At 67.6% G+C, this 55,399-nt stretch carries 57 protein-coding genes and 1 tRNA gene (2 of these 58 running past the window's edge); 29 read left to right on the top strand and 29 right to left on the bottom strand.

Going from position 1 to position 55,399, the window contains the following annotated elements:
• Positions 1-539 carry the 5' portion of a DNA-binding response regulator gene (locus ACIQJ5_RS11310; protein ID WP_402843925.1) on the bottom strand. Its footprint begins 145 nt before the window's first position, so 539 of the gene's 684 nt are visible here — the first part of the coding sequence; it begins with the start codon at positions 537-539; its stop codon lies beyond the left edge, outside the window.
• 82 nt (positions 540-621) lie between these two features.
• On the opposite strand from ACIQJ5_RS11310, the gene ACIQJ5_RS11305 reads away from it, so the two are divergent.
• The 3 genes from ACIQJ5_RS11305 (at position 622) to ACIQJ5_RS11295 (ending at position 2,786) form a co-directional block, all read left to right on the top strand.
• Positions 622-912, top strand: a complete 291-nt coding sequence (locus ACIQJ5_RS11305) for a hypothetical protein (RefSeq protein WP_231092154.1) — start codon at positions 622-624, stop codon at positions 910-912.
• Positions 913-1,075: 163 nt separating this feature from the next.
• Positions 1,076-1,684 (top strand): FABP family protein, encoded by a 609-nt coding sequence (locus ACIQJ5_RS11300; RefSeq protein ID WP_402843922.1) that lies wholly within the window; start codon positions 1,076-1,078, stop codon positions 1,682-1,684.
• A gap of 1 nt (position 1,685) precedes the next feature.
• Positions 1,686-2,786, top strand: coding sequence for a YgfZ/GcvT domain-containing protein (locus ACIQJ5_RS11295; protein ID WP_402843919.1), 1,101 nt, complete (start codon positions 1,686-1,688; stop codon positions 2,784-2,786).
• A gap of 80 nt (positions 2,787-2,866) precedes the next feature.
• Here ACIQJ5_RS11295 and ACIQJ5_RS11290 read toward each other — a convergent pair whose 3' ends face one another.
• Positions 2,867-4,270 carry a phytoene desaturase family protein gene (locus tag ACIQJ5_RS11290; protein ID WP_402843916.1) on the bottom strand — a complete coding sequence of 468 codons (1,404 nt, stop codon included), beginning with the start codon at positions 4,268-4,270 and terminating at the stop codon, positions 2,867-2,869.
• A gap of 9 nt (positions 4,271-4,279) precedes the next feature.
• Positions 4,280-5,110 (bottom strand): class I SAM-dependent methyltransferase, encoded by an 831-nt coding sequence (locus ACIQJ5_RS11285; RefSeq protein WP_402843913.1) that lies wholly within the window; start codon positions 5,108-5,110, stop codon positions 4,280-4,282.
• Positions 5,111-5,186: 76 nt separating this feature from the next.
• On the opposite strand from ACIQJ5_RS11285, the gene ACIQJ5_RS11280 reads away from it, so the two are divergent.
• A complete protein-coding gene (locus ACIQJ5_RS11280; protein ID WP_231092159.1) occupies positions 5,187-5,936 on the top strand; it encodes a phosphoglyceromutase in 750 nt (249 codons plus the stop codon).
• 279 nt (positions 5,937-6,215) lie between these two features.
• Here ACIQJ5_RS11280 and phoU read toward each other — a convergent pair whose 3' ends face one another.
• Entirely contained in the window at positions 6,216-6,887 is a 672-nt protein-coding gene (gene phoU, locus ACIQJ5_RS11275; protein WP_231092160.1) for a phosphate signaling complex protein PhoU, read from the bottom strand.
• Positions 6,888-7,082: 195 nt separating this feature from the next.
• Here phoU and ACIQJ5_RS11270 point away from each other — a divergent pair, with 195 nt between their 5' ends.
• The gene (locus tag ACIQJ5_RS11270; protein ID WP_402843909.1) at positions 7,083-8,540 is read left to right on the top strand and encodes an ATP-binding protein; all 1,458 of its coding nucleotides are present in this window, start codon (positions 7,083-7,085) and stop codon (positions 8,538-8,540) included.
• Positions 8,537-9,220 (top strand): response regulator transcription factor, encoded by a 684-nt coding sequence (locus ACIQJ5_RS11265; RefSeq protein WP_231092162.1) that lies wholly within the window; start codon positions 8,537-8,539, stop codon positions 9,218-9,220. The genes ACIQJ5_RS11270 and ACIQJ5_RS11265 overlap by 4 nt, the downstream gene beginning before the upstream one ends.
• 57 nt (positions 9,221-9,277) lie before the next feature.
• On the opposite strand, the gene ACIQJ5_RS11260 is transcribed toward ACIQJ5_RS11265, so the two are convergent.
• On the bottom strand, positions 9,278-9,757 hold the full coding sequence (locus tag ACIQJ5_RS11260) for a DNA modification methylase (RefSeq protein WP_231092163.1): 480 nt from the start codon (positions 9,755-9,757) through the stop codon (positions 9,278-9,280).
• A gap of 138 nt (positions 9,758-9,895) precedes the next feature.
• Here ACIQJ5_RS11260 and ACIQJ5_RS11255 point away from each other — a divergent pair, with 138 nt between their 5' ends.
• The 4 genes from ACIQJ5_RS11255 to rlmB all read left to right on the top strand — a co-directional run bounded on the left by ACIQJ5_RS11255 (position 9,896) and on the right by rlmB (position 14,252).
• A complete protein-coding gene (locus ACIQJ5_RS11255) occupies positions 9,896-10,378 on the top strand; it encodes a CarD family transcriptional regulator (protein ID WP_231092164.1) in 483 nt (160 codons plus the stop codon).
• 218 nt (positions 10,379-10,596) lie between these two features.
• On the top strand, positions 10,597-11,820 hold the full coding sequence (ispD, locus tag ACIQJ5_RS11250; RefSeq protein WP_402843904.1) for a 2-C-methyl-D-erythritol 4-phosphate cytidylyltransferase: 1,224 nt from the start codon (positions 10,597-10,599) through the stop codon (positions 11,818-11,820).
• Between the two features lie 46 nt (positions 11,821-11,866).
• On the top strand, positions 11,867-13,258 hold the full coding sequence (cysS, locus tag ACIQJ5_RS11245; RefSeq protein WP_402843901.1) for a cysteine--tRNA ligase: 1,392 nt from the start codon (positions 11,867-11,869) through the stop codon (positions 13,256-13,258).
• Positions 13,251-14,252, top strand: coding sequence for a 23S rRNA (guanosine(2251)-2'-O)-methyltransferase RlmB (rlmB, locus tag ACIQJ5_RS11240; RefSeq protein WP_402843898.1), 1,002 nt, complete (start codon positions 13,251-13,253; stop codon positions 14,250-14,252). The genes cysS and rlmB overlap by 8 nt, the downstream gene beginning before the upstream one ends.
• A gap of 71 nt (positions 14,253-14,323) precedes the next feature.
• Here rlmB and ACIQJ5_RS11235 read toward each other — a convergent pair whose 3' ends face one another.
• Genes ACIQJ5_RS11235 through ACIQJ5_RS11220 form a run of 4 tightly spaced genes read right to left on the bottom strand, consistent with a single transcriptional unit; the run spans position 14,324 to position 18,787 of the window.
• Positions 14,324-15,220, bottom strand: coding sequence for a carbohydrate ABC transporter permease (locus ACIQJ5_RS11235; RefSeq protein ID WP_402843895.1), 897 nt, complete (start codon positions 15,218-15,220; stop codon positions 14,324-14,326).
• The gene (locus tag ACIQJ5_RS11230) at positions 15,217-16,173 is read right to left on the bottom strand and encodes a carbohydrate ABC transporter permease (protein WP_402843893.1); all 957 of its coding nucleotides are present in this window, start codon (positions 16,171-16,173) and stop codon (positions 15,217-15,219) included. The genes ACIQJ5_RS11235 and ACIQJ5_RS11230 overlap by 4 nt, the downstream gene beginning before the upstream one ends.
• Positions 16,174-16,176: 3 nt before the next feature.
• On the bottom strand, positions 16,177-17,502 hold the full coding sequence (locus ACIQJ5_RS11225) for a sugar ABC transporter substrate-binding protein (protein ID WP_231092170.1): 1,326 nt from the start codon (positions 17,500-17,502) through the stop codon (positions 16,177-16,179).
• A gap of 52 nt (positions 17,503-17,554) precedes the next feature.
• Complete coding sequence (locus ACIQJ5_RS11220) at positions 17,555-18,787, bottom strand: aminotransferase class V-fold PLP-dependent enzyme (RefSeq protein WP_402843890.1); 1,233 nt, start codon at positions 18,785-18,787, stop codon at positions 17,555-17,557.
• A gap of 139 nt (positions 18,788-18,926) precedes the next feature.
• Here ACIQJ5_RS11220 and ACIQJ5_RS11215 point away from each other — a divergent pair, with 139 nt between their 5' ends.
• Entirely contained in the window at positions 18,927-19,640 is a 714-nt protein-coding gene (locus ACIQJ5_RS11215) for a FadR/GntR family transcriptional regulator (RefSeq protein ID WP_402843888.1), read from the top strand.
• A gap of 50 nt (positions 19,641-19,690) precedes the next feature.
• Positions 19,691-20,329, top strand: coding sequence for an NAD(P)-dependent oxidoreductase (locus ACIQJ5_RS11210; RefSeq protein WP_231092173.1), 639 nt, complete (start codon positions 19,691-19,693; stop codon positions 20,327-20,329).
• Positions 20,330-20,376: 47 nt separating this feature from the next.
• On the opposite strand, the gene ACIQJ5_RS11205 is transcribed toward ACIQJ5_RS11210, so the two are convergent.
• The gene (locus tag ACIQJ5_RS11205; protein ID WP_402843885.1) at positions 20,377-21,480 is read right to left on the bottom strand and encodes a citrate/2-methylcitrate synthase; all 1,104 of its coding nucleotides are present in this window, start codon (positions 21,478-21,480) and stop codon (positions 20,377-20,379) included.
• A gap of 74 nt (positions 21,481-21,554) precedes the next feature.
• On the opposite strand from ACIQJ5_RS11205, the gene ACIQJ5_RS11200 reads away from it, so the two are divergent.
• A complete protein-coding gene (locus tag ACIQJ5_RS11200) occupies positions 21,555-22,754 on the top strand; it encodes a citrate synthase (RefSeq protein ID WP_402843882.1) in 1,200 nt (399 codons plus the stop codon).
• Between the two features lie 143 nt (positions 22,755-22,897).
• Here the strand turns inward: ACIQJ5_RS11200 and ACIQJ5_RS11195 are convergent, their stop codons facing one another.
• Together ACIQJ5_RS11195 and ACIQJ5_RS11190 are read right to left on the bottom strand one after the other, a co-directional pair.
• The gene (locus tag ACIQJ5_RS11195; protein WP_231092176.1) at positions 22,898-24,211 is read right to left on the bottom strand and encodes a DUF4032 domain-containing protein; all 1,314 of its coding nucleotides are present in this window, start codon (positions 24,209-24,211) and stop codon (positions 22,898-22,900) included.
• Between the two features lie 83 nt (positions 24,212-24,294).
• Positions 24,295-25,401, bottom strand: a complete 1,107-nt coding sequence (locus ACIQJ5_RS11190; RefSeq protein ID WP_231092177.1) for an ABC transporter ATP-binding protein — start codon at positions 25,399-25,401, stop codon at positions 24,295-24,297.
• A gap of 298 nt (positions 25,402-25,699) precedes the next feature.
• Between ACIQJ5_RS11190 and ACIQJ5_RS11185 the strand changes: the two genes are divergently transcribed.
• The 3 genes from ACIQJ5_RS11185 (at position 25,700) to ACIQJ5_RS11175 (ending at position 27,547) form a co-directional block, all read left to right on the top strand.
• Positions 25,700-26,713 (top strand): thioredoxin domain-containing protein, encoded by a 1,014-nt coding sequence (locus tag ACIQJ5_RS11185; RefSeq protein ID WP_231092178.1) that lies wholly within the window; start codon positions 25,700-25,702, stop codon positions 26,711-26,713.
• Between the two features lie 36 nt (positions 26,714-26,749).
• A tRNA-Thr gene (locus ACIQJ5_RS11180) sits at positions 26,750-26,822 on the top strand.
• A 323-nt stretch (positions 26,823-27,145) separates the two neighbouring features.
• Complete coding sequence (locus ACIQJ5_RS11175) at positions 27,146-27,547, top strand: hypothetical protein (protein ID WP_402843878.1); 402 nt, start codon at positions 27,146-27,148, stop codon at positions 27,545-27,547.
• 245 nt (positions 27,548-27,792) lie between these two features.
• Here the strand turns inward: ACIQJ5_RS11175 and ACIQJ5_RS11170 are convergent, their stop codons facing one another.
• Together ACIQJ5_RS11170 and ACIQJ5_RS11165 are read right to left on the bottom strand one after the other, a co-directional pair.
• On the bottom strand, positions 27,793-28,305 hold the full coding sequence (locus tag ACIQJ5_RS11170) for a class I SAM-dependent methyltransferase (RefSeq protein WP_402843876.1): 513 nt from the start codon (positions 28,303-28,305) through the stop codon (positions 27,793-27,795).
• The gene (locus ACIQJ5_RS11165) at positions 28,302-28,940 is read right to left on the bottom strand and encodes a hypothetical protein (protein ID WP_402843873.1); all 639 of its coding nucleotides are present in this window, start codon (positions 28,938-28,940) and stop codon (positions 28,302-28,304) included. Before ACIQJ5_RS11165 ends, ACIQJ5_RS11170 begins: the two co-directional genes overlap by 4 nt.
• A 206-nt stretch (positions 28,941-29,146) precedes the next feature.
• On the opposite strand from ACIQJ5_RS11165, the gene ACIQJ5_RS11160 reads away from it, so the two are divergent.
• A complete protein-coding gene (locus tag ACIQJ5_RS11160) occupies positions 29,147-31,369 on the top strand; it encodes an NADP-dependent isocitrate dehydrogenase (RefSeq protein ID WP_402843871.1) in 2,223 nt (740 codons plus the stop codon).
• A 58-nt stretch (positions 31,370-31,427) separates the two neighbouring features.
• Here ACIQJ5_RS11160 and ACIQJ5_RS11155 read toward each other — a convergent pair whose 3' ends face one another.
• From ACIQJ5_RS11155 to ACIQJ5_RS11130, 6 genes are read right to left on the bottom strand one after another with little or no spacing between them, the layout of a single operon-like run.
• The gene (locus ACIQJ5_RS11155) at positions 31,428-32,891 is read right to left on the bottom strand and encodes a sulfatase (RefSeq protein ID WP_402843868.1); all 1,464 of its coding nucleotides are present in this window, start codon (positions 32,889-32,891) and stop codon (positions 31,428-31,430) included.
• Between the two features lie 37 nt (positions 32,892-32,928).
• Positions 32,929-34,437, bottom strand: coding sequence for a sulfatase-like hydrolase/transferase (locus tag ACIQJ5_RS11150; protein ID WP_402843865.1), 1,509 nt, complete (start codon positions 34,435-34,437; stop codon positions 32,929-32,931).
• Positions 34,434-35,468: an aliphatic sulfonate ABC transporter substrate-binding protein gene (locus tag ACIQJ5_RS11145; RefSeq protein ID WP_402843862.1), complete on the bottom strand. Its 1,035-nt coding sequence runs from the start codon at positions 35,466-35,468 to the stop codon at positions 34,434-34,436. Before ACIQJ5_RS11145 ends, ACIQJ5_RS11150 begins: the two co-directional genes overlap by 4 nt.
• A gap of 14 nt (positions 35,469-35,482) precedes the next feature.
• A complete protein-coding gene (locus ACIQJ5_RS11140) occupies positions 35,483-36,271 on the bottom strand; it encodes an ABC transporter ATP-binding protein (protein ID WP_231092185.1) in 789 nt (262 codons plus the stop codon).
• A 1-nt stretch (position 36,272) separates the two neighbouring features.
• The gene (locus ACIQJ5_RS11135; RefSeq protein ID WP_402843858.1) at positions 36,273-37,082 is read right to left on the bottom strand and encodes an ABC transporter permease; all 810 of its coding nucleotides are present in this window, start codon (positions 37,080-37,082) and stop codon (positions 36,273-36,275) included.
• A 34-nt stretch (positions 37,083-37,116) separates the two neighbouring features.
• Entirely contained in the window at positions 37,117-38,352 is a 1,236-nt protein-coding gene (locus ACIQJ5_RS11130; protein WP_231092187.1) for an ROK family transcriptional regulator, read from the bottom strand.
• A gap of 148 nt (positions 38,353-38,500) precedes the next feature.
• Between ACIQJ5_RS11130 and ACIQJ5_RS11125 the strand changes: the two genes are divergently transcribed.
• A complete protein-coding gene (locus ACIQJ5_RS11125; protein ID WP_402843853.1) occupies positions 38,501-39,457 on the top strand; it encodes a DMT family transporter in 957 nt (318 codons plus the stop codon).
• A 16-nt stretch (positions 39,458-39,473) separates the two neighbouring features.
• Here the strand turns inward: ACIQJ5_RS11125 and ACIQJ5_RS11120 are convergent, their stop codons facing one another.
• Together ACIQJ5_RS11120 and msrB are read right to left on the bottom strand one after the other, a co-directional pair.
• Positions 39,474-40,088 carry a nitroreductase family protein gene (locus tag ACIQJ5_RS11120; protein ID WP_402843850.1) on the bottom strand — a complete coding sequence of 205 codons (615 nt, stop codon included), beginning with the start codon at positions 40,086-40,088 and terminating at the stop codon, positions 39,474-39,476.
• Complete coding sequence (msrB, locus tag ACIQJ5_RS11115; RefSeq protein WP_231092190.1) at positions 40,085-40,510, bottom strand: peptide-methionine (R)-S-oxide reductase MsrB; 426 nt, start codon at positions 40,508-40,510, stop codon at positions 40,085-40,087. Before msrB ends, ACIQJ5_RS11120 begins: the two co-directional genes overlap by 4 nt.
• An 84-nt stretch (positions 40,511-40,594) precedes the next feature.
• Here msrB and ACIQJ5_RS11110 point away from each other — a divergent pair, with 84 nt between their 5' ends.
• From ACIQJ5_RS11110 to groL, 4 genes are all read left to right on the top strand, one after another.
• On the top strand, positions 40,595-41,566 hold the full coding sequence (locus ACIQJ5_RS11110) for a DUF2332 domain-containing protein (RefSeq protein WP_402843848.1): 972 nt from the start codon (positions 40,595-40,597) through the stop codon (positions 41,564-41,566).
• Positions 41,567-41,596: 30 nt separating this feature from the next.
• Positions 41,597-41,866, top strand: coding sequence for a DUF3263 domain-containing protein (locus tag ACIQJ5_RS11105; protein ID WP_402843846.1), 270 nt, complete (start codon positions 41,597-41,599; stop codon positions 41,864-41,866).
• Positions 41,867-41,922: 56 nt separating this feature from the next.
• Positions 41,923-42,483, top strand: a complete 561-nt coding sequence (locus tag ACIQJ5_RS11100; protein ID WP_402843844.1) for a LytR C-terminal domain-containing protein — start codon at positions 41,923-41,925, stop codon at positions 42,481-42,483.
• Positions 42,484-42,631: 148 nt separating this feature from the next.
• Positions 42,632-44,251 (top strand): chaperonin GroEL, encoded by a 1,620-nt coding sequence (groL, locus tag ACIQJ5_RS11095; protein WP_231092194.1) that lies wholly within the window; start codon positions 42,632-42,634, stop codon positions 44,249-44,251.
• Positions 44,252-44,317: 66 nt separating this feature from the next.
• Here groL and ACIQJ5_RS11090 read toward each other — a convergent pair whose 3' ends face one another.
• Complete coding sequence (locus ACIQJ5_RS11090) at positions 44,318-44,599, bottom strand: WXG100 family type VII secretion target (protein WP_402843842.1); 282 nt, start codon at positions 44,597-44,599, stop codon at positions 44,318-44,320.
• Between the two features lie 493 nt (positions 44,600-45,092).
• Here ACIQJ5_RS11090 and ACIQJ5_RS11085 point away from each other — a divergent pair, with 493 nt between their 5' ends.
• The 7 genes from ACIQJ5_RS11085 (at position 45,093) to ACIQJ5_RS11055 (ending at position 50,380) form a co-directional block, all read left to right on the top strand.
• A complete protein-coding gene (locus ACIQJ5_RS11085) occupies positions 45,093-45,275 on the top strand; it encodes a helix-turn-helix domain-containing protein (protein ID WP_402843840.1) in 183 nt (60 codons plus the stop codon).
• A gap of 252 nt (positions 45,276-45,527) precedes the next feature.
• Positions 45,528-46,313, top strand: coding sequence for a hypothetical protein (locus ACIQJ5_RS11080; protein ID WP_402843837.1), 786 nt, complete (start codon positions 45,528-45,530; stop codon positions 46,311-46,313).
• Positions 46,314-46,415: 102 nt separating this feature from the next.
• Positions 46,416-46,571 (top strand): hypothetical protein, encoded by a 156-nt coding sequence (locus ACIQJ5_RS11075; RefSeq protein WP_402843834.1) that lies wholly within the window; start codon positions 46,416-46,418, stop codon positions 46,569-46,571.
• 513 nt (positions 46,572-47,084) lie between these two features.
• The gene (locus ACIQJ5_RS11070; protein ID WP_402843831.1) at positions 47,085-47,489 is read left to right on the top strand and encodes a hypothetical protein; all 405 of its coding nucleotides are present in this window, start codon (positions 47,085-47,087) and stop codon (positions 47,487-47,489) included.
• A 7-nt stretch (positions 47,490-47,496) separates the two neighbouring features.
• The gene (locus ACIQJ5_RS11065) at positions 47,497-48,723 is read left to right on the top strand and encodes an MFS transporter (RefSeq protein ID WP_402843829.1); all 1,227 of its coding nucleotides are present in this window, start codon (positions 47,497-47,499) and stop codon (positions 48,721-48,723) included.
• An 11-nt stretch (positions 48,724-48,734) separates the two neighbouring features.
• Positions 48,735-49,106, top strand: a complete 372-nt coding sequence (locus tag ACIQJ5_RS11060; RefSeq protein ID WP_402843826.1) for a hypothetical protein — start codon at positions 48,735-48,737, stop codon at positions 49,104-49,106.
• Positions 49,103-50,380: a glycosyltransferase gene (locus ACIQJ5_RS11055; protein ID WP_402843824.1), complete on the top strand. Its 1,278-nt coding sequence runs from the start codon at positions 49,103-49,105 to the stop codon at positions 50,378-50,380. Before ACIQJ5_RS11060 ends, ACIQJ5_RS11055 begins: the two co-directional genes overlap by 4 nt.
• Positions 50,381-50,732: 352 nt before the next feature.
• Here ACIQJ5_RS11055 and ACIQJ5_RS11050 read toward each other — a convergent pair whose 3' ends face one another.
• The 6 genes from ACIQJ5_RS11050 to ACIQJ5_RS11025 form a co-directional block, all read right to left on the bottom strand.
• Positions 50,733-51,731 (bottom strand): hypothetical protein, encoded by a 999-nt coding sequence (locus ACIQJ5_RS11050; RefSeq protein WP_402843821.1) that lies wholly within the window; start codon positions 51,729-51,731, stop codon positions 50,733-50,735.
• Between the two features lie 134 nt (positions 51,732-51,865).
• Positions 51,866-52,264, bottom strand: a complete 399-nt coding sequence (locus ACIQJ5_RS11045; protein ID WP_402843819.1) for a hypothetical protein — start codon at positions 52,262-52,264, stop codon at positions 51,866-51,868.
• Positions 52,261-52,671, bottom strand: a complete 411-nt coding sequence (locus ACIQJ5_RS11040; protein ID WP_402843816.1) for a hypothetical protein — start codon at positions 52,669-52,671, stop codon at positions 52,261-52,263. Before ACIQJ5_RS11040 ends, ACIQJ5_RS11045 begins: the two co-directional genes overlap by 4 nt.
• Positions 52,668-53,426 (bottom strand): hypothetical protein, encoded by a 759-nt coding sequence (locus tag ACIQJ5_RS11035; RefSeq protein ID WP_402843813.1) that lies wholly within the window; start codon positions 53,424-53,426, stop codon positions 52,668-52,670. Before ACIQJ5_RS11035 ends, ACIQJ5_RS11040 begins: the two co-directional genes overlap by 4 nt.
• A 13-nt stretch (positions 53,427-53,439) precedes the next feature.
• Entirely contained in the window at positions 53,440-53,661 is a 222-nt protein-coding gene (locus tag ACIQJ5_RS11030; protein WP_402843810.1) for a hypothetical protein, read from the bottom strand.
• Positions 53,658-55,399, bottom strand: partial view of a DUF859 family phage minor structural protein gene (locus ACIQJ5_RS11025; RefSeq protein WP_402843808.1) — the 3' portion only. 283 nt of this gene lie beyond the right edge of the window; only the last 1,742 of its 2,025 coding nucleotides appear in the window; the start codon falls outside the window, past its right edge — the gene reads right to left on this strand; it ends in the stop codon at positions 53,658-53,660. Before ACIQJ5_RS11025 ends, ACIQJ5_RS11030 begins: the two co-directional genes overlap by 4 nt.

The raw sequence follows: 55,399 nt of genomic DNA, 5'->3' as shown, positions 1-55,399 counted from the left end.
TAGTAGTCGTAGCCCCACACCTCGCTCAGCAGCTGCTCACGCGTGAACACGCGTGAGGGGTGGGTGGCGAGGAAGTGCAGGAGCTGGAACTCCTTGTAGGTGAGATCCAGCGGACGGCCGTTGATCTTGGCGGAGTACGAGGCCTCGTCGATGGTGATGCCGGAGGTCTGCACGCGGGTGGGACGCTCATCCAGCGCGGCCGCTCGGCCGAGCGCGAGTCGCAGCCGGGCGTCGATCTCGGCGGGGCCGGCGGAGCTCAGCAGCAGATCATCCACGCCCCAGTCGGGGGAGAGGGCGGTGAGGCCGCCCTCGGTGACCACCACCAGCAGCGGGGAGCTGAGTCCCGTGGTGCGAAGCAGACGACACAGCGACTTCGCCGCGACGAGATCCGCGCGGGCGTCCACGAGGATCAGATCGGCGTCGGGCGCCGCGACCAGCTGTGCGGGGGCCGCCGGAATCGTGCGCACCGTGTGGCTGAGCAGCTCGAGGGCGGGCAGAGCGGCATCCGGTGTCGAACTGAGCACGAGCAGTTGCGCCACGCCGACTCCTCTCCTGCGGCTAAGTCCCCATGATATGCCTCACTCGGGAGCGTTCCCGCGCCGCGTCTGGGAGAATGACGTTATGTCACAGCCGCAGCTCGCTCCGCGCTCGCCCATCATCGGCATCGCGGCGGTCTGGATCCTCAGCGCGCTCATCTCGGTCGCGGTCGGCATCGTGGCACCGCTGGACCAGCGCGTCGGCTGGCTGTGCGTCGGGCTGGGGATCACCCTCATCGCCGCGTTCGCCGTGCAGATCTTCTCCGCACCGGCGCAGGGATTCATCGGCCGCATGGGTGCGAGCATGCTGGGCGCGCTGGTTGTGATGGGGCTGGTCTCTGCGGGCTTCGGACTCGCCGCGCTGAGCGGTCTCTGACCCGCGATCAGCGGCGAGCGGGCTAGAGTGGATGCCATGGACCTCTTCGCACTCGAGATGCTCTTCGTCGGCCTGCTGGGCCTCGCGTCGCTCGCCATCGCGTTCGTCGCGGGCGTCGTGGTCTACAACCTCTTCCGCGGCCAGCGCTGACCGGGCACAAGCCATGATCGAGCTGCCCAGCGATCTGCCCGCAGACCTGGTGCCGCTGTCCTGGCTCCTGGGGGTCTGGGAAGGCACCGGCGTCATCGACTACACCGCCGGTGATCATCACTTCACGGGCGAGTTCACGCACCGCGTGAGCTTCAGTCACGACGGTGGCGACGCGTTGAACTACTCCGCTACCGCCGTACTCCTCCCGATCGACGAGGACGGCGAGCAGGTCCGCCTGAACTCGGAGGTCGGATTCTGGCGCATCGCCCGACCGCGCACGGCGTCGGATGTCGGACCGGGTCTGCTTCCGGGCTCGGAGGCGCTCGTGCCGCGCACGGTCGAAGACGTCGAGGCGCTGCGCAACACCGATGAGGCGTTCGACCTCGAAGTGTCCATCGTCCATGCGGACGGCGTGACGGAGCTGTACCTCGGACAGGTGAAGGGCCCCCGCATCGACCTCGCCACCGACGCGGTGCTGCGGCCCTCGACGGCGAAGGACTACGCGTCAGCCGAGCGTATGTACGGCCTCGTCCAGGGGCACCTGCTGTGGGCCTGGGACATCGCGGCGCTCGGGGCACCGCCGGCCTCGCACGCGTCCGCTCGCCTGGCCAAGGTGTCCTGACATGGCGGGATTCGCCGCCCTGCCCGGTGCCGTCGTCGACGGCGACGCGGTCACCCACTTCGGTGAACCGCTGCGTGAGCAGCGCGCTCTGGAGCAGGGGCAGGCCATCGCGCCGCTCGGCGATCGTGCCGTCGTGTCTCTGACGGGCCCCGACCGGCTCACATGGCTGGACTCCATCACCTCGCAGTCCGTCGCGCATCTTCCCGCCGGGGTCTCCTCCGAGTTGCTCGTCCTGGATCCGCAGGGGCGGGTCGAGCACGCCGCCGGCATCGTCGACGACGGTGAGACGGCCTGGCTTCTCGTCGACCGTGACGACGCCGGTCCGCTGTCTGCATGGCTGCTGCGCATGCGCTTCCGCGCCCAGGTCGACATCGCCGTGCGGGACGAGCTGCGCGTGATCGGATTCATGGGCGACGCGGCGGGCGAGCACCTCTCCTCGATCGCCCCCGGCGCCGTCGTATGGCAAGATCCGTGGCGCGCTGTGGCTGCGGGCGGCTGGCAGTACGCGCAGATCACGGAGCACCCGGGGGCGGAGCGCGACTGGCGCGAGGCGATCGTCACGGCTGCGCAGTCGGATGAGCTCGCGACGCACCTGGGAGGTTTCCGTCCTGCGGGGGTGCTGGCGGCGGATGCGCTGCGCATCGCCGCGTGGCGTCCGCGCTGGGCGCGGGAGCGCGACGAACGTCTCATTCCGCATGAGGTCGACTGGATTCGATCCGCGGTGCACCTGAACAAGGGGTGCTATCGCGGCCAGGAGACCGTGGCGAAGGTCCACAACCTCGGTCACCCGCCGCGCCGCCTGGTGATGCTCCATCTCGACGGCAGCGACAGCGTGCTCCCGTCTCCGGGCGACGAGGTGCGCTCGGACGCCGAGGGCGATGAGGTGGGCCGCATCACCTCCAGCGCCATGCATCATGAGCTCGGACCGATCGCGCTGGCGGTCGTCGCCCGCCGCGTGCCCGCCGATGCGGTGCTGCACGTCCGCTCCGGCGAGACGGACATCACGGGAGCACAGGAGGTCGTGGTGCCCGCCGATGCCGGCTCGGTGGCCGACGTCCCTCGTCTCACGCGGCTGTCTCGTCGTCCGCTGAAGCAGGACTGACCAGAGCCCTTCCGGTTTCATTGCGCGCGAATCGCTGCTATTCGGGCCGGATTCGCGCAATTCGCGCGCTATGAACGGAGTCAGCGGGTGAGGTCGCGCAGCGCGAGCTCGGCGGCGTTGACACCGCACATGCCGTGTACTCCGCCGGCGGGGGCCGTCGACGCACCGCCGAGATACACACCGCGAACACCGGTCGCGAAACCCCGGGGGCCCATTCGTGGGCGGGCGATGAGCTGTCGGAGGGTGGTGGCACCGCCGCCGATGTCGCCGCCGAGGTACGCGGTGTTGTGCGCTTCCAGGGCCCCGGGACCGCGGGTGTGCACCGCGAGGATCCGTTCGCGCGCGCCGGGGGCGTAGCGCTCCAGCTCAGCCAGCAATCGCTCGGTCTCGTCGTAGGGCCATCCGTTCGGGACGTGCGCGTAGAGCCAGAGCGGGTTGATGCCATTGTGCGAGCGGGACGGATCGACGAGGTGCGGCTGGGTGACGAGCACGAACGGATGCCCCGGCATACGTCCCCGCACGACATCGGCCTCTGCCCGCGCGACCTGCGCGAACGTTCCGCCGAGATGCACCACCCCGGCGCGGCGCAGGGCGTCGTCACGCCAGGGCACATCGCCCTCGATGGCCAGGTCGAGCTTGAACGCGCCGGGACCCGGGCGGAAGCGGCGCCACGCGTGCCGAACCCCGGCCGGGACGTCCATCATCGTGAGCGCGGTGCGCGGCGGGACAGTGAGCACGACGACATCCGTGCCGAGTTCATCCACGCGCGTCACCCGGCGACCGAGCTCGATGCGCCCGCCGAGCTCAGCGAATTCGGCGAGCAGCGCGGAGGTCAGGGCTCCCGCTCCACCGCGTGGGAACGGCCAGCCATGGGCGTGCAGCGCGGTGGTGAGCATGGCGCCGACCGAGGAGGACAACGGCGCCGTCAGACTACCGATCATGTGCGCGGCGATGCCTGCGAACGCAGCGGCGTTCTCAGGACGCCGAAACGCCCGCGCCCACCACGATGCCGGCGGGGCCGCGCGCAGTCCCAGCTGGAGCAACGCACGGGGGTGGCGGGGGAAGGAGACGACGGGGGCGAACGCGGTGTCGAAAACGGCGTCCGCATTGCGGGTGAGCGGAGCGAACAGACGGCGCCACAGCGCGCCGTCCGCGCCCATGCTCATGGCCGTTCTGACGAGGTCGCGGTAGACCACTCCGGTGGCATCGTCCGTCGGATGGGCAACGACCACATCATGATGCAGCCACTGCAAGCCATGACGCTCCAGGTGCAGCGAGCGGAAGAACGGCGACGCCACCGCTCCCGGCATCGCAGTGGAACAGTCATCGTGCAGCACTCCGGGAAGGGTGAGCTCACTCGTGCGAGCGCCGCCACCCGGCACCGGGGCCGCCTCGATCACCGTGACGCGAATGCCGGCCTGTGCGAGCCGGATCGCCGCGGCGAGTCCGTTCGGGCCGGACCCCACCACCGTCGCCGTCGTCACCCGCCCAGCCTAGTCGGCGCCCAGCGGGGCGACGCTTGCCCAGTCCACGGTGAGCTCACCGAGCTTCGCGCGGGCCTTCGGGGTGCGCACAGGCCATCCCGTGGCGCGGAGATCGGAGACCGCCGCGAGCCAGCGCTGGACGGTACCGAACGCGCCGAGTCCGGCGTTTCGCTCCCACGATGCGTCGAGGTCGGTCATCAGGCGGTGCACGCGCTCGCCGGGGACGTTGCGGTGGATCAGCGCCTTCGGCAGCCGTTCTGCCACGATGCCCGGCCTCTCCAGCTCGGCCAGCCGGAGAGAGATCGTGAGGCTGCGCGGCTTGGCTCCGCTGTCCAGATCGATCCAGCTCGACACCCGGCCGATCTCATCGCACGTGCCCTCCACCACGATCCCGTCCGGGGCGAGGCGTGAGCACATCATGCGCCAGGCCTCGGCGACGTCGGCCTCGTCGTACTGCCGGAGCACATTGAACGCCCGGATCACGGTGGCCGGTCGCGGAGCGGGGACTTCGAAGCCCCCGCGTGCGAACGAGATCCGGCTATCGACGGGGAAGCGCGTCTGTCCCGCCCGGATCTCGGCGAGCTGTGCGGTCGCGCGCGTCACGCGCTCCGCGTCGATCTCGAGACCGAGGACCTCGACGTCTGGATGCGTGCGGCGGAGGCGATCGTACAGCTCGAAAGCAGTGACGCCGCTGGCCCCGTACCCGAGGTCCACAACCAGAGGGGAATCGGCGCGGCGAAGCTCGGGCAGCGCGGCGATCCAGCGGTCCACACGTCGCAGCCGGTTGGTGTTCGTGGTGCCGCGCGTGGCGTGACCTGCGGGGGAGACGGGGCGCGGCATGAGTCCATTCTCTCGTGTCTGCGTCATCGAACGTCGTGCAGCGATATCGCCCCGAAGCCGCCGGTAGGCTGGGGACATGACCGAGCCGTACACCCTCATCCTTCTTCGCCACGGCCAGAGCCAGTGGAACGAGCTGAACCTGTTCACCGGTTGGGTGGACGTCCGTCTCACCGACCAGGGCAAGGCCGAGGCGGCCCGCGGCGGACAGCTGCTGGCCGAGGCCGGCATCCTCCCCGATGTGCTGCACACCTCGCTGCTCAGCCGTGCGATCCAGACCGCCAACATCGCGCTCGACAACGCGGATCGTCTGTGGATCCCGGTCAAGCGCTCGTGGCGCCTCAACGAGCGCCACTACGGAGCGCTGCAGGGCAAGGACAAGGCGGAGACGCTCGCCGAGTTCGGCCCGGAGCAGTTCCAGCTGTGGCGTCGCTCGTTCGACGTGCCGCCGCCCGCGCTCGCGGACGACAGCGAGTTCAGCCAGGTGAACGACCCCCGCTACGCCGGCATCGACGGGGAGATCCCGCGCACCGAGTCACTGAGTCTCGTGATCGACCGTCTGCTCCCGTACTGGGACGCCGAGATCGTCCCGGACCTGCGTGCCGGCAAGACCGTCCTGGTGACGGCACACGGCAACTCGCTGCGGGGCCTGGTGAAGCACCTCGACGGCATCAGCGACGACGACATCGCGGAGCTCAACATCCCCACCGGTATCCCGCTGGTCTACAAGCTGGACGCGGACCTCAAGCCCATCGCCCCGGCTGAGTACCTCGACCCCGAGGCCGCGGCAGCGGGCGCCGCTGCGGTGGCGAACCAGGGCAACAAGTAAGCCCGACACGCACGACGTCCCCGCACCGGTTCGGTGCGGGGACGTTCGCATTCCCGGGGCCGACGGGCCGATGACGCCCCGGATCCGGCCGCCATGGTCTCAGAACCTGCCGTCGGTCTGCGCCGGCAGAGCAGATCTTGAGACCAATGCCGCGGTCGGTCTCAGAAGCTGCTCGGCTGCATCGGAATCACAACAGATCCTGAGACCGGCGCGCGCCCGGAGACGACGAAGCGGCGCGGTCCGCCACCCCTGACGTGGCCCGCGCCGCTTCATCGGGCGTCAGACGGCGTTCTCGCTCGTCTCGCCCTCCGCCGTCCAGTCGCCCGTGGCGAGGTAGACGGCCTTCTTCGCGACCGACACGGCGTGGTCGGCGAAGCGCTCGTGGTAGCGGCTGGCCAGGGTGGCATCGACCGTGGCGCCGGCCTCGCCCTTCCAGGTGTCGCTGAGGACCTTCTCGAAGACGCGTGCGTGCAGCTCGTCGATGTCGTCGTCGAGGTTGCGGATCTCGTCCGCGATGGTGAGGTCCTGGGTGCGCAGCAGGTCGGCCAGCTGGGTGGCGATCTGCACGTCGAGCTCGCCCATGGAGGTGAAGGTGCTCTTCAGACCCTTCGGGATGGCGCGCTCCGGGAAACGGTAGCGGGCCAGCTGAGCGATGTGCTCGGCCATGTCACCCATGCGCTCCAGTGATGCGCTCATGCGGAGCGCAGAGACCACCATACGGAGGTCGCGCGCGACCGGCTGCTGGCGAGCGAGGATCTCGATGGCCAGCTCGTCGAGCACCACGGCGCGGGCGTCGATGAGGCGGTCGTCCTCGATGACCTCCTCCGCCAGCGTGACATCGCTGGTGGCGAAGGCGGTGGTCGCCTTCGTGATCGCGATGGTGACGAGCTCGGCGATCTCGACCAGGCGTCCCTGGACGTCGTCGAGGGACTGGTGGAAAACTTCCCGCATGGCTGTGTGCCTTTCACTGGTGCAGGTCTGCGCCGCCCGCGCTCGCGCCGGGATGTCCTGGCTGTCGGGCTTCGGCGCAATCAAAACGAGCGAAGGTTAACGATTGGTGCCGCCCGCGTGAATATCCGGCGGCGATGCCAGTCATAGCGCGGAATCCGGGCTCGTCGGCCTTCGCGGCCAGAATACGCTGTACTCATGTCCTCCACGCAGCTGGCGATCTTCGCCCTCGTTCTGGGCCTGGTCATCGGCGCTGCCGTCACTGTGGCTCTGGTGGTGGCACTGCGCGCCCGTGACCGCCATCTCCGAGAAGTCGCGGGCGATGTTCCGGAGGGAATCACGGCGGTCCTGGCCGGGATGGACGATGCTGCGGCGGTCCTGGACACCTCCTTCCAGCTGCTGGCAACCTCCACCGCTGCGGGCTGGCTGGGGTTCGAGACCGGGCGCCCGCTGGAGAACACCGACCTGCGTGCCCTCGTTCGTCGCGCGCGATCCGCGGGCGGCACCGAGACCGAGACGCTGCGTATCCGGCTCGGTGAACTCTCTCCCGAACTCCGGCTGGTCAGTGCCCGGGCCACCGTGCTCAGCGCGCGGCTCACCATGCTGACCGTCCGCGACATCAGCGAGAGCGAGCGCCTGGAGCAGATGCGCCACGACTTCGTCTCGAACACCTCTCACGAGCTGAAGACGCCGGTGGGTGCGATCACGCTGCTCTCCGAGGCCGTCGACATGGCCGCGGACGACCCCGATCAGGTGCGCGTGTTCGCCGCGCGGCTGCAGGCGGAGGCGCGCCGGCTCGGTGGGCTCACCGGTCGCATCATGAGTCTGTCGAAGCTGCAATCCACGGATGGCCTGTCCGAGGTGCGCGACGTGTCGGTCGACGAAGTGGTCGCCGCGGCCGTCGATGCCAACAGTGTGGCCGCCCAGGGAGCGAACGTCGAGCTGCTGCGCGGCGGCGAGCGCGGACTGTTCGTGCGCGGTGATGCCCAGATCCTCAGCGACGCACTGGGAAACCTCGTGTCCAACGCGGTGAAGTACTCGGCATCGGGATCGCGCGTGGGCATCGGCGTGAAGCGCGTGGACGATGTCATCGAGATCGCCGTGGCCGATCAGGGGATCGGTATCGCGGAGGACGACCAGCAGCGCATCTTCGAGCGCTTCTACCGCGCAGATCAGGCGCGCTCGCGCAGCACCGGCGGCACCGGACTCGGGCTCTCGATCGTCAAGCACGCCGTCCAGCGGCACGGCGGTGACGTCCGGCTGTGGTCCCGTCCGGGCAAGGGCGCGACATTCACGATCGTGCTGCCTGCATCGGAAGCGCCGGCGCACGACAAGGCTCGCAAGACCGACAAGCCGCGCAAGCCCGAGAAGGCGCGCAAGAGCGAGGAGGCCCGCAAGGCCGACAAGCTGCGCAAGAAGCAGAAGCGTGAGGACCGGAAGCGCAGCGAAGAGCTCGCGACCGAGACCGCGCCGCTGGCACCCGCCGTGGAGAAGCCCATCCCGGCGTCCGTCCCGATCGTCGCGGAGCGCCGCGAACCCGTCGCCGACGCCGCCCGCGCGGCCCGCGACGCCGTCGTGCGCGTGGACGCGCACGCATCGACACCTGTCCCCGTCCCGGCTCAGACCGAGACGCAGAACGGAGAGAACCCGTCATGACCCGAGTGCTGCTCATCGAGGACGAGCCCGACCTCGCCGATCCGCTGGCGTATCTGCTTCGCCGTGAGGGATACGAGGTCGAGATCGCCGAGGACGGGCCGGCGGCCCTCGCCGCATTCCGCGAGCGCGGCGCCGACATCCTGCTGCTCGATCTGATGCTGCCGGGGATGCCCGGGACCGAGGTGGCCCGCCAGGTGCGCACGACGTCGGCTGTGCCGATCATCATGGTGACCGCGAAGGACACCGAGGTGGACATCGTGGTGGGCCTGGAGATCGGTGCCGACGACTACGTCACCAAGCCGTACTCCGCTCGCGAGCTGCTGGCGCGCATGCGGGCCGTGCTGCGGCGCACGGCGGCGGCGGAGGCCGACCTGGACGAGCGGGTGCTGCAGGGCGGACGGGTGAGCGTGGATCTGGACCGTCACACCGTGTCGGTGGCGGGAAGCGAGATCAACATGCCGCTGAAGGAGTTCGAGCTGCTCGAGGTGCTGATGCGCAACGCGGGTCGCGTGCTCACCCGGGGACAGCTCATCGACCGGGTCTGGGGCAGCGACTACTTCGGCGACACGAAGACGCTCGACGTGCACATCAAGCGCATCCGCTCGCGTATCGAGGAGAATCCCGGACAGCCGGTGATGCTCGTAACGGTCCGCGGTCTCGGATACCGATTCGAGGCCTGAACCGCAGATGAGAGCGGGCCGCATCCGTAGGGATGCGGCCCGCTCTCATCTGCGAGGTCAGCTGGTGGCCGACGGCGTCGGCACAGCCTCTTCGAGGTACTCGAGGGTGCCGTCGAGCACGGGGACCTCCACGGCCTCCGACGTGCCGTCACCCGAGGTGAACGTGACCTTGACGGTGTCGCCCGCGACCGTGTTGAGGCCGGGGACCTCGAGGTGCTCGCCGTCGATGCCGTAGCTGACGCGCTCGCCGGCGGGCACCGACACCTTGAGCGGAGCGGCCACGCCGTCGACGGCGACCGTGGCGGTCTGGTCTTCCGCGGTGTCGTTGACGAAGACGGCGACGAGGTTGACGGCGTCCTCGCCCGTGATGAAGAAGGCGTTGCGCACCAGCACGGGCCCAGAGGCGTTCGGGACGTTGACGCCCTCCGCGGCCGAGTAGGGGATCGTGGTGGCCTGCGGCGAGATCATGCTGCAGCCGGTGGTGCCCAGGATGATGGCGGCACCGAGGGCGATGGACGCGAGAGCGCGCGTGTTCACTGATCCTCCTCAGGATGCTGACGGTGTCCCTCCAGTCTAGGGGTACTGCCGCCTCTCGCCGTTCACGCTCACCGAGGGCGCAAACCTTAGCGCATTTTCGCTGTGGTATTCTGGAGGTTGCCGAAAGGACACAGCTGCATGCTTTTTGAGGTTGGCGAGACGGTCGTCTATCCGCACCACGGTGCTGCGACGATCACCGAGGTGAAGACCCGCGTGATCAAGGGCGTCGAGAAAACGTATCTGAAGCTCCGTGTCACCCAGGGGGACCTCATGATCGAGGTGCCGGCAGACAATGTCGACCTCGTGGGTGTACGTGACGTGATCGGCAAGGAGGGCCTCGAGCGCGTGTTCGAGGTGCTGCGTGCTCCGTTCACGGAGGAGCCCACCAACTGGTCGCGCCGTTACAAGGCGAACCTGGAGAAGCTCGCGTCCGGTGACGTGATCAAGGTCAGTGAAGTCGTGCGCGACCTCTGGCGCCGCGACCAGGACCGCGGGCTGTCCGCCGGAGAGAAGCGGATGCTCGCCAAGGCGCGCCAGATCCTCATCTCCGAGCTGGCTCTTGCGGAGAAGACCGACGAGGAGAAGGCATCCACCCTCCTCGACGAGGTCCTCGCCTCCTGAGATCTTCCGAACGCCGCCCCACGGGGCGGCGTTCGTCGTTTCCGGGAGCCGGTGCGCGGCCCGAGGATGACGGGTGCGGCCGCGGCGTCGTGAACGCATGATGCGGCGCTGAATCCATGACGCAATCACCGGAGCCGTCATGGATTCAGCACCGGATCATGAATTCGGAACAGCCGTGGCGGGCGCGCGCACCGGAACCTTGCGACTTAAATGGGGGTATGGACTACATCCCTGTGCCCCGTGTCGCTGTGGTCGTCGTTGCCGCCGGCGCGGGGACACGGCTCGGGGCGGGGGAGCCGAAGGCGTTCGTCGGCCTGGATGACCGCACGATCCTGGCACACGCCCTTGACGGCGTGCTGGCCGTGCCGACTCCGATGCAGATCGTCGTGGTGGCACCGGCCGATCGGGTGGGGGAGGCCATCGCAGAACTGGATGTCCGCGCGGGCGGCCGGCGGAATCTGGCATCCGTCGTCGTCGGCGGCGAGACGAGGCAGGCGTCGGTGGCAGCGGGACTCGCCGCGCTGTGGGGCGACATCGACGTGGTTCTGGTGCACGATGCAGCGCGAGCCCTGACACCGCCCGAGGTGTTCGAGCGTGTGATCGCCGCGGTCGATGAGACAGGATGGGGCATCATTCCCGTCATTCCGGTGGTCGACACCCTCAAACGCGTGGACGGCTCGCGCATCACGGCCGCCGTCGATCGTGCCGAACTCGCCGCCGCACAGACACCGCAGGGCTTCCGTCGCGATGTGCTCGCAGCAGCGTATGCGGCGGCGGACGAGGACTTCACCGACGACGCGGCTCTGCTGCAGAGCCAGGGGCACACGGTCGGAACCGTCCCGGGGCATGAGCTCTCGTTCAAGATCACTACCCCCGCCGATCTCCAACGTGCGCGGCACCTCGTCACCTCTGATGCGCCGGGGGCGCCTGCGGTTTCCGAGACGCTCGGGGGCCCGGAGTCGGACCTGAGGGCCATCCCGCGCGTAGGGATCGGGACCGACGTGCACGCTTTCACGGATCACGGAATCCTCTGGCTGGCGGGGCTGGAATGGCCCGGTGAGACCGCGCTGGAAGGGCACTCGGACGGCGATGCCGTGGCGCACGCGATCGTGGACGCGCTGCTGTCGGCGGCGGGACTCGGCGACATCGGGGCGCACTTCGGCACCGCACGGCCGGAGTTCGCGGGCGCACACGGCGCGGCGTTCCTCGCGGAGACGCGTCGGATCGTCGAGCGCGCCGGGTTCCGCATCGGCAACGTGGCTGTGCAGGTGCAGGCAGCGCGTCCGAAGTTCGCTCCGCGTCGCGCCGAGGCCGAACTGGTGCTGTCGGAGGTGCTCGGTGCTCCGGTGTCCGTCTCGGCGACCACCACGGACGGGCTGGGCTTCGTCGGTGCGGCGGAGGGCGTGCAGGCGTTCGCGGTCGCGATGCTGGTCGCCGTCTGACGACACAGCCCAGCGGGTTCCCGGGCCGCGCCGGTAGGCTGGAGGGGTGACTCTGCACCTCCACGACACGCGCACCCAGACGCTGCGCGAATTCGTCCCGCTCGATCCGACGAACGTGACGATGTACGTCTGTGGTCCCACCGTGCAGTCCGGCCCCCACATCGGACACGTCCGCGCCGCTCTGGGCTTCGATCTGCTGCGCCGCTGGCTGGAGTACCGCTACGGCCGGGTCACCTTCGTGCGCAACGTCACTGATATCGACGACAAGGTCCTCACCAACGCCACGGACACCGAGGAATGGTGGGCGCTGGCCTATCGCATGGAGCGCGAGTTCACCGCGGCCTACGAGGCCGTGGGAATCCTCACCCCCACGTACGAGCCCCGGGCCACCGCTTCGATCCCGCAGATGCAGGAGCTCATCCAGCGACTCATCGACGCCGGTCACGCATACGCCGCCGCCGGAGACGTCTACTTCGACGTGCGGTCGTGGCCGAGCTACGGCGAGCTGACCCACCAGTCCGTCGACGCCATGGAGGATGCGGCTGATGCCGACCCCCGCGGCAAGCGCGACCCGCACGACTTCGCGCTCTGGAAGGGCGCCAAGGAGGGTGAGCCGGCCTCCGCGATCTGGGATTCCCCGTGGGGCGCCGGGCGTCCCGGGTGGCACATCGAGTGCTCCGCCATGTCGCGGCGCTACCTCGGCGCCGCGTTCGACATCCACGGCGGTGGCCTGGACCTGCGCTTCCCGCACCACGAGAACGAGCTCGCACAATCGACCGCGGCGGGCGACCCCTTCGCGAGGTACTGGGTGCACAACGGTCTGGTGACGGTCGGCGGCCAGAAGATGTCGAAGTCCCTCGGCAACTTCACGCTCGCCGAAGACGTCCTCGCCGAGCACGATCCGCAGGTCGTGCGTTACGCCCTCGCCGCCGCGCACTACCGCTCGACCCTCGATCTCACTGCATCGTCGTACGACGAGGCGGAGGCGGCGCTGGGACGCATCACCGGCTTCTTCCGGCGGGCGCAGCGCACCTTCCCCGAGACCGTGGCCGCCGCGACGATCGACGAGCTGCCCGCCGAATTCACCGCCGCGATGGACGACGATCTCAACGTGCCCCAGGCGCTCGCCGTCATCCATGAGACGGTGCGCACGGGCAACACGGCGATCGACGCCGCAGACGGTGCCGCAGCGGCGTTCGCCGCGGAGAACGTGCGGCTGATGATGCAGGTGCTGGGCCTCGACATCGATCTGCCCGCAGCCGGGGGTGCGGAGCAGGTCGCGCTCGGCTCCCTCATGGATTCACTGATCTCGCAGCGTGCGCAGGCGCGCGCTGACAAGGACTGGGGTGCGGCAGACCGCATCCGAGACGCACTCGCCGCAGCCGGCATCACGCTGGAGGATACGGCGGACGGAACACACTGGAGTATCAATGACTAAGCCAGGACGCCCCGGCGCACGTCGTGCCGGGAGCAAGAAGGGTGCCACCAAGGGCACCGGTGGCCTCGGCCGCAAGGCGCTGGAAGGACGCGGCCCCACCCCCAAGGCGGAGGACCGCGCCTGGCACCCCGCCGGCAAGCGCAAGGCGGCCGCCGAGCGCTACGCCGCCGCGGGCGGCAAGGGCAAGCCGGGGCAGAAGCCGCAGAGCAACATCAACCGCGGATCGCGCGCGAAGTCGACCGATGACACCGAGACCGTCACCGGTCGCAACTCGGTGCTCGAGGCGATGCGCACGAAGATCCCGGCCACGGCGTTCTACATCGCCCAGCGCGTGGAGATGGACGATCGCGTCAAGGAGATGCTGGCCATCGCCCGCCACCGCGACATCCCCGTGATGGAGGTCACCCGCCAGGAGCTGGATCGCATGGCCGGCTTCGACGGCGTGCACCAGGGCGTCGCCCTGAAGGTACCGCCGTACGAGTACCAGCACCCGCAGGATGTGCTGGAGGATGTGCTCAACCGCAACGAGACGCCGCTGTTCGTCGCGCTCGACGGCATCACCGACCCCCGCAACCTCGGCGCGATCATCCGCTCCACTGCGGCGTTCGGGGGCCAGGGCGTCATCCTGCCGCAGCGTCGCTCCGCGAGCGTCAACTCCGCCGCGTGGAAGACGTCCGCCGGCGCGGCCGCGCGCATCCCGGTGGCCATCGCGCCGAACCTCACCAACACCCTCAAGGAGTTCAAGAAGCAGGGTGTGTTCATCCTGGGCCTGGACGGCGACGGCGACGTGGAGCTTCCGCAGCTGGAGCTGGCCGATCGGCCCGTGGTGATCGTGGTGGGCTCGGAGGGCAAGGGGCTGTCGCGCCTGGTCACCGAGCACTGCGATCAGATCGTCTCCATCCCGATCTCTGCGGCCACCGAGTCGCTCAACGCCGGTATCGCCACCTCGGTGGCGCTCTACCAGGTGGCCACGATGCGCCAGGCGGCGGAGTGATCGTCCGCCACTGAGAAACGCGTGATGCCCGGGTCCGTGCGGACCGGGCATCACGCGTTTCTCGGGGCGACTCACTCCTTGACGGCGCCGGAGGTGAGACCGGCGACGATCCACCGGCTCGCGAGGGCGAACAGCACCATCGTGGGCAACACCGTGAGCACTGCTGCGGCCGCCATCGGGCCCCAGTCGATGTTGAACGTGGAGATGAAGCCGTTCAGCGCTGCGGGAATCGTCTTGTTCGCGTCCGAGTTGATGAGGATGACAGACAGGAACAGCTCGTTCCAGCAGTTGACGAAGTTGAAGATGAAGGCGGCGATGATGCCGGGCATCATCACCGGCACCAGCACCCGGAACAGCGCGCCCAGACGGGAGCACCCGTCCACCATGGCTGCTTCCTCCAGCGCGTCCGGGACGTTCTCGAAGAAGCCGCGCAGCATGATCGTGGAGAACGGGACGCACATGGCCACGTACACCAGGAGCAGTCCGAACTTGTTGTCCACGAGGCCGAGGCTGGACATCATCGAGTACAGCGGTCCGAGCGCGATGAACGCGGGGATCATCTGGGTGACGAGGAACGCCAGCATCACGGCGCCGCGGCCACGGAACTGGAACCGCGCCAGCACATATGCGCTGAGCAGGGCGATCACCGTGGCTCCGAGCCCCGCCACCACGGCCACCAGGGCCGAGTTGCCGAGGAAGACGCCGAAGTCCGACTTCTCGAACAGCCCGACGTAGTTCTCGGTGGTGGGCTCTGTGGGCCAGTACTCCAGGGGGAAGCGGCTGATCGATCCCGGGGACTTGAACGACGTCACCAGGATCCAGTACAGCGGGAACAGCGTGATGATCAGCCAGAGGGCCAGACCCACCACCTTGATGACGCCGCCCACGGTGATCTTCCCTCGCCCCGCCGGGCCGGTGACCGGGACCGACTTCGTGCCGGTGACGATGGTTCGCGTGGTGTCGGTCATCGCTTGTTCACCCTTCCCATCGCCATCAGGTAGAAAGCGCAGAACACCAGCAGGAAGGCCATCACCAGCAGTCCGATGGCGCTGGAGAGGCCGTAGTTGCCCAGCTGCGTGTACTTGATCATCCACGTGGTGATGATGTCGGTGCGGTTGGCCGGTCCGCCGCCGGTCATCGCGTAGATGATGTCGGGGAAGTTGAAGATCCAGATCACCCGCAGCAGCACCGTCAGCAGCAGCGTGGTGGAGATGTAGGGGATGATCACCGAGAACAGCTGGCGAGCCTTGCCCGCCCCATCGAGGCTGGCGGCCTCGAGCAGCTCATCCGGCACGGACTGCAGCGCGGCGAGGATCATGATCGCGAAGAACGTGACGCCGTACCAGATGTTGGCAACGATCACCGAGGTCATCGCCAGGCTCGGATCGGCCAGCCAGGGGACGGGCTGGGAGATGACCCCCGCCTTCATCAGCAGGTCGTTGAACACGCCGAACTCGGCGTTGAACATCCAGCGAAACAGCAGGCCGATGAGAAAGCCCGACACGGCCCACGGGTAGAACACGAGTGCCTGGTAGACGCCGCGGAAGCGGAACTTCTTGCGCAGCCACAGAGCGAGGATGAACCCGATCACCAACTGCGGGACGATCGATCCGACCACCCACATGACGGTGTTGCCGGCCACGATCGGGAACGCGGGGTCCTGGAACACCGTGACGAAGTTCTGCAGACCCACCCACGGGGTCGAGGTCAGGTCCCAGGTGTTCCAGTCGCGAAACGCCATCTGTGCGCCCTGCAGCATCGGCAGGTAGGTGAACCAGACGACGAACACGATGGCCGGAACCATGAACAGGAACAGCGACAGCGCCGTCTTGGCCCCGAAGGTACGACGGCGGGAGGTGCCCCGGGGGGCCGCACCGCGGGATGCGGTGCGGCCCTCACGGGTGAGCGAGTCCGAGGTCACGGATCAGCCCTTCTCCGATGCGAGCTTCTCGGTCCAGTAGGTGTCCCAGCCCGCCAGCATGTCGGAGGTGGTCATCGAGCCGAGGAGCACGTTCTGGATGTCCTTGTCCGCGCGCTGGATCCAGTCGGTCCACCAGGACACGCCACGCGGCTGGATGACGTTGACGTACGTCTCGGGGTCCTGGGTCATCGTCACGTAGCTGGCCCACGGCCCCTCCTTGTAGAAGGGGTCGTCGGAGGCTGCAGCGATGATCGGTACCAGGCTGTTCTTCTGAGCGAAGGTGACGGCGGCGTCGCCCGAGGCCAGGAACTCCACGAGCTTCACCGCTTCGGCCTTGTGCTTGCTCGACTCGGACACGCCCCAGCCGGCGGTGGCCAGCGGCTGTGCCGCCTTGCCGGTCGGACCCACGAGCAGCGGAGCGGTGGACCACTGGTCGGCCTTCAGGGTGGTCGATGCCTGCACCGTGGCGATCACTTCGGGGTCCTGCAGCAGGAACGCCGTGGAGCCGTTGGTGAAGCCTTCGACCATCTCGGGGTAGCCCCAGGACACGGCGGACGGCGGCGAGCCCTTCTTGAACAGCTCGAGGTACAGGTCCATGGCATCCTGTGCCTCGGGGGCGGAGAAGATGGTCTTGCCGCTCTTCAGGAGGAACGCGTTCTTGTCATCGAGCTGATCCGCGGTGTACGCCTCGATGACCGCGACCGCGTTGCTGTTGGCGTTCGTGCCACCACGGAAGGCGTAGCCGTACTGGTTCTTGCTGGGATCCTGGATCTTCTCGGCCTGGGCCAGCAGGTCCTCCCAGCTGTGCGGGGCGGCGTCGAAACCGGCGTCCTGAACCAGGTCGGTGCGGTAGAAGAGCGACAGACCGTAGAAGCCGTAGGGCAGGAACCAGGTCTTGCCGTCGGTGACCGCGGCGCTCTTGGCGTTGTCGGTCAGCGCGTCCCATCCGTCCCAGCCCTGGAGATCGCTGGTCATGTCGTAGATCCACTTGTTGTTGGTGAACGGACCCACCGTGATGTCCCGGACCTCGAGGACGTCGATGCCGTTGCCCGCCTGCAGCATCTGCTGGATCTTCTGGTCGGCCTGCTCGGTGGGCGGGGAGACGAGATCGACCTTCACGCCCGGGTTGGCGGCTTCGAACTCGTCGAGCAGTCCGCGGATCAGCTCGGTGCGCGCCGGATTGGTCAGGCTCTCGACCATCTGCAGGGTGACGTCGCCTCCGCTCTCTCCGGAGCCCGACGTGTCGCCGGAGCCACCTGAACATGACGTCAGGGCAAGGGCGGCGACGATGCCTCCCGAGATGACGGCTGCCATGCGTGTGCGCTTCATGGTGCTTCCTTTCGTGTGGTGCTGTGGTTGTGAGGGGGAGTTCGGTGCGCGCTCACGCGAGCGCTTCGGCGCGCCGTTCGGCGGCGAGGTCGAGGATGGCCGGGATGCAGCGCTCGATGAACGCGTGGAAGTCGTCGGCCAGGGTGTAGAGGTGTGCGGACAGGCGCAGGTACCCGATGCCCTCGAAGCTCGTGAACGCGGTCTCGACGCCGACCTCGTCGATCATCCGCATGCGCAGATCGTCGGCGTCCTCGCGGCGCCGCCCGAGCCCGTCGGGCAGGCGCACCAGGCGCATCGATGCGACAGGCATGCCGACGTCGGGCGTGGCGGGACCGGAGACATGCGCGCTCATCGCCTCGCCGATCACGGCGGCCCCGTAGTCGGCGAGCTCGGACATGGTGGCTCGCGTGCGCTCCCAGCCGTACTCGCGCTCGATCACGTCCACCGCGTCGGGGGCGGCGATCCACGCGGTGGCGTCCGCAGTGCCCTGCGAGTCGAAGCGCAGCGGCCACGGATCATCGCCGCCCCACGAGTCGATGAGGGGCCAGAGGTCCTCACGGTCGGCGGCGCGGGTGACCAGCAGCGCCGATCCGCGCGGCGCGCAGGGCCACTTGTGAAGATTGCCGAACCACCAGTCTCCACCGCCTGCGGTCGCAGCATCGGGCACGAGCCCCGGTGCGTGCGCCCCATCGACCAGCACGCGGACGCCCTGCTGGTGCGCGAGGTCGGTGATCGCCCGGGTAGGGAGGAACCGCGCGGTAGGCGAGGTGATCTGATCCACCACGATCAGACGGGTGCGCGCCGTGATCGCCTCCCGGAAACGTCCGAGGATCTCGTCCTCTGACGCTGCAAGCGGGAGGGTGACAGTGACGATGCGTGCGCCCCAGCGATGGGCCAGTCGCCGAGCCCCCATGGTGATGGCGCCGTAGCCGTGGTCGGTGACCAGGATCTCGTCTCCCGGTTCCAGGCGCAGGCTGTTGAAGACGACGGTCGCCCCGGCGGAGGCGTTGGTGACGAAGGCCGTGTCGCCGGGGTCCGCGCCCACGAATCCGGCGATCCGCTGCCGCGCCCGTCCGACCAGCTCCGGCACCCGGGGGAACCAGTCCACGGGGTTTCGGTCGCCGCGGCGGCGCAGCGCGTCCTGGATGGCCATGACCTCGCTCGGGACGGCGCCGAAGGAGCCGTGGTTGAGGTGGACGACCTGAGGATCCAGGGGCCAGGCGTCGCGTGCGGCGATGCCGGAGCGTAGCGTCACGGGGACGGGACGGTCGGGGAGAGGGGGCATGCCGGCCTTTCTGTCATCGGACAACATCGACGTTGAGCAACGGGTATGCGTGAAAACATAGCCCAAACCTGAAGATTTGTCCGATGACTTCTGTTAAATCCGTGTGACGATAGGGTCACAGAGGAGAGGGAGGTGGCGGATGGGCGCCGTCGACACCGCGCTTCGCGGCCTGCGGGTGATGATCGCCGATGGCACGCTGCGGCCGGGGGACAGGCTTCCCTCCGAGGGGGAGCTGAGCGACCGGCTCGGCGTCGCACGCGGGTCGATTCGGGAGGCGACGCGGATGCTGGCGGCCTTCGGAGTGGTGGAGACCCGCCACGGTTCCGGCACCTACGTGGGGTCACTGACGGCTGCGGACGTCATCAGCAGCATGACGCTGACCGTGGGGCTGCTCCCGCTGGAGTCGGTCATCGAGCTGTACGAGCTGCGCAAGGTGCTGGACGCTCATGCCGCTTCGCTCGCTGCTGCGCGCCACGCCCCGGCCGTCATCGAGGAACTCGCCGGCTATCTCGACCAGCTCGAGGGAACCGATGACGACGACGTGCATTCCGTGCTGGATCACAGCTTCCACATGCGCATCGCGGAGATCGCCGGAGTTCCGGCCGTCGAAGCGATGCTCGGCGTGCTGCGCTCGCGGTCACGCTCCTATCGGATCTTCGAGAGCGCATCGGCATCGGAGATCAAGCGACTCTCCAACGAAGGGCATCGCGCCATCCTCGATGCCATCGCGCGCCGCGATGCACCGGCCGCTGCGGCGGCGGCCGTCGCCCATGCGGCGCAGACGGAGCACTGGCTGCGACAGCTGCGTCCCCCTGCCCGTGCGAATTCTGAGGATATGCCGAACGGGGAATGATTCGGCAGCGAGGCCGCGTTGGAGTCCTCGGATCGACGAAAGGATTCCCCATGGCACGCATCGCCGTCATCGGTGGCACCGGTTACTCCGGCAGCCACATCGCCGCAGAGGCCGCAGCACGCGGTCACCAGGTCACCTCGTTCTCGCGCTCGCTTCCTGCCGAGCCGCTCGAGGGAGTCTCCTACGAGATCGGCAGCATCGAGCAGCCGCAGGCTCTCGTTGACGCCATCGGCGACGTTGACGTCGTGGTCTTCGCGGTCTCTCCCCGCGGTGGCATGGAGGGCAAGACCCGGTCGGGCATTCGCGAGACCATCGAGTTGCTTGCGCCATCGGTGCGCGTCGGCGTGGTCGGCGGTGCCGGATCCTCGCTGGTGGCACCGGGCGGGGCGCGCGTGATGGACGAGGGCTTCCCGCCCGAGGTGCTTCCCGAGGCCACCGAGATCGGCGGCGTCCTGGATGACCTGCGCGAGCGTGGCGACGCCAACGAGTGGTTCTATGTGCACCCGGCCGGCGGCTACGGCTCCTGGGCGCCCGGGGAGCGCACGGGCTCGTACCGCATCGGCGGAGACGTCATCGTCGTGGACGAGAACGGCGAGTCGAACATCGGCGGCGAGGACTTCGCCATCGCGTTCGTCGACGAGATCGAGAACCGCAAGCACATCGCCCAGCGTTTCACCGTCGGCTACTGAGTCGACAACGAAGGGCCGCTCCGCGTCGGAGCGGCCCTTCGGCGTGATCACGCCAGCTCGGGGCCGATGTAGCGCGCCGACGGCCGGATGATCTTCGAATCCTCGGCCTGCTCGAGGATGTGCGCGCTCCAGCCGGCGGCACGTGCCACCGCGAAGGTGGGCGTGAACATCGCCCGCGGCACCCCGCAGGCCTCCATCACGACCGCTGCGTAGAACTCGAGGTTGATGTGCAGTGCACGTCCGGGCTTCAGATCAGCCAGCACCCGCTCCGCGATGGCCTCGAATCGCCGGGCCTGCTCCACGCGTGATCCGCCGAGGCTGAGAGCGACCTCCTTGAGCAACTCGGAGCGCGGGTCGACGGTGCGGTACACGGGATGTCCGAACCCCATCAGCCGCTCGCCGGCGGCGACCTTCTCCCGCAGCAGGCGCTCGGTGCGGGCGTCATCCTCGCCCCCGATCTCGTCGAGCGCCTCGAGGGCACGCGCCGGTGCACCGCCGTGCAGCGGCCCGGTGAGGGAGCCGATGGCGCCGGCGAGGCATGCGGCGGCGCCCGCTCCGGTGGACGCGATGACGCGTGCCGTGAACGTGGAGGCGTTGAATCCGTGGTCCATCGCCGCCACCAGATACGCGGACAGCGCGGACACCTGCGCATCCGAGGGCACGACACCGGAAACGGCACGCAGATAGCGGGCGACGAATCCGCGTTCATCGTTCGCGGCCCCCGCGATCACCACGGGAGTGATGGCCGCTAGTGCGACGGTCTGGTGGACCCGCTCCTCACCCGGCAGATCGTAGAGCGCGCGGAATCCCCGGGCGGATGCGGCCAGCGGCCACGCTGCCGTCAGCCGCGACGCCGCATCGACGGGCGGGAGCGCAGCCAGGACCTTGGTGAGCGAGGGGTGCTCCTGCGCGGCCAGGAGCTCGGCGCTCCACTCGATGCGCTGTGCCGCGTCGGGCAATTGCCCATGGACCAGGTGGAACCACGCGTCCTCGAAGGACACGGTCCGCGCGAGCGCGGTGGCATCGTGCTGGCGGTACTGGTAGCGCCCGGCGTTGCCGTCCACACGGCTGATGGACGTGTCGGTCACGGCGACATTGGCCAGGCCGCGCGGCACCTCGATGAGGGTGTCGTTCATTCGATCGATGCGCATGATCTCTCCTCCGCTGGTGTTCTCGCTTCAGCTTGTCTCCGCGACGTGCTGGGGCCACTATTGATTCGATCAACATGGACGACCTTCCTCAGCTCACCACCGCGGAGGCGGCCGCACGGCTCGGGGTGAAGCCGGCGAGCCTGTACGCGTACGTCTCACGCGGTCTGCTGAGCCGGGTGCGCACGGCGCACGGCTCCCGCTTCGATGCACTGGAGGTGGAGCGGTTCGCACGCTCACGCCGGCGGGCGGATCCCGTCGGTGTGGTCCCCGGCTCGCCGCTGATGGTGCTGGACACCGACATCGCGCTGATCGAGGATGGAAATCTCTACTTCCGCGGTCGCGACGCGATCGCCCTGTCGAAGGAGCGCTCCTTCGAGCAGGTCGCGCGATGGCTCTGGGGACTGCCCGAGGATGGGGCCGGATTCTCCGTGGACCTCCATATGCTCGGCGCACTCCGCTCGAGCATCGCAGCACTTGCTCATGATGCGTCGCTCGCCCGGATGCAGGCGGCCGTGCTGGCGCTGGGCGCGGAGGCGGCGGCTGCGGACACCGCGCCCACGGTGGAGGCCGCAATCCGAGCGGGACAGCGCCTGCTCGGTCTGCTGCCGCGCATCTTCGGGAAGGCAGTGACGGCGGCTCCGGACGCGTCCGTCGCGACGATACTCGCCGATGCACTGCGCACCGGCCCCGGCCAGCATCCCGCGCTCGCCGGGGTGCTGGATCGCGCGCTGTCGCTCGCCGTCGACCATGATCTCGCGGTCTCCACGCTCGCGGCTCGCGTCTCCGCCAGCGCGCGTGGATCCGCCTATGCCGGCGTCCTCGCCGCCCTCGCGGTCTTCGATTCGCCGATGCACGGCACGGTGAGTCGCGACGCGGTGGTGCTCCTGCGCCGCATCCATGCGGGGGAGCCGGTGTCGAGATCACTGCGGATCGGGGACACCCGCGCCGGCGTGCCCGGATTCGGGCACCGCATTTACCGGGGACCCGACCCGCGCGCTCTCGCGCTGCTCGCGGACATCGCCGTGCTGGATCGCGACGGGAGCGTGCTCGCCGCGGTCGCGCGCCTGCGCGCCGCAGTGCATGAGCGAGCCGGTCTGCACCCCAACATCGATCTGGCACTCGCGGCCCTCGTGCTGGCCGGGGAGCTGCGCGACGATGCCGGTGTGGCGCTGTTCGGCATCGGGCGCGTGGTCGGGTGGATCGCGCACATCGCTGACGAATACGGTCGCGCGCCGATGCGACTGCGGCCGCAGGGGCGCTACGTCGGGCCCTGAGACGTCCCGCTTCGCGGATCCGGTGGTCTGCGTTGCTGCACGTTCGCACGCCTCTGAGTGCAGAAGCTGAGACCACGGCGTGGGCTGGTCTCAGCGATGGGAGATCCGGCGGCCGAACGGCGCCGAAAGTGAGACCGACCGGGTCAGACCAGATCCCGCCAGTCGACGCCCTCGTCCTCATCCTCGTCGTCCACGACGGACCCGGACGACGTGATCACCGGCATCGCCAGCGTCTCCGTCGGCGGACCCATGATCGTGGCCTCATCGCGACGGTGGCGTAGCACGTCCTTGATGTAGCTGGAGAGCACCTCAGCCAGCGGGACCGCCTGACCCCGCGCCTGGGACATGTACCACCGGTGCTCCAGCACCTGGTGGTAGACCTCGGCGGGTTCGAGCTTGGCGCGCAGGTCGTAGGGGATGGCCTTGACGACGGGCTCGAACACCCGCGTGAGCCACTCGTGTGCCGCCATCTCCTCATCAACGCCGACACGACTGACGCGGACGCGGAACTCGTCCAGGTCGTTCAGCAGCCGGCGCGCCTGGTTCTCCTCGACGTCCAGCCCCGTGAGGCGGATGAGGCGACGCTGGTGATGGCCGGCGTCGACGACCTTGGGCTGGATGACGACGCGGGTGCCGTCCGCCGCCGTCTGGATGGACATCTCGTCGATGTCGAACCCCAGCGCGTTCAGCCGCTGCACGCGTTCGGTGAGCCGCCAGGTCTCGTTGGCGCCGAAGGACTCCTCGACCGTCAGCGCATCCCACAAGGAGCGGTAGGACGACACGATCCGGTCGGCGATGCCGACGGCGTCCACCCCGTGCTCCAGTCGTCCGCCGGCGGCGAGGTCCATGATCTCACCGGCGATGTTGGTGCGGGCGACGTCCAGGTCGTGGTTACGCTGACCCTCGGTCAGGCCACCCTCATGGAGCTCGCCGGTCTCGGCGTCCACGAGATAAGCGGCGAACGCGCCGGCGTCGCGACGGAACAGTGTGTTGGAGAGGGAGACGTCGCCCCAGAAGAATCCGATGTTGTGAAGGCGGACGAGCAGAACCGCCAGGGCGTCCACGAGGCGCCCGGCGGTATCGGGGCGCAGGACCTGCGTGAACAGCGCGCGGTACGGCATGGAGAATCGCAGGTGCGCGGTGACCAGCGCGGCCGGGAGCGGGTTGCCGTCGTCGTCGGTACGTCCGGCGATCACCGCGACGCGCTCGACGCAGGGAACGGCGAGCCGGTGCAGGTTGCCGAGCATCTCGTACTCGCGGCGAGCCATCGCCTCGGTGGTCTCCTTGACTGCGACCACGCGGCCGGACAGGTTCGCGAAGCGCACCAGGTGGCGGGACAGGCCCTTGGGCAGCGAGACGATCGCGGAGCTCGGCCAGGTGGCGAGAGGGGTGGACCAGGGAAGTTCCAGCAGGCCGGGATCGACCGTGCTGGCCGTGATGGTGAGGGCTTCGGACACAGGCTCCCTTTCGCCGGTGGTGAAACGCCAATGCGGCGCGGTGGATCTCTCCACCGCGCCGCATCGTCGCGGTTCTTCGATTATCAGGCCGAAGCGATGGCCTTCTCGGTGAGGCGCTCGCCGGTCTCGGCGTCGAACACGTGCACGTGGCCCGGAACGGCGGCCAGCGTGACGGTGTCACCGGCGAACGGGTGCTTGCGGCCGTCGACGCGAGCGACGATGTCGTGCTCAGCGGCGCCGTTGGCGTTCGCGCGACCGTAGAGGTAACCGTCGGCACCGAGCTCCTCGACGAGGTCGACCTGGACCTTGAGGCCCTTGTCGGTCGCGGAGCCGAGGACGAGATCCTCGGGGCGGATGCCCACGCGGACCTGCTTGCCGTTGGCCTTGGCCAGGACCTCGCGCTCGACTGGAACGATCTCGTCGCCCCAGACGATGCCACCGTCGGTGATGTCGCTGGTGAAGAGGTTCATGGCCGGCGAGCCGATGAAGCCGGCGACGAACTCGTTCGAGGGACGCTCGTACAGGTCGCGCGGGGTGCCGACCTGCTGCAGGAGGCCGTCCTTGAGGACCGCGATGCGGTCACCCATGGTCAGAGCCTCGGTCTGGTCGTGCGTGACGTAGACGGTGGTGACGCCCAGGCGGCGCTGCAGCGACGCGATCTGCGTACGGGTCTGGACACGGAGCTTGGCGTCGAGGTTCGACAGCGGCTCGTCCATGAGGAACACCTGAGGCTGACGCACGATGGCGCGACCCATGGCCACACGCTGACGCTGACCACCCGAGAGGGCCTTCGGCTTGCGGTTCAGGTAGTCGGTGAGGTCGAGGAGCTTGGCGGCCTCCTCGACGCGCTTGGCGCGCTCGTCCTTGCTGACGCCGGCGATCTTCAGGGCGAAGCCCATGTTCTCGGCCACGGTCATGTGCGGGTACAGGGCGTAGTTCTGGAACACCATCGCGATGTCGCGGTCCTTCGGCGGGACGTCGGTGACGTCGCGGTCGCCGATGAGGATGCGGCCGGCGTTGACCTCTTCGAGGCCGGCGAGCATGCGCAGCGAGGTGGACTTACCACAACCCGACGGGCCGACGAGGACGAGGAACTCGCCGTCACCGACTTCGAGGTTGAGCTTGTCGACGGCGGGACGAGTGCCCCCCGGGTACAGACGAGTGGCCTGGTCGAAAGTTACAGACGCCATCGTTTTCTTCTCCTTCACCGGCAGGTACGTGCCGGACGATCCGTTGTGAATGAGCGACGGGGGTGAGCCGCCGTGACCCGTCGTCGGGTCGCGTTCAGTATGGCATGCGCATCGTGATATCGCACGAAATCGGTCGCGGCCCCGTCGTCATCCATCGCTCACGCCCTGGTCACCAGTTGTTTACCCGTCTGTTCGCTCGCGTGCAGGCCGACCCCGTCTGGGCATTTCTCAGTGTGGATGGGTACCATCGTTTGGTTGTGCCACCCGGATCCTGGCCGGGCGAGGAGGCGGAGACTTGATGACGAACGACGATCACAGCGAACTGGAGAGCACCGAGCAGCGGCAGGCCGTGCGTGCCAAGGCCCAGCGCGTGCAGGCTGCCCAGAAGCGGTGGCGCGTGGTGCGCGTGTCCGTCCTGGCCGTTCTCGCCCTCGCTGTCGTCGCGGCGATCATCGTTGCCGTCACCCTCGTCGTGAGCAGCGCCGCCACCAAGCCCGCTCCGGTTCCCGCGAACGTCGTCGACGACGGTGTTCAGATCGGTGCTTCCGCGGTCAATCTTCCGTCCTCCGCAGGCAACGGAACGCTGACTCCCACCTCGGCCCCCTCCGCCTCGGCAACCGCCACATCGGCACCCACCGCAGCACCGGTGTCCGTGGTCGTCTACTCGGACTTCCTCGACGCGAAGGCCGCTACGTTCCAGACGGCCAATGCGCGCCAGCTGGCGCAGCTGGTCAGCGACGGTGCGATCACGCTCAGCTACCACCCCCTCGCGACGCTCGCCCACAAGTCCAACGGCACCAAGTACTCGCTGCGCGCCGCAGGAGCCGCAGCCTGCGTGGCCAGCTACGCCCCGGATCTCTTCTTCGCCTACAGCTACGAGCTCATGCTCAAGCAGCCGGGCATCGACGCGGACGGACCCACGGACGACGACCTCGCTGACCTCGCCATCGCGCTGGGGATCCCGAACCAGGACGGCCTGCGCACCTGCATCACCAATGCCACATACCAGCCGTGGGTGAAGACGGTGACCGAGCGCGCGGTGGAAGGTCCGCTGCCGGGCACCAAGGCCACGATCGGTGAGCTGCCCCTGGTGCTCATCAACGGCGTTCCCTACGTCGGTTCGCTGGATCAGCCGGCCGAACTCCTGCAGGCCGTGATGGCGGCGGAGTCGAAGGCGTACTTCGAGACCGCGAGCCCGTCACCCTCCGCCACGGCGAGCGCCGAGGCACCGGCATCGGAGCCGACTCCGGCACCGGAGGCCACCCCGGCCACCGAGGAGACCCCGGCAGCGGAGCAGACCCCCGCCGGATGACACCGGTCCCGACGAGCCAGTAGGCTTGTCGCATCCGCCGACTTGGCGCAATTGGTAGCGCACCCGACTTGTAATCGGGCGGTTACGGGTTCAAGTCCCGTAGTCGGCTCAGACACGAAGGCCCCGCCTCCCTGGAAAACGCTAGGAAAGCGGGGCCTTCGTTTTTTCTGCTAGACCGCTCTTTGCCCCGTTCGTGCCCGGTCTATCTGCGCCGCCGGAGCCCGAAAGATCGGCATTCCGCGCAGAGCCTGGATGACCTCGCCGATTCGCGTCTGCACCGGTGAGGGCTCTTGAAGACCGCCAACCCCGAAGGGCATGTGTGAGAGTTCTTGGTTCGGCCCCACCGCATCGTGCGGCATGGGCTCGACGCTCCTTCGTGAGGGCATCGTTGTGGCCGTTGTGAGGTGGCCGGGGCGCGTTTACGCTGAGGCGGTGCAGCGCAAGGAGTGGACAGTGGACCCGCAGTCCTGGGTCGAGGTGCCCGTGCCCGCGTTCGCTACTGCGGACGAGGCAATCGCGCGCCACCGGCTTCTGGCGGACGGGACTATCGTGACGGTGGAGATGAAGCCGGAGTATGGCGGGGTCACCGGTATCTGGCATCGCGGCGACGGGGAGATCGGCCTTGACGGTGAGGTCCCGGACGAGCTTCGGATACGCCTGATGATGTGGCACACCTACTGGACTGATCGTTTCGATCCGATCACGGGCTGGGTGGCCGGTTCCCACGCCGCGTGGTGGTTGGCGGAGGGGCGACGACTGCACGGTCTGCTTCAGGAGCAACTGTGGTGGCGGTTCGAGATTCTCGACCGCTTCGATCCGGCATCCACGGCCTAAGTGATCACGCGGATTGCTGTGCGCTGCCATTCCGGCCACAAGTGCAGCGCGCGTCGAGGTCGTGGTGTGAGGGCGCCACGCAGCGAAAGCCGGTGAGCCGTCCGGCGTCAACCATGACCGTGTGAGATGGAAAACGCAGCCCAGATCGTTGCGGGCGATGTGTTTTCCATCCCCGACGCCCAGCGGCACCGCTGCACATCCCTCCGGTCGGCCGCATGCGCCGCGATGCACATGGGTCGCACTGCTCAGCCCGTGATGCGCAGGACCGGGAGCTTCGCGATTGCGCGTTCGATGTGGGCATTAGGCCAGGACTCCCGCACCAGATCCGCGGGAATCACCCGCTCGATGACCTCGGCGAGGATTCCGTCGCAGTGTTGGCGTAGCAGGGCGAACAGTGCGCGATCGGACACCGATGAACCAGTGCTCACCGACTGGAGCAGTGCGACGCCCCACGAGCGGGTGCGCGCCTCCTGGAGCCAGACGACCGCGTCCGCTACGTGGGTCTCGATTGCGAGGCCCTCTGAGGTGGCCGCGTCGCGGAGCCCGTCGATGGCCACGGGGCTGAGATCCACCGCCGTGACGATGTGACCGAGCCGTGCGGCTGCGAGGCTCACACGGCCCTGGCCTGCGCCGACGTCCAGCACAGGGGATGCCGGCGGGAGCTCGGCCAGTCGTTCGCACATCCACGCCGGCGCTGCGCCGAACAGATCCGGGTGTTCCGTGTAGCGCTCATCCCAGCGGGCCGCCTCCGTGCTCACAGCGGCCGGTCCCGCAGGAGGAACCAGTGATCGGCGATCTCCCGGAGCCGGATGATGTCCGCCGCGGGCCAGCGGTAGGCCTCGGCGAGCTTCATGGCGCGCCACCAGGTGCGCGCGTGCCGTCCAGCGACGACGTACCCCGCCGATCCCGACGTGGGAGGCGAGATCACCGTCTCGTCGCTGCGCGGATCCGTCGGGTGTAGGCCGATACCGGCCGTCCGCGCGAGCGTGCACAACCAGACGTAGTCCGGGTCTGCGGCGAACGCGACCCGCCGGCGGGACTCGCGATCGAACGCCTCGGCGCGGGCGAGCCGGTCTGCTTCAGCGGCAGCCCGGCGGATCGCCTCCTCCCGGCCGAAGTGCTCGCGCCAGTGCATGGCGTCGTCGATCTCGGACAGCATCGCCAGCCGCGCGACGGGCGGAGGAGTCGGGGACGGGTCCGCAGGACCTTCCTCGACAGTGACGACCACCCCCGGCATCAGTCCCTGCGGAGTCTGCACGAACACGCGCAGGCCCGACGACGGGGGAGCGGCCAGGGTCCACGTGTGCAGGAAGGCGGGGCCCACCGGCTCGGCGTCGGCGAGATCGCACGAGGCGATGGTGACGAAGCAGGCCGCGTCCTCCGTGTCCGCCATCACGTTCTCCTGATGCTCGTACGCCGCGCGGCGGCGTGCCGGGCTCCCGGACGAGAGTACCCGCCGCCACGGACACGGCGGCATCAGAGGACGGGGAGGCGCCCGATTCCGCCGCCGCGGGGCGGGGTCGACCCGCTGGCATAGAATCGAGACGGTGGGTTCTGCCCACCTCACCGCTGCCGTACCGCTGAGGGAGACGCCTGTTCATGGCAAAAATCATCTACACCCACACCGATGAAGCGCCGATGCTGGCGACCCACTCGTTCCTGCCGATGGTCGAGGCGTTCGCCTCCCAGGCGGGCATCGACGTGGAGACGCGCGACATCTCGCTCTCGGGCCGCATCATCGCAGCGTTCCCGGAGTTCCTGACGCAGGAGCAGCAGATCGGCGATGCGCTGGCCGAACTCGGCGAGCTCGCCAAGACCGCCGAGGCGAACATCGTCAAGCTCCCCAACATCTCCGCCTCCGTGCCGCAGCTGAAGGCGGCCATCGCCGAGCTGCAGGCCCAGGGCTACAACCTCCCCGACTACCCCGATGCCGCCGAGAGTGATGCCGACAAGGACATCCAGGCGCGTTACGACCGCATCAAGGGCTCCGCCGTGAACCCCGTGCTCCGTGAGGGCAACTCGGATCGCCGCGCACCGCTGTCGGTGAAGAGCTACGCACAGAAGCACCCGCACCGCATGGGCGCGTGGAGCAGCGACTCCAAGACCAACGTGGCCACCATGGGCGAGGGCGACTTCTTCAGCAACGAGAAGTCGGTCACCCTCCCGGCCGACGACACCCTCGAGATTCGTTTCGTGGCCGAGGACGGCTCCGTCTCCGTGCTCAAGAGCGGTCTGGCGGTGCTCGCTGGCGAGGTCGTCGACGGCACTGTCATGAGCCTGTCCGCACTGGACGCGTTCCTGGCCGCCCAGGTCGCTCGCGCGAAGGAGGAGGGCGTCCTGTTCTCCGCCCACCTCAAGGCCACGATGATGAAGGTCTCGGACCCGATCATCTTCGGTCGCGTGGTGCGCGCCTACTTCTCCGAGCTGTTCGACACGTACGGTGACCAGCTCGCCGCCGCGGGTCTCTCCGAGAACAACGGCCTCGCCGCCATCATCGGTGGCCTCGACGCCCTGCCGGCCGATGTGGCCGACGGCGTGCGCGCTCTCATCGAGAAGGGCCTGCAGGACGGTCCCGCCCTCGCGATGGTCGACTCCGCCAAGGGCATCACCAACCTCCACGTGCCCAGCGACGTGATCGTCGACGCCTCGATGCCGGCGATGATCCGCGACTCGGGCAAGATGTGGAACCGCGCGGGCGAGCGTCAGGACACCCTCGCGGTCATCCCGGACGCCTCCTACGCCGGTGTCTACCAGGCCGTGATCGACGACTGCCGCCGCAACGGCGCGTACGACCCGGCCACCATGGGTGACGTCCCCAACGTCGGTCTCATGGCACAGAAGGCGGAGGAGTACGGCTCCCACGACAAGACCTTCCAGCTGCCGGCCGCCGGACGTGTCCAGGTCGTCAACGCCGCGGGCGACGTCCTGATCGAGCACGTCGTCGGCGCCGGTGACATCTGGCGTGCCTGCCAGACCAAGGACATCCCGGTGCGCAACTGGGTGGAGCTGGCCGTCGAGCGCGCCCGCGACTCGCAGACTCCGGCCGTGTTCTGGCTCGACGAGAACCGCGCCCACGACGCTCAGCTCATCGCGAAGGTGAAGACCTACCTCGCCGACCTCGACACCGACGGTCTCACCATCGAGATCATGTCCCCGGTCGAGGCCACGAAGTACTCGATCGAGCGCATCCGCCGCGGCGAGAACACCATCTCGGTCACCGGAAACGTGCTGCGCGACTACAACACCGACCTGTTCCCGATCCTCGAGCTCGGCACCTCGGCCAAGATGCTCTCCGTGGTCCCGCTGCTCGCCGGCGGTGGCCTGTTCGAGACCGGTGCGGGCGGCTCCGCGCCGAAGCACGTCCAGCAGGTCCAGGAGGAGAACCACCTGCGCTGGGACTCCCTCGGCGAGTTCCTCGCGCTCGCGGTCTCCTTCGAGAAGAACGCGAAGCAGAACGACAACCCGAAGGCGAAGATCCTCGGCGTCACGCTGGACGAGGCCACCGGCCGGTTCCTCGACGAGGACAAGTCGCCGTCGCGCTCGGCCGGCGAGCTGGACAACCGCGGCAGCCACTACTACCTGGTGCGCTACTGGGCCGAGGCCCTCGCGGCACAGTCTGAGGATGCTGAACTGGCTGCGGCCTTCGCGCCGGTCGCCTCCGCGCTCGTCGCCAACGAGGACGTCATTGTCTCGGAGCTCAACGGCGTGCAGGGCTCGCCGGTGGACCTGGGCGGCTACTACCACCCCGATGAGGCGAAGGTCTTCGCCGTCATGCGCCCGTCGGCCACGCTGAACGCGATCATCGACGGCCTGCGCGGCTGATCAACCAGACGAGAGGAGGGGCCCTGCGCGATGCGCAGGGCCCCTCCTCTCGTCTGTCTCAGAGACCGTCCGGCACCGGCTGTGACGGGTGCGGTGCGTCGCCCACCGCCGCCTGAGCGTGCCACATGTCGACCTTCAGACGCTCGCGGATCTCTGCGTACGCGGGATCGTTGTAGACGTTGCGCTGCTCGGTCGGATCGGTCTCCAGATCGTAGAGCTCCCAGTCCGTCGGGTACTGGGCGCCGCTCGTGCCCGGCAGGCCGAATCCGTCGTTGTAGAAGAAGATCAGCTTGTACCGCGCGTCCCGGTAGCCGTAGTGCGCGGGAGCCTTGTGGTTGTGATCGTCGTTCTCCCAGTACCGGTAGTACATGCCCGGGCTCTCCGGGCTGTCCGGGTGGGCGGGGGAGATGTCTCCGGCGAAACTGCGTCCCTGCATCCGCTCGTGCGGCGCCACCCCGGCGAAGGCGAGGATCGACTGGGCGAAGTCCACGTTGGTGACGATCCCGTCATGCGCCTGTCCGGCGGCGATCGCACGCGGGTAGCTCATCACCAGCGGCATGCGCAGCGATTCCTCGTACATGAATCGCTTGTCGAACCAGCCGTGGTCACCGAGGAAGAAGCCCTGATCGGAGGCGTACATCAGCAGTGTGTCCTCGAAGTCGCCCCGCGCGCGCAGCCAGTCGATGACCTCACCCACGCCGTCGTCGACGCTGGCGACGCAGCGCAGGTAGTCCTCCATGTAGCGCTGGTACTTCCACAGCGCCTCCTCCTCGTAGCTGAGCCCTTCCGGCGGCGTCTGCTTGAGGTCTGTCAGCGTGAGGTGGTCGGCCACTCGCATCGCGGCCCGTCGGGCCGAGGCCGAACGCGTGGCGTAGTCGTCGTCCCAAGTCACCGGCAGCGGAATCGGGTCCGAGTAGTCGTCCTGATGCACGTCATCGGGCTCCCACGGCCGGTGCGGTGCCTTGTGATAGATCAGTACGCACCAGGGCGCATCCGCGTCCTCCGGGTCCGTCCCGAGGGAGTCCACCCACTGCGTGGCGAGGCGCGTGATGATGCGGGTGGCGTAGCCCTCCTCGACCCGCTCGCCGTGTGCAGAGAGGAACAGCGGATTCCAGTACTCGCCCTGTCCCTCCGAGCCCACGAGCACGTCCCAGTAGTCGAAGGCCTGCGGGTCGTGTCCGTCGCCGTGGCCCATGTGCCACTTCCCGACGATCGCCGTGCGGTATCCGGCCGCCTTCAGCTGCGATACGAACGTGGGCTGCGACGCGTCGAGCGGGGTGACGAGGGTGGTCACCCCGTTCACGTGACTGTAGGTGCCCGTGAGGATCGAGGCACGACTCGGCGAGCACAGCGCGTTGGTCACGAAGCAGTTGGTGAAGACCACACCGGCGTGGGCGATCTCGTCGATGCGGGGGGTGGCGTTCACCACGGACCCGTAGGCGCCGATCGCGTGCGCCGCGTGGTCGTCCGTGAGGATCATCACGATGTTCGGGCGGCGCGGTGGTGTCGTGGTCTCGGTCATGCGTTGTCGTCCTTTCCGACCTGGGAGATGCGCCGGATCACAGCGCGCTCGGCTGATAGGTCTCGTTGTCGAGCACTGACTGGCTGGGGTCGTAGTCCAAGCCGCCCACCTCGTACATCGCGGTCATCCAGTGGTAGAAGTTGTCGCCGCGCTCGCGCAGCAGCCGGTAGAGGCGGGTCAGCAGGCGGGTGCGCAGCTCCTCGTTCTCCGCCAGCTCGTACACGTTCTGCAACTCGTGCGGATCGCGCTCGAGATCGTAGAGCTCGTTGATCGAATCCGGGTTGACCACCAGCTTGTAACGACGGGTGCGCAGCATGCGCTGCGGATACGGGAAGTGATGTCCGTGGAACTCGCACACGATGTCCTCCTGCCACGCAACCTCCTCACCCGCCACGAGCGGCAGCAGCGACCGTGAGTCGACGGCCGCGGAGGTGTCCAGTCCCGCAAGGTCCAGAATCGTCGCGGTGCAGTCGGTCAGGCTCACGAACTCGTCGCGGACCACCCCCTCGGGAGAGCCGGGAACACGGATGATCCCGGGAGTGCGATAGATGTCCTCATACATCGCCGGGCCCTTGTCGTGGAGGCGATGCGCCCCGGTGAACTCACCGTGATCGCAGGTGAAGAACACGGAGGTCTCCTCGGCCAGCCCGAGCCGTTCCAGAGCCGCGATCACGCGGCCGATCTCATGATCGATCATGGCGACATAGCCGTGGTAGACGGCGATCAGCTTGCGCGACTCCGCCTCGCTCATGGTGTCGAAGCCCCAGTGCGCTGAGTAGTTCTGCTGCACGGGCGGCTTGCCGTGGAAGTTCTCCGTGGCCGACACCGGCAGCTCGACGGTCTCGGGATCGACCAGGTCGAAGTACTCGTCCGGCACGATGTACGGCAGATGAGGACCGAAGAAGTGCAGGGCGAGGAAGAAGGGCCGCTCTCCGGTGCGGAACTCCTCCGCGTACCGCTCGATCATCTGAATGGCACGCGTGGCGAGATAGTGCTCGAACGTGGCCTCCAGCGGCTGCTGCAGGCGGGCCGCGAGGAGGTTTCCCGGCCCCCCGTTGGGTAGCACCCCGCGGATGCGGTCGGTGATGCGGTAGGGCGGCAGGCCCTCCTCAGCGAGATAGGCGAGGTAGTCGGGATGCTCGACATCGTTGTGCCAGCCGTCGATCGGAATGCCCTCGAACCCGTAATCGCTTGCCAGGCGTTCGGTGCCGGCGTGCCACTTGCCGAGCAGCCCCACGTTGTAGCCCGCACCGCGCAGTTGCTCGGAGAAGGTGAACGTGTGATCGGGGAGGTCTTCGATGTACCCGACGTTGCGCTCATGGTTGGCGAGCACCTTGTGGCGGAACGGGGCCTGTCCGGTGAGCAGGCTCGCCCGTGAGGGCGTGCAGATCGCGGTGGGGGTGTACCAGCTGTCGAACCGGGCCCCCGTGGCGGCCAGACGATCCAGCGCCGGGGTGGGGACACGCTGGGCGCCGTACGCACCCAGCGTGTCCACCCGGTGCTGATCCGTCATCAGGAACAGCATGTTGCGAGGTGTCGTGCTCACTTGCTCGCGCCCGTGAAGAGTGCGGAGTCGTAGTACGCCGACGGCTCCAGCGCCGTGGCGTCGAGCTTTCCGGAGTCGGTGAAGTAGCCGTTCATCGCGGTGAGCCAGGTGTCGACGGTGCCGTCCGTGCTCAGTGTCTCGAGTTCTTCGGTGGACATGAGCTTCACGTTCGCTGCATCGGCCTTCACGGTCTCGACGTCGAGGGCCAGGAACTTCGCGACGAGCTCGATGGTCTCATCCGTGTGCTCGTAGCGCCATTGGTTGGCTTCCTTCAACGCGGCAACCACGCGCTGCGCCATCTCGGGGTTCTTCTCGATCACGTCGGGGCCGGCGACGAACGACGACGGGAAGGCCATCTGGTCCTCGAAGTCCGAGTTCTGGGCCAGCTCGACGAGGTCCGGCACCTGCTTCTTCAGCGTTCCGATCGCCGGGTACCAGAGGCCGGCGGCATCCACCTGCCCCGAGCCGAAGGCGGTGACCACGGCGGCCGGGTCCATGGGAATGACGGTGACGTCTGCCTTGGTCATCCCCGCTTCTTTCAGGGCGAGGGTGAGGATCATGTCGCCGGAGGTCCCTTCCGGCACCGCGACGTTCTTGCCCTTCAGATCCTCGATCTTCGTGATACCGGGCTGGGCGATCACGCGATCGGCCTGCCCCAGCGAGTTGATCATGACCATGGTGGCCTTGCCGGAGGCGGGCAACCAGACGGCGCCCGGACCGATGTAACCGAAGTCGAGGTCGCCGGTGCCCATGGCCTGGATCTGCAGCGGACCGTTGGTGAACACCACCGGGTTCACCGCGAGTCCGTGCTCAGCCCAGATGCCCTGGTCCTCGGCGACGGCGAGGAGGCTGGTGCCGTTGAAGTCGCCGATGTAGCCGAAGTTGACGTCGATCGTCTCGCGCGGGGCATCCGCCGATCCGCTGCCGCCGGCGGGCGCGGGGGCGTCGGTGCCGCCCGTGCATCCGGTGGCGACGAGGGCGACCGATGCGGCGAGCGCGAGCGCGCCGAGGAGCCTGTTCGTGATTCGCATGATCTCTCTTCCGATCAGACCGCGGGGGCGGTCGGGTTCTGGTGGTAGACGGCTCGCCACACGCGGTTGCGCAGCTCGGCGAACTCGGGGCTGAGACGAACGGACTCGTCTCGGGGGTAGGGGAGATCGACGTCGATCACCTCATGGATGCGCCCGGGACGTGCCGCCATCACGACCACACGATTGGCGAGGATGACGGCCTCGTCCACGTCGTGCGTGATGAACATCACGGTGCGCTTGTCCTGGCTCCAGGTGTCCAGCAGCTGCTCCTGCAGCCGGACTCGAGTGAGGGCGTCGAGAGCGCCGAACGGCTCGTCCATCAGCAGCAGCGACGGGTTCACGGCATAGGCGCGCGCGATGGCGCAGCGCTGCTTCATCCCGCCGGAGAGCATCTTCGGCAGTGCGTCGGCGAACTGCTCCAGGCCGACGAGACGGATGTAGTGCTCGGCGCGCTCGCGGCGCTGCGCCGCCGGGACCTTGGCGACACGGAGCCCGAACTCGACGTTCTTGCGCACCGTCAGCCAGGGAAACAGTGCGTACTGCTGGAAGATCATCCCGCGGTCCGGTCCGGGACCGCGTACCGGGATGCCGTCGACGAACGCGCCACCACCGGAGGGCGTCTCCAGCCCGGCGAGGATGTTCATGAGCGTGGACTTTCCGCAGCCGGACGGGCCGACCACGGTGATGAACTCGTTGTCGCCGACGTCCAGGGAGACGTGATCCAGAGCGATGAAGTCCTTGTCCTTCAACGGATAGACGCGGCTGACGTCCTGGACGCTGATCTTGGGGGTGTTGTCGGTCATATCAGCGGCGCTCCTGCCACGAGGTGAGCTTCTTCTCGGTGGCGAGCAGCAGACGGTCCATGACCAGGCCGAGCACGCCGATGATGATGATCCCGACGAAGATCGACGGGAGATCGTAGAACAGCTGTCCCTGCTGCATGCGGTAGCCGAGTCCGACGGACGCGCCCAGGAGCTCGGCCGCCACGAGCGTGGCCCAGGCGGAGCCGAGGCCCACCCGCATGCCGACGAGGATGAAGGGCACCGATGCCGGGATGACCACACGCAGGAAGATGGTCCCGTCCTTCGCTCCCAGCACGCGAGCCGCGTTGATGAGCGTGCGATCGACGCTCACGACGCCCTGGAACGTGGAGATCACGCATCCCAGGAATGAGGCGAGGAAGATGACGAAGATCTTCGGGACCTCACCGATGCCGAGGAGCACGATCACCAGGGGCAGCAGCGCCAGCGGTGGAATGGTGCGGAAGAACTGGATCCACGGCTCCATCAGCCCGCGCGCGATGGGGTACCAGCCCATGAGGAAGCCGACCGGGATGGCGACGATCGAACCGAGCAGGAAGCCGCTCAGCACACGCATGAGCGACATGCCGACGTCCTTGTACAGGGCGCCGTTGTCCGCGAGGGCGACGGCCTTGGCCACCACCTCGGGCGGCGTGGGCAGCTGGAACCCGGCGAGGGCGAGTAGCCACCAGATCGCGATGCCGCCGATCACCGACACCGAACCGAGGATCAGCGACCGGGCCGACATCGAGCGCGAACGCACGCGGCGTCGGGAGCGGGTGGCGATGGATCGCGTCGACTCCAGCGCGGTCATCACGGCGCTCCGGTACGGGCAGGGATGGTGCAGGTCATATCGCGCTCCTTCGCGCTCGGGGTGACAGGGGACGGTCGTCGTCGCGGGACGGCTGCGCCGGATAGGCCGCGAGCAGCGGGGACTGGTGGAACAGAGCGAGCACGGCGCCGAGCGCGCCGTCCTCGTCGCCGCCATGAGCGGCCCGGATCTCGGGGCTCGATTCGATCACCGGGAACAGCTCGAAGTGCAGCGTGTCGGCGGCCGCGCGCAGCAGGGTGGGAGATGCCGCCACGATGTCGCCGCCGATGATGATCTGCGCGGGGTTGAGGGCGATAGCGGGTCCGGCGAGGGCGCGGCCCACCGCGGCACCGGCGCTTCGCAGCACCTCGTCGACCACGGGATCCCGCCGCTCGATGTAGGGCAGGAGCTCACCGAGCGAGGCGACATCGCGACCGCGCTCGCGGCACGCCGCCAGGATCGCGGGCAGGCTCGCCACGGATTCCATGCAGCCGTGCTTGCCACATCGGCAGGACGGGCCGCCGTCCACGACGCGGACGTGTCCCACCTCTCCGGCCAGCCCCGCGGAGCCCGTCACCAGGCGGCCGCCGACGATCACGCCGCCGCCGACGCCCTCACTGAGACGAACGTAGATGATGTCCTGACCCTCGCCCGGTGCCCAGGTGGCCTCGGCCAGGGCAGCGAAGCGGGTGTTGTTGTCGATCAGCAGCGGCACGGCGTACCGGTCGGCAAAGGCGCGTCGGACCTCTTCTCCGGCGGGAGAGCGTCCCCATCCGGCCGGGGCATCCAGCCCCTGCTGCGCGACGGGGCCGGGGACGCCGATACCGATGGCCTGGAGGTTGCCGAGATGCAGATCGGCGTCGGCGAGGACCCGGTCCACCAGGGCGAATGCGACCTCGACACGTTCATCCCATGCGGTGCTGTCGAACGAGGCGGTCCCCGACCCGACCAGTTCGTGCGAGGCGTCCGCGATCACCACCTGCACGCGGCGATGGGTGAACTCCACTCCGATGAACTGACCGGCGCGCGGATCCAGTGCGAGGCGTTCCGCCGGGCGCCCACTGCCGTGCCGACCCGCGGCGTCCGTGTCGACGACCACCACGGCCCGCCGCGACAGCAGCGCGGCCGCGACACCGGACATCGTGGTGCGCGACAGGCCGAGGGCGTCGGCGAGCTCGCCGCGGGTCAGGGCTCCCTGCGCGCGCAGCAGCTGCATCGCACGTTCCTCGTGCGTGGCTGCGGTGATCGGATGCACTCCATTGGGCTGTGGCACAGGGCCACGCTAGGCAGGCGGAATTTTTCCGTCAATGGACCGATAAAAAGATTCTCAACTTCCTCCGAAATGCGGTCGAATCGGGTCGTCCGCCCGCGGGACGTCGCGAGTGGCGAGAGGGTGCTCGTGGGTCGCGTAGCGTTGTGTGGTGACATCCTCCGCCCGTCCCCGACTTCCGCTCTGGCTGGCGATCGCCGGTGCCGTGTTCATCGGAGCCCTGACAGCCGTTCAGGCGCGGGTGAACGGACTGCTCGGTGCCCGGCTGGAGGACGGCTTCGTCGCTGCGGCCATCTCGTTCGGCTCGGGGCTGGTCCTGATGATCGTGATCTCGCTGAGCCTGCCGGAGGGGCGTCGCGGCTTCCGTGCCCTGAGGAGCGGCCTTCGCGACCGGACGGTTCCGCGGTGGATGGTGCTGGGTGGTCTCGCCGGTGCCCTGACGGTGACGACGCAGGGCCTGACGGCGGCGATCATCGGCGTCTCGCTGTTCACCGTCGGAGTGATCGCGGGGCAGGCGTTGTGCGGACTGCTGATCGATCGCGTCGGTTTCGGCCCCGCAGGCGTGGTTGCCCTCAGCCTCGGACGCATCGGGGGCGCCGCGCTGGCGCTCGCGGCCGTGGCGGTCTCCCTCGGAGGTGACGCTCTGATGCGGGTGCCGTGGTGGATGCTCGTGATGCCGTTCGCGGCCGGTGTCGGTATCGCGTGGCAGCAGGCCGTCAACGGACGGCTGCGCGCGCAGGTGGGTACGCCGCTGACGGCTACGCTCGTGAACTTCATCGGTGGCACAGCCGTGCTGCTGCTGGCGGCCGTCATCGCGGTCCTGGTGATGGGGCCCACCCAGCCCTGGCCCACCGATCCCTGGCTGTACCTCGGCGGCACGATGGGCGTGATCTACATCTTCCTCAGCGCCGCGATCGTCGCCCGCACCGGGGTGCTGCTGCTCGGACTCGGCAGCGTCGTCGGCCAGATCCTGACCTCGGTCGTCATCGACCTGCTCTGGCCGGTGCCCGGGGCGGGTTCCGTGTGGCAGGCGGCCACGATGGTGGTCCTGGCACTGTCATCCGTCATCGTGGCCGCCGTGCCGTGGGGTCGTCGCGCGCGCCGCTGAGACGCGCGCGACGAGGTCACTTCTTCGACTTCTTCTTTTTCTTCTTCTTGGTGCACTTCTTCTCGGGCTTCACGGCTTTCGCGATGGCCGAGCCGGACCCGGTGGGCATCGAGGAGAGGAAGGTGGCGGCGTCGATCGGGCGACGTGTTCGCAGCCGCTCGTCGGGCTTGCCGCCGACGTAGAGCCAGCCGAGCAGCTTCTCGCCCGAGTGCAGTCCGTGTGCCTTGGCCACTGCCCGCGATCGCGTGTACCCACCGGTGCGCCAGATGACTCCCCAGCCGGCTTCGTCCAGCAGCAGGCTGAGCATGTGTGCGACGCCCGAGGCCACGGCCTCCTGCTCCCATGCCGGAACCTTGCCGCTCGGCTTCTCGGAGAAGACCACGGCGATCAGCAGGGGAGCCCGTAGCGGCTTGGTGGAGACGCCGTCGTGCCCCTCCGCCTTGTGGATCGCACGGCCGAGACGTACCCGGTCCTCACCGCGCAGCTCGATGAGCCGCCACGGCTGCAGACTGGAGTGATCGGCCACGCGGCCCGCCGCCTCGATCAGGCGAACCAGTTCCGTGCGATCGGGCGCGGCGTCGGTCACCTTGGAGGCGGAGCGGCGGCGCAGTGCTGCCTCGTACGCGCTCACTCGGCTTCCGGCGTGAACGACAGTGCGAGCGAGTTCATGCAGTAGCGGTCGCCCGTGGGGGTGCCGAAGCCGTCCGGGAAGACGTGTCCGAGGTGCGAGCCGCAGGATGCGCACCGCACCTCCGTGCGTACCATTCCCAGCGACGTGTCCTCGATCAGCTCCACGGCTTCGGGCCGAACCGACTCGTAGAAGCTCGGCCAGCCGCAGCCGGAGTCGAACTTGGTCCCGCTCTGGAACAGCTCCGCGCCACAGGCTCCACAGGTGTAGAGACCCGCGCGGTGCTCATCCAGCAGCTCGCCCGTCCAGGCGCGCTCCGTCGCGGCTTCGCGGAGCACCGCGAAGCGAGCCGGATCCAGCTGCTCGCGCCACTCCTGCTGGGACTTGTTCACGGTGTACGACGCGTTGTTCTCGCTGTGCGACATGTGTCCTCCTGGTTTCTCTCCATTCAACACCGCCGGCCGGCTGCCTGTTCCGCGTGGACCTGTGTGCTGGGAGAGAATGAGCGGGTGACCGTCTCGAACGTGCAGGAGCGCTATGCCAGGTTCGCGCGGGAAGAAGCACCCGGGCGCAGCGAGGTGTACGAACGGTGGGCTCGTGCCGTAGCGCAGGATTCGGCCTCGGCCGCGGTGATCGCCACGCTGCCGGAGCAACGTCGCCAGCCCCCGCTCGTGTTCGCCCTCGCGCGCGTGCTGGGAGCGGGCGAGAGCACTCACGAGCTCACCGAGGTGCTGCGGACGCAGGGCGCGCGGCTGCGAGAGCTCGCAATGCGCCGATCGGTGCAGACCAACGAACCGCTGCGCTGCGCGGCGCTGCTGCCCGCGCTCTCGCGGATCACAGAGCCGATCGCGCTCCTGGAGCTGGGCGCGGCCGCCGGACTCTGCCTCTACCCGGATCGATACGCCTACCGATTCGCCGCGTCGGAGGGAGCGATCACGGTGGGGGAGGCGTCGAGCGCCGTCGTTCTGGAGAGCCACTGGCGCTCGGATGGCCCGGTTCCCGCCGTCCTCCCCGCCATCGGCTGGCGCGCCGGGGTCGATCGGGACCCGCTGGATGCCCGCAACACGGATGATCGGGACTGGCTCACCGCGCTGGTGTGGCCGGGAGAGGCCGGGCGAGCGGAACGGATCGAGGCGGCGCTCGACGTCGTCGCCGCCGATCCACCCGCGCTGTGGCCGGGTGATCTGGCGACGGACGGGGCGGCGGTGATCGCGGCCCTCCTCGCTGAGGTGCCGGGGGAGCTGACGCCGGTGATCTCCACGCCCGGGATTCTGCCCTTCCTTCCCCGCGCCGCGCGTGCCGAGCTGATCGGCGCGATCCGATCGAGCGGTGCGCGGTGGATCACGATGGACGCCCCGGGGCTGCACGACGGATGGACCGCGCCCGTTCCCGATCTCGCCGAAGGCTTTGCTCTGGCCCTCGACGGTGAGGTGATCGCGGCCGTCGACCCAGTCGGCCGCTGGGTACGCATGCTGGACTGAGTGTCGGTGGCCCGCCGTAGCGTTGCCGTCATGAACGCCACCATCCTCACCTCACGAGACATCGCCATCCTCGATTTCGAGTCGCGCTTCCCGATGCACTCGGCGCGCAAGGAGGAGGAGATCGTCACGGTTCTCGACCTGTCGGCCGTGCGCTACTACCAGATCCTGGGCCGGCTTCTGGATTCCCCGGCCGCGCTGGCACATGATCCGCTTCTCGTGCGGCGGTTGCGCCGCCTTCGTGATGCGGATCGTGCGCGCCGCACGCCGCAGCGCGCGCCGGTCCGCGCGGCGATCGCCTGATGCCGGTCCGGCGCTTCCTGCACGTGGCTCTCGGACACTCCCGGTAGCATCGTCGGGTGCCCACCAACACTCAGCCGCGCGACCGCTTCGACGACGTGCCTCGCGAACGTCACCGGGTGGGCGCGCATCGCGCCGAGAACCCCCGGATGCGTGCCGGGCTGATCGTCCTCTGGGCGGCCGTCGCCGCGGTGGTCCTGTTCGCCGTGGGTGTCTTCCTGTCGCTGCTGTGGACGGATCGCATCTCCTTCGGCCCCGAGCCCTCCACGCCGGCCGCCGTCGAATCCACGGCTCCCGTCGGCGCTGTGGACACCAGTTACACGGTGTGGATCCTCAACGCCGGTCCGGACCCGGCGCAGACCGACCGTGCGAAGTCGCTCGCGGTCGGTGTCGGCTATGCCGAGGACGCCGTGGCGACCTCGGAAGCGGACCAGCAGGACTTCGCGACGTCCACCGTCTACTTCAGCGACGCGGCCGACGAGGGGCCGGCGCGAGCACTGGCGTCCGCGCTCGGTATCGCTCAGGTCGCGCAGAGCGACGCGTACAAGCCGATCGACGACTCGGCGGGCCGTCAGCTGACCGTGGTGCTGGGCGTGGACTTCGGCGCCGACGCCGGCTGACCCCGTCGAGCCGGCCCGGGGGAGGTCTCTGGGAAGGCGGTGTGCGTCGCTTGCACTCTCCTAGGTCGAGTGCCAGAATGAGGATTAGCACTCATCCTCATCGAGTGCTAACGAAGATTCGCCTACGTCCGGGAGGGACGACACACACATGGCAAAGATGATCGCTTTCGACGAGGAGGCCCGTCGTGGCCTCGAGCGCGGCCTGAACATCCTGGCCGACGCCGTCAAGGTGACGCTCGGCCCGCGCGGTCGCAACGTCGTGCTCGAGAAGAAGTGGGGCGCCCCCACGATCACCAACGATGGTGTCTCCATCGCCAAGGAGATCGAGCTGGATGACCCGTACGAGAAGATCGGTGCGGAGCTCGTCAAGGAGGTCGCCAAGAAGACCGACGACGTCGCCGGTGACGGTACCACCACCGCCACGGTTCTGGCTCAGGCGCTCGTCCGCGAGGGTCTGCGCAACGTCGCGGCCGGCGCCGACCCCATCTCGCTCAAGAAGGGCATCGAGAAGGCTGTCGCTGCCATCATCGAGCAGCTGCACGCCAACGCGAAGCCGATCGAGTCCAAGGAGCAGATCGCTGCGACCGCGTCGATCTCCGCTGCTGACACCGCCATCGGCGAGCTGATCGCCGAGGCGATCGACAAGGTCGGCAAGGAGGGCGTTGTCACCGTCGAGGAGTCCAACACCTTCGGCACCGAGCTCGAGCTCACCGAGGGCATGCGCTTCGACAAGGGCTACCTGAACCCGTACTTCGTCACGGACCCGGAGCGCCAGGAGGCTGTCTTCGAGGACCCGTACATCCTCATCGCCAACCAGAAGATCGGCAACATCAAGGACCTGCTGCCGATCGTCGACAAGGTGATCCAGGACGGCAAGGAACTGGTCATCATCGCCGAGGACGTCGAGGGCGAGGCTCTCGCGACGCTCGTGCTGAACAAGATCCGCGGCATCTTCAAGTCGGTCGCCGTCAAGGCTCCGGGCTTCGGCGACCGTCGCAAGGCTCAGCTGCAGGACATCGCCATCCTCACCGGTGGACAGGTCATCACCGAGGAGGTCGGTCTCAAGCTCGAGAACGCCACCCTCGACCTGCTCGGCCGCGCTCGCAAGGTCATCGTCACCAAGGACGAGACCACCATCGTCGAGGGCGCCGGTGACTCGGCTCAGATCGAGGGTCGCGTCACGCAGATCCGTCGCGAGATCGAGAACACCGACTCCGACTACGACCGCGAGAAGCTGCAGGAGCGCCTGGCGAAGCTCGCCGGCGGTGTTGCTGTCATCAAGGCCGGCGCTGCCACCGAGGTGGAGCTCAAGGAGCGCAAGCACCGCATCGAGGACGCCGTCCGCAACGCGAAGGCCGCTGTCGAAGAGGGTGTCGTCCCCGGTGGTGGTGTCGCGCTGATCCAGGCCGGCAAGACCGCTTTCGAGGGGCTGTCGCTCGAGGGCGACGAGGCAACGGGTGCGAACATCGTGCGCGTCGCCATCGAGGCTCCGCTGAAGCAGATCGCCGTCAACGCGGGCCTCGAGGCCGGCGTCGTGGCGCACAAGGTCGCCGAGCTCCCCTCGGGCTCGGGCCTGAACGCTGCCACGGGTGAGTACGGTGACCTGTTCGCACAGGGAATCATCGACCCGACCAAGGTCACCCGTTCGGCTCTGCAGAACGCTGCGTCGATCGCTGCGCTGTTCCTCACCACCGAGGCAGTCGTCGCCGACAAGCCGGAGAAGGCCGCCGCTCCCGCGGGCGACCCGACCGGTGGCATGGACTTCTGATCCAGCACTTCTGAAAGCACGGGGCCTCGGCAACAGCCGGGGCCCCGTGCTTTTTCGCATGCAGGATCAGCGGAACATGCTGAGGGCAGCCTGCTCGGTGTCCGCGTAGTTCCGCGCCGCCGTGTCGAGGGCCTGATGGATCGAATCCAGCGAACGCTCGACGATCTGCTGCGTGCCCCGCCATTCCTCCACCGTGGCCTGGAAGGCGGCGGAGGCGCTGCCCGTCCAGGAATCACGCAGCGCTGTGAGCGAGGCCGTGAGGCCCGCCACCTCCGCCCGGATCCGATCACTCGACGCACGCGCGGCACCTGTCGCGCTCATCACTGCTTCACTGTCAACCGAGAACAATCACCGGGGTGTTGAGTGGTGATGAGGGCCCATGGCTCCCGCATGATTACGCGGAATTCATGACGTCTCGCGACGGGCGTTCATGTGGCGTCGTGGGAGTTTTGCGGACTGGATGCGGACTGCGGGCCGTAGGGTGTCGGTGGCTGATGGTCGAATGCACCACATGCAGGAGAGACAGCAGAACGACAGAGAGCGACCCTGGATCACCCGCGAGGAGGCGCTGGACCGTTTCGCTCTGCGGCTTGCGGAGATTCGCGCCGAGATGCGTGCGGGCACTATAGAGCCTCCGCCGACGAGTGATGACGGTGGGGCGAAGGCTCCCCGGCTCAGCCGGGATGATGGGGTGGACCGGGCGGCGCTGCGTCTCGCTGAGATCCGAGCAAAGATGATCGCGGAAGCTGCGTTGGAAGCGTGCGCAGTCGCCCCTGAACCGTCACACGACAGCACCGGACCCCACGTGGGCACCGGCGTGCGGGACAGTGTTCCTGCGGCCATGCGGCTGTTCACCGTCGTAGAGGCGGCCGAGCTCCTCCGGGTCGGTCCAGACTGGGTGTACGAGCGGATCAACCGAGGCCTGCTCCCGGTGGTGGAGCTCGGTGAGACGCGGAAGAACCAGCGGATCCGGGGGAGTGACTTGGCGGAGTTCATCGAGGCCAGGGTCTACGGCGCGCGCTGACATGCTTGCGCGTACGATGTCGGGTGGAGCACGGTAGGCAGTCCCCGCGGACGGCCGCGGCGTGCCCCCGTCGAAGCGTGGCGGACAGTTCACTCGGACAGTCCAGCCGCGCTTCAACAAGTCCGAGATAGGAACGTCTGGCGTACGCCATCGCGTCGGCTGCCATCGGCCTTCCGATCGCGGTTGCGTTGGAGTCGTTGATGTGGCCGATGAGCTGTCGTAGCTGGCTCTATCTGACGCTAGCCTGCGGGGATGGATCTGATTCCCGAGACCGTACATCGAACGCTCGCCTACGTTGATGCAGCGAATCGCGCCGGCGTACCACTCAGAGCGGACCAACTGCGCCAGTTCGCTGCCGCGCCGTTACCTTTGCCCAGGCTGACGCGGCGGTTGGGGATCTTCTCATTTATGGACACGCTCGAGGACGAGCGTACCGAGCTGAGAGCTGCGGAGACGCCCGACGCGTTCGCGTTCAGGGTCCATTGGCTTGAGGGGCAGGCGAGTACGGTCACCATCACAGCGTTAGGGCGTGCGATGCTGCGGCATGCGGAGATGCGCCGGGACATCAGCCCAGAGGCGACGTCAGCGCTCTCAGTCACGATCGATCCCGAAGACCCGCTCGCCTACGCACGCATATTCGAACTGCTATCGATTCATGGAGATGGCCTGCTCATCGATCGCTACCTCAAGCTCGAGGGTCTGGGGGATCTGCTCTCGATGTCGACAGCGACCCGCGTTCTTACGGGCGACGACAGCCGCAGCGGACGGTTGGGACGGTTCGCTCGCGTGGTTGGACCCGAGGAGCGAATGGAGGTGCGCACGGTACCAGCGGCCGACTTGCATGATCGGTTCTTCATTCCGGACAGTGGGCCCGTGTTCGCGCTCGGGTCGAGCTTGAACTCGATCGATGCCCGGCCAGGCGTCGTGACGACAATCTCGGAGGCACCAGCGGCCGCGGTGCGCGGCATATACGAATCAATGTGGGCAGGCGCGTCGCCCCTACCAGCAATGCCAGCGGACACCTCGACAGACACGTGACAGGTGCACTCTGAGATGCTCTGAGCACATAGGGTTATCAACTCGCCTGGTCGTCAGCTCACGGTCGACAGAGTCGAAGTCAAGCTCGACGGGATCCAACACATGATGCGGATTCGCGAGCTGGGTGACGGGAAGACCCTCGCGCCGGGCGAGAGCTTCGAGTACCTGCGCGTGCCGGCGCCCGGCGAGAAGAAGCTCACCGTTTGGTATCGCCTCGATGACGAGCCTGAGCAGCGAGGGTTCATGGTCGCGCTGTGACCGCTGAAACGGCGTACACGAGCCGTCCGCTGAGTTGAACCGGCGCGTTGTTTCGGCGCTAGGGGGATATCCTCTAGGCCACGAACCATGACCGACGAGCAAGAACCCGATGGGTGCCGTGCAACGCAATCAGGCCGCGGGTGCTCAACCCGCGGCGCGGCGGCCTACTGCGGCATGGCGTATCAGACGTTCCGCAACCGCCTAAGACGATTGCTTCTCTTAACGGCACGAGCGCGAACGCTGGTGAGCGATTCTGTCTGAGCGGCCCGTGTATACCCTCGGGTGGCGTGTAACTGGGTGCATCGTCGCATCGTGAGGGTAGAGCGGGGAGTGCAGTACGGCTTCAACGCATGCATGATGCATGGAAAACCGCAGATGGGGTACTAGATCCTGCATTCCGTGCAAGCCGGGCAGGCATTCTGAGTTAGTCCCTCGCGGCTCCATCACGCACTTGGCTACGGTGGTCGAGTTCGTTCGCTTGAGCGGACCTGATCCAAGATCCTGGGGGTTCTTATGTTCATCGAAAATAAGGGTGAGTTCGTCGCGTGGGGTGGCTCGACAGAGGAGCGTCGTCGTGGACGCACCGCAGTCGCGGAAACTCACGCAACCATCAAGGTGAAGGATGCGGCGACGATGGAGCGGTGCCTCGCGGCGCTGGCAGCATCGGATGCGCGTCTTGCTTCGCCCAAGATGGGCACCAAGCCTGGAGGGTACGACTGGACGGTCGTGTACAAGGACGTCGCGGAGGACGGCTCCGGTAACATCCACTTCGGCGTCGTCTGGTACGACCAGGCATTCTACGAGGGACATCGCAATACCTTCCAGGGGCACTTCCACGGTCAGGTCTTCGCGGACCTCGGTATCTCGGCAGACGACTTCTCTGTGACTCACTGGAACAAGGACCTCGCGACGGCCTAGTCCCTCCATGCTTCGCTCTCGAATGAGGCGAAGCGCCGCCCAGCTGGCGCTTCCGCTCGCGTTCCTCGTCCTGACCTTCAGCAGCGGTGCTACGACCCTCGCGGTAATGGTCTCGCTCGCCGAGTCAGAAGGCGCCAGCTGGGCGGTTCCCGTTGTAGTGTTGTGCTTCTCGATCCCGCAAATCCTCCTTGCACCGTTGGGTGCACCTCTCCTGGATCGGCTCGGCCCACGCACGGTAGTGTTGCTTTCGACGGCCGTGCAAGCGACGCTGCTGCTCAGCGCGGCAGCATTCCCTCGGCAAGAGATCATCATCGCGATGGTCGCGATGAAGGCGGCCGCGTCGTCCCTAGACAGCGCCGCCTTTCTTCTCCTAGCGGACAGAATGCCGCGCCTTAGCGGCAAGGAGACAACCGCTCGCCTTTTCGCTCGTCTTGATACCGCTAGGCTCATCGGTTCCCTGGTTGGACCGCTGATCGGGGGCGCGGTCACTCAATATGCGGGTGTGTCCTGGGTCTTCGTCATCGATGCGGGTGCCATTGCTCTTTGCGGGGTCATCGTCCTCGTCACTCCACATGTGCAGCAGCCGACGGTCCCCGCACCCGCAAGCTGGTGGCAGCGCGTGAAAGAGGCACCGACTCTACTGGCGCGCAACCCAGCGACCCGGGCTGCGCTGCTGGGGCTCGCCGCTGCGATCGTGTTCACATCGTTCTATTCGGTTGCGGAGGTGCTTTACGCCCTTGACGTACTACGGCTCGACCCCGTGGGCTACGCGATCCTTGGCCAGTGCTTTATCGTTGGCCGGTTGGTTGGCGCCCAACTCGGCGCTCGGCTAACAAGCGCAAACGCACTATGGTGGCTCGTCGTCGCCACCTTCCTGATGGGGGCCGGGCTGTTCCTTCCCGGCGTGGTCCACAACAGTATCGTCGCGGGCGTGGGCTTTGTGATTGCAGGTCTTGCCAACGCCGCGCAAGTCGCTGCTATTCGACTCGTGATCGTCGGCGAAGTTCCTGAAGACGCGCGTGGACGCTCACTATCGACCATGGGGTCAATTAACCAAACAGCCGGGGTGGTCGGTACAGCCGTCGCTGCCCCCGCGCTCGCCCTGGTGGGGCCCGCCGGGCTTCTTGTTCTCGCGGGGTTGGGCACCATCCTTGCCGCAACCGCTACCTCTTTGGCGCGAGGTTACCCTCGTGCCTCCTCTCTGTCAGCTATGCAGCCGGAGGCGGTCGATTAATGGGGCCACGAGTGATGCGAATTGGCACGCTGCACCGCGGGAGCGATGATCTCCTGACTCGGACGTTCGATGAGCCGTACTACCTCGACACTCGTCGGATCGATGCCAGTGTCAGCACGACCCGTGCGGCACGGTACCGCGCCACTCATGATGTCCTCGTGCACCGACAGCTTGGCGCGAATCTCGTGCTTAATCTGGGAACCGGGCATTGGTTCGTGCTTGACTCCCTCGCTGCCGATGTACTGCGGTCCATTGCCGATCAGTGGGTCACCGCGGAAGAGGTCACCAATTTGCTCGGCGTCGGTTCTGTCGAGGCCATCGGTCTTGAAGCGACGCTTTCCGAACTTGCCGACGAAGCGTTGCTGGAAAGGTGTGATCGGTGAAACCCATCCAGCTCGTCTCTATCGCGGACTCCGACAACGATGCGTACACCCTTCTCCATGGAGAGCGTGACGACCCCCTGAATGGGCGACATGGGGTTGCTGCTGCGGTGCGTGACATCCTGCTGGGCTCCACGGCGATCGATGCATGGTGGATACTGACCGCAGATGGCTGGTATGACGCTGCATCAGGGCTACGAGTAGCGCAGGACATCGACCAGCTTCGCGACTACAGCGGTGTACTGTTCGACCCCCTTCGCCATTATCGCGATCGACTCGCGATGTTCCGCGCCCAGCACCAGCTCCCGTGGCCGATCGTCACCATGGCGCACAGCGTAGGATACGGGCCATGGGTTGCCCGGGGGCAAGCCGACCTGCTTTGGGATCCCCATCCCCAAGATGTCGTCCTCTTCCCGAGCGAGGCAGCACGCGCAGCTTGGAAGGAGCTGAATGAGCACCTGCAGCAGCTGAGCGGACGACCTACCAGTCTGCCGCAGACGGAGATCCTGCCGTACCACGTCACGAAGGTCCGTTCAGAGCACCGCGCAAGTCCCGCAGCCACTGAAGGTAGCGGACACATGCTTCTTACGATCGGTCGGCTCGATCCAATCGAGAAGTTCGACTTTGTCGCCTACGCGCGCGCCTGTCACGAAGTGGGGAAAGCCGATGACATCTATGTAATGATCGCAGGCCGGGAGCGCTCGCCCGACAGCACAGCGTGGATTGAGGAGATCTTCCGTGAGCTCGCACCAGATGTTCGGATCACCGTCCGACCCAACATCACCGATCGGGAGAAATGGGACCTGCTCTGGGAAGCCGCCGCGTTGATCCATCCCACCAACTCGCACGCAGAGAGCTTCGGGATCGTTCTTGATGAGGCCTCCGCCACGGGCCTACCGATCGTTGCATCGAACTTCTCGGGGCAGCCTGAGGCGCTGCAGGGGTATGCAAACGCCCGTTTGGCTACCGGGTCCTGGCCTTCGCCACCGGCGACAAATGCCGACACCCTTTTGCAGTTCGGACGGATGTCGGGCGGACGGATCGATCCCACGTCGTTGGCTGAGGGAATTCGGTGGGCGCTCACAGCAGGACGAACCACCGCGGGCGCGCACGACAGTGATTCCAACTTTGCGGACCAACTGTTGGAGACCTTGGCAAAAGCGGCGCCTGTGTGTTCGCGGACGAATTTACGTGGAATCACTTCACCACTCAGCGCTTTCAGCGACTACTGGCAGGAATCACGCTCTCAAGCATCTCGCGACCGCGCGGCCCGGTAGCGGGGCTTGTCTGTCTGCGGCGAGCTGCACGTCTCCGTACTCATGGTCTAGTGAGTCGATCATCACCCAGTGGGTGGGTTCGCGTTCCACGGCGCTGAGGATCGGGTGCCAGGTCATGCGCCCACGGTAGGTGGCACCTCCGACAACGACGAATGCGCCCCCGCACCCTGTGAAGGGTGCGGGGGCGCGGTGTGGTTCACGGTGGAATTAGCGACGTAGCCCTGCGATCATCCACGCCCCCACGGCGGTCGGGAACAGAACGAGAAAGGGGGAGGTGTGCTCGACCACTGCGCTGACGATAAGGAGCGTGACGGACACGGCGCAGATGAACAGGATCGCGAGTCGGACGCTGTCAGGATTCCGCTTCGCCTGCTGATGGCGTCGTGTCGTTGGTTGCGTCACCATCGGTGTCACCTCGCTTCGTACGCGTAACTTCGATCACAGCCCACTCGGTTCGGATGTTCCGACCCGGCTCTTTGGTGGTGGTCTCTCGTACCCTGAGCCAGAAGATGTCATTCTTGTGAATGGCTTCGCCGTGGTCAAGACCCCGGAGGAACTGTGCATCTTCGATGGTAGCCGTGCGGGTGCCATCGTTGGTCGTCTTGACTCGCCACTTCGCAGTGTTCTCGAAGTCGATGGCGCTCAGCACGGCCTCGGTATCGAAGAACCGCACGTCCTCCCACGGCTTCTCGGTCTCCTGGATGGCGGTGAGGTAGTCCGTTCGAATAGCGACCGCATCTGCAGGACTCTGAAGAATTTCCTCTGTCGTTTCGGTCACGGATGCATCGCGAACTTCGAGGACGTCCGCGTCGGTGTTCAGCGGGGCCATGATCTTGCTCAGTGCTTGGCGAGTCGGGCGCTTCATCTCTTGAAGCTTGTTCCACGACTCGCGCCGGAGTTCGCTGACAACGTTGTCGGACCATGTGACCTTCACATCACCATTGTCCAGATACTCGAAGTCGATCGGTTTGTGACCTCGCAAACTCCGGATCCCCGCTCCGATCGCCTGCGAGATGGCTTTTCCTGCATCCGCGCCAAACGACTTCGCAGCGGCAGATGCGCCCAGGGTAGCGACTGTGAGTCCAGCCGCGCCGATAGGGTTCGCGTTCACCCACGCGATTGCCTCAATGACGAACGAGCCCTCCTTAGGTGCTCGAATGCGGATGCGTGGTGCCGCGCCATCGCCGAACTCTCCAGCTTTGGTTAGCTCGCTGGTAAGGGCAATGAGCCCCTCGAGAACCTGCGCAAGATCCGATGCGCCGATGTCGTGCACATTGTTGTCCTCGTCCACGAAACGAAGCTGCACGACTCCGTCCTCGATGTCCTCGCGATCGCGCGTAATTCCGGCCATGTATCCCCCTCGGGTTTCGGGCTGTCTCCTGATCACGGTAGTGGATTGGCTGCCGCGCCCGCATTCCGGCAATTTGGCATCCGAAGAAAGCGCCCCCGCACCCGTGAAGGGTGCGGGGGCGTGCTGTTCTGGATCTACTCGGTGGGCTCCGTGCCAGGCGAGCGTGTATCGGGCGGGGTGTTGTCAGCGCCGATGTAGGAGCGCCACTGCCGGCGGGTCATGCCGACGGCCTCGCCGGACGCGAAGGTGTACTTGATTGCGCCACGCGGGGCTGTGCCGAGCCCGATCTTCGTGAGCTGATCGTTCACCCATGGCACGGCCATGAGGCGCGAGAGCGCGGCGCTGAGCGCCGCGGCGGCGGCGATCGCGCCGGACGCCCACGCGACCACCGGGCCGGGAAGCACGTCCTGTACAGCGGCGAGGATCTGCGGGGCGACCACGACCGTGGTCGCGAGGATCGCGGTAGCCGTGACGAACACGGCCGCCGCGGTACGCAGCGCCCGTTGCATGGGGAACCAGATCTTGTCCATCATCGTTTCTCCTTGGTGGGTGTTGTGTCTTCGAGGTCGTCGGGGTCCATGCCGAGCTCGCGGGCCATGGCGCGCACGACGTGGCTGGTCTGGTCGGTGCGGTCGCGGAGAGACTTGCCGGAGTTGGGGAAGACCTCGTGGTGGACGGCGTCGAGCTTCGTCGTCTGCGCCGTCTGGGTCGTCTCGATGGTCTGGAGGCGGACCATGACACCGGGGCGGGCGGGTTGCCCGTCCCGGGCGTCTTCACCGAACCAGTCATCGAAGAAGTGGCTCACGCGCTGGAAGAACGGGAGCACCTTCACGACGAACCCGACCACCCCGAACGCGACCGAGCTCAGCGCGAGCAGCCACAGCAGCACTGCGAGTGCGCTCTGAGCTTCCAACCACTCCGCGATCGGGGCGGGGATCACGACAGGGTGACCTTCACGTCGGCGAGGTTCTTCGCGACCTGGTCGAGCGACGACTGGACACGCTTCGTGCCGGCGCGGCCGGCCTCACCTTCGGCGGCGGAACGGGACCAGTACCGGCCGTTCGTGCCGTACACCTGGCCGCGGGTGACCTGCTCGACCACGGCCCACGGGATGAAGTTGCTGTCGATGACAGCGCGGAAGCCGACGTCGTCGAGGTTCTTCATCTCGCCGTACAGCACCTGCTGTGCGCCGAGCTCTTCCTGGCTGCCGATGTACCAGATCGACTCGGGGCCGACCTTGTAGCAGGCGCCGGTCTTGATCCAGCGGGCGATGGTGATCATGTTGTCTCCGTTCGTGGTGGCGGGTGCCGGTTCGGGGTCGTTGATGTGCTGGTCGTTCTCGGGGAGGTACTCGCCGTGCCAGGGTTCGTCGCGGTCGTCGTTGTACCGGGCGGTCTGACGCCACCCGTTCTCTCGCCACACCGCGGCGGCCGCGTCGTTGTACCAGTCGTCGGAGTCCACGGCGCGACCCTTGCAGTGCACGGACTCGTCTGCGCCGAGCGCGTACGGTGCCCACGGGCCGCCGCGGTACTTGTAGTCCTCCCAGGCGGCACGGTTCTTGTTGGCCTGCTCGGCGCTGCGGCCGGCGTCGTTGACGTCGGCGAGCCGTCCGAGCTGGCGGTCGATGCGGTGCACGGATGCGGCGGCGGCTGATTCGAGCCAGCCGCGGCCGCCGGTAAGTTGGGTCACCTGCATGTGGTGTCTCCGTTCATGACGGAACCCCCGGGGTTTCCGGGGGTTCGAGGGTGATGTTCGCGCCTTGGCGGAGGACGCCGCCGCATCCGCCGCCGCATACGGCGTACCCGTTCGGGTCGTCGGGCACCTCGTACTCGATGTGTGCGTTCGCGCAGCCGGCGGTGGTGCACGAGACGATCACCCCGGGCACCTGGATGGGCTGGTTGTTCTCGTCGTACGCGGTGAAGGTGGTCATCCGGCCGCGCTCCCTTCGGTCATCTGGATAGCGGTCCATCCGATCGAGCCGGATCCGGACGCGGTGGTGGCCCAGTTCGACACACGGATCGACACGCTGGTGGTGCTGCGCGTGATGGTGGCGAGGGTGAGGGTCTGCTGGCTCTGTGATGTGAGTTGGATGATCGGGGTCTGCGTGAACCTGCCGGAGGGGAGCGTCACGGTGACGCTCACTCCGGCGTTGCCGCCGACAGCACCGTGTGCGACCTCACCGGCAGCCATCGCTGCCGGCAGGCGCACGTAGTTGTTCTCGTCGTAGACCTTCACCCAGTCCACGAACGGGCTCGTGCTGTTGACCCGCCAGCGCTTGTAGACGCCACCGGGCGCCATCGGCGACGTTGCGTACTGAGTTGCGCGGCCCCCGTTATCCATCACCATGACGTTCCAGAAGTGGCCCGCGGGAGGCGTGTTCAGTGCAGCCTGAGAGGAGTCCGGCGTGGTGCCATACCAGCCCGTCCCTGTCGCATCGTTCAGGTCTCCGAGGCGGGGGCCGCTGTTGCCGATGTTGACGCCAGGCGACATGCCGTCGATGTAGCTGCGCCCCAGGAGTCCCCGGAACTCAGCTGCTCGCACGATCGTGTCGGAGGTGATGTCGCCGGTCGCGTAGACGGCACCGGCGACGTCCAGGGTTCCACGCTCGTGGAACTTGCCGATGCCGACGCCGGTCTTCGACCAGTGCATGAGCACGGCGGCGGTCGCCACCGTGGACTGTGCTGCGGACGTGTTGAACTTGTCCGCGAGCTCCACGCGCACTTCGAACGAGTCATCGATCGGGTAGTTCGCTCCACCGGACACCACGAAGTTCGAGTTGTACGACAGTCCACCCGTGATGACGTTGCGTGCCGTCCAGGACGTGCCGCCACGTGGTCGCGTGAATACTCGGATCGTCATGCTGTTGCGCTGCGTCGAGTTCACCAGCGACGTCACGGAGCAAGTCAGATCGATCCGCAGCGATGTCCCCGTGTCGGAGATGACTCCCGCGGAGGTGGCGCGCCGCACGAGCACCTTCGAGAACAGCGGGTTGGCGTACCCGAGGACGGTGAGCGTGCCGGACCAGTTCGCGGTGCGGTTTCGTGAGTCGGTCGCGGTCGCCGTGATGGGCACGTTGCCGGCCGCGGTGACGGGGATCAGCCCACCCGAGTTGACCTCGGTGCCGCTCATCTTGAACTTGCGGGTCTTGATCGTGGACCCCTGGGCGCCGGAGGCGTTGACCGTGGCGCGAAGGATCGAGAGACCCTGCACGAAGGTCCCGACGACGCTCGCGACCGTGGGGTTATCGTCGGCGACGGACAGGGAAGCGATCGTCGGGGCGACGCTCGCGGGCGCGCGCAGCGTGAACCCGGTCTCGGTCTTCCCGACCTGCGCGGTGCCGTTCATCGTGGTCACGTAGATCGTGCCGGTGCCCGACGTCGCGTTCGGGATCATCGTGAGCAGGCTCAGCGGAGGCGTCCACGACACCGACGCGCCCGCGGCAGTCGCGATCGTGCCCGACATCGTCCCGAACAGGTACGTGATCTTGTGCGTGAACGCAGTGCTCGCACGGTTCGTGTTGATCGTGACCGCCGAGCCAGCATCGAACGCGGGCCCACCGGCGAACGTCGCGGTCGACGCGCGTGGGATCGTCGGCTGCCGCATCGTGACGTTGATCGACGTCGCGCCGAGGATGTCGTAGTTCCCCGACGCGACGACGTTCCACGACC

Origin of the sequence: Microbacterium sp. GXS0129 (assembly GCF_044769785.1) — a bacterium.
Taxonomy (GTDB): Bacteria; Actinomycetota; Actinomycetes; order Actinomycetales; family Microbacteriaceae; genus Microbacterium; species Microbacterium nymphoidis.
Note: the sequence above shows the minus strand (reverse complement) of the source record. Positions and strands in the feature narration are given on the sequence as shown.

Coding starts and splice junctions, on each gene's coding strand:
- ACIQJ5_RS11305 (WP_231092154.1), top strand. CDS start 622: ATGTCACAGCCGCAGCTCGCTCCGCGCTCGCCCATCATCGGCATCGCG.
- ACIQJ5_RS11300 (WP_402843922.1), top strand. CDS start 1,076: ATGATCGAGCTGCCCAGCGATCTGCCCGCAGACCTGGTGCCGCTGTCC.
- ACIQJ5_RS11295 (WP_402843919.1), top strand. CDS start 1,686: ATGGCGGGATTCGCCGCCCTGCCCGGTGCCGTCGTCGACGGCGACGCG.
- ACIQJ5_RS11285 (WP_402843913.1), bottom strand. CDS start 5,110: ATGCCGCGCCCCGTCTCCCCCGCAGGTCACGCCACGCGCGGCACCACG.
- ACIQJ5_RS11280 (WP_231092159.1), top strand. CDS start 5,187: ATGACCGAGCCGTACACCCTCATCCTTCTTCGCCACGGCCAGAGCCAG.
- phoU (WP_231092160.1), bottom strand. CDS start 6,887: ATGCGGGAAGTTTTCCACCAGTCCCTCGACGACGTCCAGGGACGCCTG.
- ACIQJ5_RS11270 (WP_402843909.1), top strand. CDS start 7,083: ATGTCCTCCACGCAGCTGGCGATCTTCGCCCTCGTTCTGGGCCTGGTC.
- ACIQJ5_RS11265 (WP_231092162.1), top strand. CDS start 8,537: ATGACCCGAGTGCTGCTCATCGAGGACGAGCCCGACCTCGCCGATCCG.
- ACIQJ5_RS11255 (WP_231092164.1), top strand. CDS start 9,896: ATGCTTTTTGAGGTTGGCGAGACGGTCGTCTATCCGCACCACGGTGCT.
- ispD (WP_402843904.1), top strand. CDS start 10,597: ATGGACTACATCCCTGTGCCCCGTGTCGCTGTGGTCGTCGTTGCCGCC.
- rlmB (WP_402843898.1), top strand. CDS start 13,251: ATGACTAAGCCAGGACGCCCCGGCGCACGTCGTGCCGGGAGCAAGAAG.
- ACIQJ5_RS11235 (WP_402843895.1), bottom strand. CDS start 15,220: ATGACCGACACCACGCGAACCATCGTCACCGGCACGAAGTCGGTCCCG.
- ACIQJ5_RS11225 (WP_231092170.1), bottom strand. CDS start 17,502: ATGAAGCGCACACGCATGGCAGCCGTCATCTCGGGAGGCATCGTCGCC.
- ACIQJ5_RS11220 (WP_402843890.1), bottom strand. CDS start 18,787: ATGCCCCCTCTCCCCGACCGTCCCGTCCCCGTGACGCTACGCTCCGGC.
- ACIQJ5_RS11215 (WP_402843888.1), top strand. CDS start 18,927: ATGGGCGCCGTCGACACCGCGCTTCGCGGCCTGCGGGTGATGATCGCC.
- ACIQJ5_RS11210 (WP_231092173.1), top strand. CDS start 19,691: ATGGCACGCATCGCCGTCATCGGTGGCACCGGTTACTCCGGCAGCCAC.
- ACIQJ5_RS11205 (WP_402843885.1), bottom strand. CDS start 21,480: ATGCGCATCGATCGAATGAACGACACCCTCATCGAGGTGCCGCGCGGC.
- ACIQJ5_RS11200 (WP_402843882.1), top strand. CDS start 21,555: ATGGACGACCTTCCTCAGCTCACCACCGCGGAGGCGGCCGCACGGCTC.
- ACIQJ5_RS11190 (WP_231092177.1), bottom strand. CDS start 25,401: ATGGCGTCTGTAACTTTCGACCAGGCCACTCGTCTGTACCCGGGGGGC.
- ACIQJ5_RS11185 (WP_231092178.1), top strand. CDS start 25,700: ATGACGAACGACGATCACAGCGAACTGGAGAGCACCGAGCAGCGGCAG.
- ACIQJ5_RS11165 (WP_402843873.1), bottom strand. CDS start 28,940: ATGGCGGACACGGAGGACGCGGCCTGCTTCGTCACCATCGCCTCGTGC.
- ACIQJ5_RS11160 (WP_402843871.1), top strand. CDS start 29,147: ATGGCAAAAATCATCTACACCCACACCGATGAAGCGCCGATGCTGGCG.
- ACIQJ5_RS11155 (WP_402843868.1), bottom strand. CDS start 32,891: ATGACCGAGACCACGACACCACCGCGCCGCCCGAACATCGTGATGATC.
- ACIQJ5_RS11145 (WP_402843862.1), bottom strand. CDS start 35,468: ATGCGAATCACGAACAGGCTCCTCGGCGCGCTCGCGCTCGCCGCATCG.
- ACIQJ5_RS11140 (WP_231092185.1), bottom strand. CDS start 36,271: ATGACCGACAACACCCCCAAGATCAGCGTCCAGGACGTCAGCCGCGTC.
- ACIQJ5_RS11135 (WP_402843858.1), bottom strand. CDS start 37,082: ATGACCGCGCTGGAGTCGACGCGATCCATCGCCACCCGCTCCCGACGC.
- msrB (WP_231092190.1), bottom strand. CDS start 40,510: ATGTCGCACAGCGAGAACAACGCGTCGTACACCGTGAACAAGTCCCAG.
- ACIQJ5_RS11105 (WP_402843846.1), top strand. CDS start 41,597: ATGAACGCCACCATCCTCACCTCACGAGACATCGCCATCCTCGATTTC.
- groL (WP_231092194.1), top strand. CDS start 42,632: ATGGCAAAGATGATCGCTTTCGACGAGGAGGCCCGTCGTGGCCTCGAG.
- ACIQJ5_RS11085 (WP_402843840.1), top strand. CDS start 45,093: ATGCGGCTGTTCACCGTCGTAGAGGCGGCCGAGCTCCTCCGGGTCGGT.
- ACIQJ5_RS11080 (WP_402843837.1), top strand. CDS start 45,528: ATGGATCTGATTCCCGAGACCGTACATCGAACGCTCGCCTACGTTGAT.
- ACIQJ5_RS11075 (WP_402843834.1), top strand. CDS start 46,416: ATGATGCGGATTCGCGAGCTGGGTGACGGGAAGACCCTCGCGCCGGGC.
- ACIQJ5_RS11070 (WP_402843831.1), top strand. CDS start 47,085: ATGTTCATCGAAAATAAGGGTGAGTTCGTCGCGTGGGGTGGCTCGACA.
- ACIQJ5_RS11065 (WP_402843829.1), top strand. CDS start 47,497: ATGCTTCGCTCTCGAATGAGGCGAAGCGCCGCCCAGCTGGCGCTTCCG.
- ACIQJ5_RS11050 (WP_402843821.1), bottom strand. CDS start 51,731: ATGGCCGGAATTACGCGCGATCGCGAGGACATCGAGGACGGAGTCGTG.
- ACIQJ5_RS11045 (WP_402843819.1), bottom strand. CDS start 52,264: ATGATGGACAAGATCTGGTTCCCCATGCAACGGGCGCTGCGTACCGCG.
- ACIQJ5_RS11035 (WP_402843813.1), bottom strand. CDS start 53,426: ATGCAGGTGACCCAACTTACCGGCGGCCGCGGCTGGCTCGAATCAGCC.
- ACIQJ5_RS11030 (WP_402843810.1), bottom strand. CDS start 53,661: ATGACCACCTTCACCGCGTACGACGAGAACAACCAGCCCATCCAGGTG.